Source organism: Paraburkholderia sp. MM5477-R1 (assembly GCF_050436385.1).
Classification (GTDB): domain Bacteria; phylum Pseudomonadota; class Gammaproteobacteria; order Burkholderiales; family Burkholderiaceae; genus Paraburkholderia; species Paraburkholderia tuberum.
In genome coordinates this window covers 1,830,315-1,887,658 of sequence record NZ_JBNDMC010000007.1, presented here as the reverse complement: position 1 = coordinate 1,887,658, position 57,344 = coordinate 1,830,315, and the positions used below count along the sequence as shown (strand labels likewise).

General features: G+C 64.9%; 47 protein-coding genes, 3 tRNA genes and 1 pseudogene (2 of these 51 cut by a window edge). 25 read left to right on the top strand and 26 right to left on the bottom strand.

The annotated features are described in order from the left end of the window. The 4 genes from mscL to mfd all read right to left on the bottom strand — a co-directional run. Window positions 1-422 carry the 5' portion of a large conductance mechanosensitive channel protein MscL gene (gene mscL / locus OKW35_RS37495; protein WP_090804694.1) on the bottom strand. The gene continues 25 nt to the left of window position 1, outside the view, so only the first 422 of its 447 coding nucleotides appear in the window; its start codon is at window positions 420-422; the stop codon falls past the left edge of the window. Window positions 423-521: 99 nt separating this feature from the next. Beyond that, a complete protein-coding gene (locus tag OKW35_RS37490; protein ID WP_429554696.1) occupies window positions 522-1,556 on the bottom strand; it encodes a threonine ammonia-lyase in 1,035 nt (344 codons plus the stop codon). Between the two features lie 89 nt (window positions 1,557-1,645). Next, window positions 1,646-2,878, bottom strand: a complete 1,233-nt coding sequence (gene argE / locus OKW35_RS37485) for an acetylornithine deacetylase (protein WP_429355490.1) — start codon at window positions 2,876-2,878, stop codon at window positions 1,646-1,648. Window positions 2,879-3,048: 170 nt separating this feature from the next. Further along, window positions 3,049-6,528 (bottom strand): transcription-repair coupling factor, encoded by a 3,480-nt coding sequence (gene mfd, locus OKW35_RS37480; protein WP_429555126.1) that lies wholly within the window; start codon window positions 6,526-6,528, stop codon window positions 3,049-3,051. 121 nt (window positions 6,529-6,649) lie between these two features. On the opposite strand from mfd, the gene ispD reads away from it, so the two are divergent. Both ispD and ispF read left to right on the top strand, forming a co-directional pair. Further along, complete coding sequence (ispD, locus tag OKW35_RS37475; protein WP_429554695.1) at window positions 6,650-7,363, top strand: 2-C-methyl-D-erythritol 4-phosphate cytidylyltransferase; 714 nt, start codon at window positions 6,650-6,652, stop codon at window positions 7,361-7,363. 82 nt (window positions 7,364-7,445) lie between these two features. Further along, on the top strand, window positions 7,446-7,925 hold the full coding sequence (gene ispF, locus OKW35_RS37470; protein ID WP_018432029.1) for a 2-C-methyl-D-erythritol 2,4-cyclodiphosphate synthase: 480 nt from the start codon (window positions 7,446-7,448) through the stop codon (window positions 7,923-7,925). 34 nt (window positions 7,926-7,959) lie between these two features. On the opposite strand, the gene OKW35_RS37465 is transcribed toward ispF, so the two are convergent. The 3 genes from OKW35_RS37465 to ompR all read right to left on the bottom strand — a co-directional run bounded on the left by OKW35_RS37465 (window position 7,960) and on the right by ompR (window position 10,712). Next, window positions 7,960-8,508, bottom strand: coding sequence for a peroxiredoxin (locus tag OKW35_RS37465; protein ID WP_090804730.1), 549 nt, complete (start codon window positions 8,506-8,508; stop codon window positions 7,960-7,962). Window positions 8,509-8,584: 76 nt separating this feature from the next. Further along, window positions 8,585-9,934 (bottom strand): ATP-binding protein, encoded by a 1,350-nt coding sequence (locus tag OKW35_RS37460; RefSeq protein WP_090804732.1) that lies wholly within the window; start codon window positions 9,932-9,934, stop codon window positions 8,585-8,587. A 43-nt stretch (window positions 9,935-9,977) separates the two neighbouring features. After that, the gene (gene ompR / locus OKW35_RS37455; RefSeq protein ID WP_006048917.1) at window positions 9,978-10,712 is read right to left on the bottom strand and encodes a two-component system response regulator OmpR; all 735 of its coding nucleotides are present in this window, start codon (window positions 10,710-10,712) and stop codon (window positions 9,978-9,980) included. A gap of 227 nt (window positions 10,713-10,939) precedes the next feature. Here ompR and OKW35_RS37450 point away from each other — a divergent pair, with 227 nt between their 5' ends. After that, window positions 10,940-11,266, top strand: coding sequence for a hypothetical protein (locus tag OKW35_RS37450; protein ID WP_184065017.1), 327 nt, complete (start codon window positions 10,940-10,942; stop codon window positions 11,264-11,266). Window positions 11,267-11,647: 381 nt separating this feature from the next. Continuing rightward, window positions 11,648-12,611, top strand: a pseudogene (locus tag OKW35_RS37445) (DUF1501 domain-containing protein). A 42-nt stretch (window positions 12,612-12,653) separates the two neighbouring features. Here the strand turns inward: OKW35_RS37445 and OKW35_RS37440 are convergent. Then, window positions 12,654-13,490, bottom strand: a complete 837-nt coding sequence (locus tag OKW35_RS37440; protein ID WP_429554694.1) for a squalene/phytoene synthase family protein — start codon at window positions 13,488-13,490, stop codon at window positions 12,654-12,656. Window positions 13,491-13,720: 230 nt separating this feature from the next. On the opposite strand from OKW35_RS37440, the gene OKW35_RS37435 reads away from it, so the two are divergent. Then, window positions 13,721-13,807: transfer RNA gene (locus OKW35_RS37435), tRNA-Leu, on the top strand. Window positions 13,808-13,928: 121 nt separating this feature from the next. Here the strand turns inward: OKW35_RS37435 and OKW35_RS37430 are convergent. The 3 genes from OKW35_RS37430 to OKW35_RS37420 form a co-directional block, all read right to left on the bottom strand. Continuing rightward, entirely contained in the window at window positions 13,929-14,216 is a 288-nt protein-coding gene (locus OKW35_RS37430) for a hypothetical protein (RefSeq protein WP_184065023.1), read from the bottom strand. Between the two features lie 119 nt (window positions 14,217-14,335). Next, window positions 14,336-14,785: a MarR family winged helix-turn-helix transcriptional regulator gene (locus OKW35_RS37425; protein WP_184063596.1), complete on the bottom strand. Its 450-nt coding sequence runs from the start codon at window positions 14,783-14,785 to the stop codon at window positions 14,336-14,338. Window positions 14,786-14,848: 63 nt separating this feature from the next. Continuing rightward, a complete protein-coding gene (locus OKW35_RS37420; RefSeq protein ID WP_429554693.1) occupies window positions 14,849-15,994 on the bottom strand; it encodes a glycerate kinase in 1,146 nt (381 codons plus the stop codon). A 556-nt stretch (window positions 15,995-16,550) separates the two neighbouring features. Between OKW35_RS37420 and tig the strand changes: the two genes are divergently transcribed. The 8 genes from tig (at window position 16,551) to OKW35_RS37380 (ending at window position 25,748) form a co-directional block, all read left to right on the top strand. After that, complete coding sequence (gene tig, locus OKW35_RS37415) at window positions 16,551-17,897, top strand: trigger factor (protein WP_429355495.1); 1,347 nt, start codon at window positions 16,551-16,553, stop codon at window positions 17,895-17,897. A 194-nt stretch (window positions 17,898-18,091) separates the two neighbouring features. Beyond that, a complete protein-coding gene (gene clpP / locus OKW35_RS37410; protein ID WP_013089401.1) occupies window positions 18,092-18,745 on the top strand; it encodes an ATP-dependent Clp endopeptidase proteolytic subunit ClpP in 654 nt (217 codons plus the stop codon). Window positions 18,746-18,941: 196 nt separating this feature from the next. After that, window positions 18,942-20,213: an ATP-dependent Clp protease ATP-binding subunit ClpX gene (gene clpX / locus OKW35_RS37405; protein WP_013089402.1), complete on the top strand. Its 1,272-nt coding sequence runs from the start codon at window positions 18,942-18,944 to the stop codon at window positions 20,211-20,213. Window positions 20,214-20,414: 201 nt separating this feature from the next. Next, on the top strand, window positions 20,415-22,835 hold the full coding sequence (gene lon, locus OKW35_RS37400) for an endopeptidase La (RefSeq protein WP_018418078.1): 2,421 nt from the start codon (window positions 20,415-20,417) through the stop codon (window positions 22,833-22,835). 318 nt (window positions 22,836-23,153) lie between these two features. Further along, window positions 23,154-23,426 carry an HU family DNA-binding protein gene (locus OKW35_RS37395; RefSeq protein ID WP_018418077.1) on the top strand — a complete coding sequence of 91 codons (273 nt, stop codon included), beginning with the start codon at window positions 23,154-23,156 and terminating at the stop codon, window positions 23,424-23,426. 101 nt (window positions 23,427-23,527) lie between these two features. Continuing rightward, a tRNA-Val gene (locus tag OKW35_RS37390) sits at window positions 23,528-23,603 on the top strand. Between the two features lie 47 nt (window positions 23,604-23,650). After that, a tRNA-Asp gene (locus OKW35_RS37385) sits at window positions 23,651-23,727 on the top strand. An 86-nt stretch (window positions 23,728-23,813) separates the two neighbouring features. After that, window positions 23,814-25,748 (top strand): SurA N-terminal domain-containing protein, encoded by a 1,935-nt coding sequence (locus tag OKW35_RS37380; RefSeq protein ID WP_429554692.1) that lies wholly within the window; start codon window positions 23,814-23,816, stop codon window positions 25,746-25,748. Between the two features lie 81 nt (window positions 25,749-25,829). Here OKW35_RS37380 and OKW35_RS37375 read toward each other — a convergent pair whose 3' ends face one another. Continuing rightward, entirely contained in the window at window positions 25,830-26,171 is a 342-nt protein-coding gene (locus tag OKW35_RS37375; RefSeq protein WP_429554691.1) for a hypothetical protein, read from the bottom strand. 117 nt (window positions 26,172-26,288) lie between these two features. Then, on the bottom strand, window positions 26,289-26,993 hold the full coding sequence (locus OKW35_RS37370) for an arylesterase (protein WP_184003517.1): 705 nt from the start codon (window positions 26,991-26,993) through the stop codon (window positions 26,289-26,291). Between OKW35_RS37370 and OKW35_RS37365 the strand changes: the two genes are divergently transcribed. Then, a complete protein-coding gene (locus OKW35_RS37365; protein WP_429554690.1) occupies window positions 26,992-27,678 on the top strand; it encodes an ABC transporter ATP-binding protein in 687 nt (228 codons plus the stop codon). The two genes, OKW35_RS37370 and OKW35_RS37365, sit on opposite strands and share 2 nt — an antisense overlap. 136 nt (window positions 27,679-27,814) lie before the next feature. Here the strand turns inward: OKW35_RS37365 and pgi are convergent, their stop codons facing one another. From pgi to OKW35_RS37350, 3 genes are all read right to left on the bottom strand, one after another. Beyond that, the gene (gene pgi, locus OKW35_RS37360; RefSeq protein ID WP_429355497.1) at window positions 27,815-29,437 is read right to left on the bottom strand and encodes a glucose-6-phosphate isomerase; all 1,623 of its coding nucleotides are present in this window, start codon (window positions 29,435-29,437) and stop codon (window positions 27,815-27,817) included. A gap of 346 nt (window positions 29,438-29,783) precedes the next feature. After that, window positions 29,784-31,424, bottom strand: coding sequence for an NAD(P)H-hydrate dehydratase (locus OKW35_RS37355; protein WP_429554689.1), 1,641 nt, complete (start codon window positions 31,422-31,424; stop codon window positions 29,784-29,786). Between the two features lie 178 nt (window positions 31,425-31,602). Further along, on the bottom strand, window positions 31,603-32,898 hold the full coding sequence (locus tag OKW35_RS37350) for an NAD(P)/FAD-dependent oxidoreductase (RefSeq protein ID WP_429554688.1): 1,296 nt from the start codon (window positions 32,896-32,898) through the stop codon (window positions 31,603-31,605). A gap of 313 nt (window positions 32,899-33,211) precedes the next feature. Here OKW35_RS37350 and purL point away from each other — a divergent pair, with 313 nt between their 5' ends. Then, on the top strand, window positions 33,212-37,348 hold the full coding sequence (gene purL, locus OKW35_RS37345; RefSeq protein ID WP_429488731.1) for a phosphoribosylformylglycinamidine synthase: 4,137 nt from the start codon (window positions 33,212-33,214) through the stop codon (window positions 37,346-37,348). A 166-nt stretch (window positions 37,349-37,514) separates the two neighbouring features. Here the strand turns inward: purL and OKW35_RS37340 are convergent, their stop codons facing one another. The 5 genes from OKW35_RS37340 to OKW35_RS37320 form a co-directional block, all read right to left on the bottom strand. After that, entirely contained in the window at window positions 37,515-38,294 is a 780-nt protein-coding gene (locus tag OKW35_RS37340) for a peptidylprolyl isomerase (RefSeq protein ID WP_184065044.1), read from the bottom strand. Window positions 38,295-38,304: 10 nt separating this feature from the next. Further along, entirely contained in the window at window positions 38,305-38,616 is a 312-nt protein-coding gene (locus OKW35_RS37335) for a BolA family protein (RefSeq protein WP_013089413.1), read from the bottom strand. Window position 38,617: 1 nt separating this feature from the next. Beyond that, entirely contained in the window at window positions 38,618-39,148 is a 531-nt protein-coding gene (locus OKW35_RS37330; protein WP_085481354.1) for a septation protein A, read from the bottom strand. Between the two features lie 162 nt (window positions 39,149-39,310). Continuing rightward, window positions 39,311-39,733, bottom strand: coding sequence for a peptide-methionine (R)-S-oxide reductase MsrB (gene msrB, locus OKW35_RS37325; RefSeq protein WP_090804758.1), 423 nt, complete (start codon window positions 39,731-39,733; stop codon window positions 39,311-39,313). 98 nt (window positions 39,734-39,831) lie between these two features. Continuing rightward, the gene (locus OKW35_RS37320; RefSeq protein ID WP_429488732.1) at window positions 39,832-41,388 is read right to left on the bottom strand and encodes a protein adenylyltransferase SelO; all 1,557 of its coding nucleotides are present in this window, start codon (window positions 41,386-41,388) and stop codon (window positions 39,832-39,834) included. Between the two features lie 156 nt (window positions 41,389-41,544). Between OKW35_RS37320 and OKW35_RS37315 the strand changes: the two genes are divergently transcribed. The 3 genes from OKW35_RS37315 (at window position 41,545) to OKW35_RS37305 (ending at window position 46,801) form a co-directional block, all read left to right on the top strand. After that, window positions 41,545-43,242, top strand: a complete 1,698-nt coding sequence (locus OKW35_RS37315) for a 3-(methylthio)propionyl-CoA ligase (RefSeq protein ID WP_429554687.1) — start codon at window positions 41,545-41,547, stop codon at window positions 43,240-43,242. A gap of 142 nt (window positions 43,243-43,384) precedes the next feature. Beyond that, window positions 43,385-45,475, top strand: coding sequence for a 3-hydroxyacyl-CoA dehydrogenase NAD-binding domain-containing protein (locus OKW35_RS37310; RefSeq protein WP_429554686.1), 2,091 nt, complete (start codon window positions 43,385-43,387; stop codon window positions 45,473-45,475). 147 nt (window positions 45,476-45,622) lie between these two features. Then, window positions 45,623-46,801: an acetyl-CoA C-acyltransferase gene (locus OKW35_RS37305; protein ID WP_429336422.1), complete on the top strand. Its 1,179-nt coding sequence runs from the start codon at window positions 45,623-45,625 to the stop codon at window positions 46,799-46,801. 20 nt (window positions 46,802-46,821) lie between these two features. Here the strand turns inward: OKW35_RS37305 and OKW35_RS37300 are convergent, their stop codons facing one another. Both OKW35_RS37300 and OKW35_RS37295 read right to left on the bottom strand, forming a co-directional pair. Continuing rightward, entirely contained in the window at window positions 46,822-47,331 is a 510-nt protein-coding gene (locus OKW35_RS37300) for an LEA type 2 family protein (RefSeq protein WP_429406005.1), read from the bottom strand. 69 nt (window positions 47,332-47,400) lie between these two features. Beyond that, window positions 47,401-47,793, bottom strand: a complete 393-nt coding sequence (locus OKW35_RS37295) for a hypothetical protein (protein WP_429554685.1) — start codon at window positions 47,791-47,793, stop codon at window positions 47,401-47,403. 178 nt (window positions 47,794-47,971) lie between these two features. Here OKW35_RS37295 and OKW35_RS37290 point away from each other — a divergent pair, with 178 nt between their 5' ends. From OKW35_RS37290 to OKW35_RS37270, 5 genes are all read left to right on the top strand, one after another. Next, window positions 47,972-49,477: a PLP-dependent aminotransferase family protein gene (locus OKW35_RS37290; RefSeq protein ID WP_429554684.1), complete on the top strand. Its 1,506-nt coding sequence runs from the start codon at window positions 47,972-47,974 to the stop codon at window positions 49,475-49,477. Between the two features lie 64 nt (window positions 49,478-49,541). Further along, on the top strand, window positions 49,542-50,027 hold the full coding sequence (locus OKW35_RS37285) for a PaaI family thioesterase (protein ID WP_026225390.1): 486 nt from the start codon (window positions 49,542-49,544) through the stop codon (window positions 50,025-50,027). Window positions 50,028-50,055: 28 nt separating this feature from the next. After that, on the top strand, window positions 50,056-51,054 hold the full coding sequence (locus OKW35_RS37280) for an NADP-dependent oxidoreductase (RefSeq protein WP_429554683.1): 999 nt from the start codon (window positions 50,056-50,058) through the stop codon (window positions 51,052-51,054). 52 nt (window positions 51,055-51,106) lie between these two features. Then, on the top strand, window positions 51,107-51,988 hold the full coding sequence (locus OKW35_RS37275) for an SDR family oxidoreductase (protein ID WP_429355509.1): 882 nt from the start codon (window positions 51,107-51,109) through the stop codon (window positions 51,986-51,988). A gap of 96 nt (window positions 51,989-52,084) precedes the next feature. After that, window positions 52,085-53,044, top strand: a complete 960-nt coding sequence (locus OKW35_RS37270; protein ID WP_429554682.1) for an alpha/beta hydrolase — start codon at window positions 52,085-52,087, stop codon at window positions 53,042-53,044. Between the two features lie 65 nt (window positions 53,045-53,109). Here the strand turns inward: OKW35_RS37270 and OKW35_RS37265 are convergent, their stop codons facing one another. The 3 genes from OKW35_RS37265 to OKW35_RS37255 all read right to left on the bottom strand — a co-directional run bounded on the left by OKW35_RS37265 (window position 53,110) and on the right by OKW35_RS37255 (window position 55,796). Then, window positions 53,110-53,976 carry an NRDE family protein gene (locus OKW35_RS37265; RefSeq protein WP_429355511.1) on the bottom strand — a complete coding sequence of 289 codons (867 nt, stop codon included), beginning with the start codon at window positions 53,974-53,976 and terminating at the stop codon, window positions 53,110-53,112. A gap of 145 nt (window positions 53,977-54,121) precedes the next feature. Next, window positions 54,122-55,189: a YgfZ/GcvT domain-containing protein gene (locus OKW35_RS37260; protein WP_184065075.1), complete on the bottom strand. Its 1,068-nt coding sequence runs from the start codon at window positions 55,187-55,189 to the stop codon at window positions 54,122-54,124. A 310-nt stretch (window positions 55,190-55,499) separates the two neighbouring features. Continuing rightward, window positions 55,500-55,796, bottom strand: coding sequence for a hypothetical protein (locus OKW35_RS37255; protein WP_090804775.1), 297 nt, complete (start codon window positions 55,794-55,796; stop codon window positions 55,500-55,502). Window positions 55,797-56,303: 507 nt separating this feature from the next. On the opposite strand from OKW35_RS37255, the gene mltG reads away from it, so the two are divergent. Together mltG and tmk are read left to right on the top strand one after the other, a co-directional pair. Next, a complete protein-coding gene (mltG, locus tag OKW35_RS37250) occupies window positions 56,304-57,314 on the top strand; it encodes an endolytic transglycosylase MltG (RefSeq protein ID WP_184063529.1) in 1,011 nt (336 codons plus the stop codon). Further along, window positions 57,314-57,344, top strand: partial view of a dTMP kinase gene (gene tmk / locus OKW35_RS37245; RefSeq protein WP_090804781.1) — the beginning only. The gene runs 590 nt beyond the window's last position; 31 of the gene's 621 nt are visible here — the first part of the coding sequence; it begins with the start codon at window positions 57,314-57,316; its stop codon lies off the right edge, out of view. The genes mltG and tmk overlap by 1 nt, the downstream gene beginning before the upstream one ends.

The following is a 57,344-nucleotide window of genomic DNA, read 5'->3' as shown; positions in this document are numbered from 1 at the left end:
TCGCGGATCTCGCGCAGCAGCAGCACGTCTTCCGGCGGCGGCGGCGGCTCCGCCGGCGCGGCTTGCGGCTCCTTGCGCAGTTTGTTGATGAACTTGACCATCAGAAAGATGATGAACGCGAGAATGATGAAGTTGATCGTCGCGGTAATGAACGAACCGTAACCGAACACCGCCACGCCACCCGTCTGCAGGTCTTTATACGATTCGGGGTTGCCTTTGTAAGTGGCCGGAATATGGCCCAGGCGAACGAACAGATTGGAGAAATCGAGGCCGCCGGTAGCGACCCCGACAACCGGCATGATCAGGTCTTTAACCACGGAATTGACAATGGTGGAAAACGCGCCGCCGATAATCACACCGACCGCCAGATCCATCACGTTGCCTTTGAGGGCAAATTCTTTAAATTCCTGGATCATGCTCATACCTACACCTCCCTGATGTGAATAGCCGAATCATACCAACCTGAAGCGGATAGGCTAGTGCTTTAGCCGCAAGGCAACAAGCGCATCTGCTGCGCGTCGCTAATGAGGAAACTGTGACTCGCTATGGCGCGCGCGCTCCAGATGCGCGGCAAAACTGACCGGGTCGATATTGGCGCCGCACAGCAGCACGCCCACGCGTTTGCCCTGCAACTGTTCGCGCAGCGGTCCGAGCAAGCCGGCCGTGGCGGCCGCGCAAGCCGGCTCGACCGCGAGCTTCAGCTGATTGAACAGGATCAGCATCGCCTCGCGCAACTGGTCGTCGGACACGGTGACGATCCGATCGACATGGCGGCGGCACAGCTCGTAGCTGTATTGCTCGGTATGCGGCGACATCAGCGAATCGGCGATGCTGTGCATGTGGCCCATTCTGACCGTATGGTTGGCGGCAAAACTCTTGCTCATCACGTCCGAGCCTTCGGGTTCGACGCCGTACACGTGCACGTTCGGATTCGCGAGCCGCAGCGCGGTGGAGACCCCGGCCGCGAGTCCGCCGCCGCCGATCGGCACGATCACCGCTTCGAGGTCGGGCGTTTGCGTGGCCCATTCGTAGCCGAGCGTCGCCGAGCCGAGCACCGTGCGATAGCCGTTGAACGGATGCACGAAATAGCGGCCTTCCTCGGCCTCGACGCGGCGCACCAGTTCGAACGCTTCGGCGAGATCTTCCGCATAGACGATGTCGGCGCCGTACTCGCGGCACAACGCGACGCGGGCCGGATTCGCCGCGCTGAACAGCACGACCTTGGCGCTGACGCCGAGCCGCATCGCCGCATAGGCGACCGCCACCGCGTGATTGCCGCCCGACACGCAGGTGACACCCGCGCTCTTTTGCGCGTCGTCGAGCGCGAGCAGGTTCGTGAAGGCGCCGCGTGCCTTGAAGCTGCCGCCCGCCTGCAGCAGCTCGAACTTGAAATTGACGACGGTGCCGCGCAGCGACGAGAAGTCGAGCCGGTCGAACACCGGCGTGCGCGCGACCCAGGGCGTCAACGCGAAGTGCTGCGCGGCGATGTCGTCGCGCGTGGGGATCGGCTCACCGTCGATCGTGTGATCCGTGTGCTGCGGCATGGCGCTGGACATGGCGGTCGCTCCGGAGTCGTCGATGTCGCTGAGGCCCGTGGCTCGGCGCGCAGGTTCACTGCGGCTGCGCGCCGCTGCAACGAAACGGGCTAAGCGGCCTCGACCGACATGCTGTGGATGAACTTGCGCAAGAAGCGCTCGCACGCGACGAGCTGCGCGAGCTCGACGAATTCGTTCGCCTTATGCGCCTGCTGGATGTCGCCGGGGCCGCAGACGATGCTCGGAATCCCCGCGTTCGAAAACAGGCCGGCCTCGGTGCCGTATGCGACCTTGCGCTTGTCCTGGTCGGCCGTCAGCGCGCGGACGAGCTGCGTGATCGCGGCCTGTTCAGACGAATCGAGTCCGGGCGCCGCGGCGATCTTCGTGATCTCGATCGCGGCCGACGGATGCTCGCGCAGCATTTTCGGCAGCAGCGTTTCGCGCGCGTAGCTGTCGATGCGCGCGAAGATCTGCTCGGGATCGAGCGTCGGCAGATTGCGGAACTCGAACTGGAACTGGCATTCGGCCGGCACCGTGTTGATTGCGTTGCCGCCCGTGATCGTGCTGGTCTGCGCGGTGCTGAACGGCACGTCGTACAGTTCGTCGAAGGGGCCTTGCGCGCGGAACTGGTCGGCCATGTCGCGGATGTAGCAGATCAGGCGAGCCGCGTACTCGATCGCGTTCAAGCCCTTCGGCGTCAGCGACGAATGCGCGGCCTGGCCGCGTACGCAGCACTGATACGCGTTGATGCCCTTGTGCGCGATGATCGGGCGCATGCTGGTCGGCTCGCCGACGATGCAGCCGTCCGGCTTCACGCCGCGCTTCATCAGATCGGCGATCAGAAGCGGCGCGCCCACGCAGCCCACTTCCTCGTCGAACGACAGCGCGAAGTGGATCGGCTTCGCGAGCTTCGTGCGCTGCATGTCCGGCACGAGCGCGAGCGCCGCGCCGATGAAGCCCTTCATGTCGCAGGTGCCGCGGCCATAGAGCTTGTCACCGCGAATCTCCGGCTTGAACGGATCGCTGTCCCATTGCTGGCCGTCCACCGGCACGACGTCGGTGTGGCCCGACAGCACGACGCCGCCGTTCGTTTCGCCGTCGTGCGCGGGAATGGTCGCGAACAGGTTCGCCCATTTGCCGCCCTTGCCGTGCGTCAGCGTCGCGTCGATACCGACCGCGCGCAGTTCGTCGCGCACGGTTTCGATCAGGCCGAGGTTTGGATTGCGGCTCACCGTGTCCATCGACACGAGACGGGTGACCCAGGGCAGAGATATCGGAGAAGCGGGGGACGTGGAGGAGGCGGACGACTGCAACGATTGCGCTGTTTCAGCGACGTGAGACATGACATGACTCCAGCGTTTTGTGTCTATCGATCATATCCCAAATTGCATTTTCGTAAGGATGTCCAAAAAGCCCGGTTCGCGTTGGCGCAGCGCAGCATCGATGCAAAAAACGGGGGACGTCCCCCCATTTTCTGCGGTTTTCACGAGCCTGTGCGCGCAGCGTGCCGCGCTCAGCGAGCCGGCGCCGCCGCCGTGCCGCGGCTCGGCGAACCGAGCGCGCGCAAGGTCTCCTTGACGGTCGCGACGCGCACCGCGAGATCCGGGCTGCGCGTTTCGATTCGCAGCTTGTCCTGACCCGCGAGCTTGATGTGCTTGTGCTTCTGCACCATCTCGATGATCCGCATCGCGTCGACGGGCGGATTGGGGATGAACTGCAGGCCGATCACCGCTTCACCGGCATCGATCTTCGAAATGCCGAGCGGCTTCGCGGCGAGCCGCAGTCGATGCGTCTCCACCAGCGCATGCGCCTGCGGCGGCAGCTTGCCGAAGCGGTCGATCAGTTCTTCCTGGATGCCGTCGATCGAATCGTTGTGTTCGCAGTTCGCGAGGCGCTTGTACAGCGACAGACGTTCCTGCACGTCGCCGCAATAGTCCGACGGCAGGATCGCCGGCGAATGCAGGTTGATCTCGGTGGTCGCGGCGAGCGGCGCGGTGAGGTCTGGCTCCTTGCCGTTCTTGAGCGCCCTCACTGCGTCGTTGAGCATGTCGGTATAAAGCTGGAAGCCGATCTCGTGAATCTCGCCCGACTGCTTGTCACCGAGCACCTCGCCGGTGCCGCGAATTTCGAGGTCGTGCATCGCGAGATAGAAGCCCGAGCCGAGTTCCTCCATCTGCTGGATCGCTTCGAGCCGCCGTTGCGCCTGCTTGGTGAGCCCCTGCGGATCGTGCACGAGCAGATACGAGTACGCCTGGTGATGCGAGCGGCCGACCCGGCCACGCAGCTGATGCAATTGCGCGAGGCCGAACTTGTCGGAGCGGTGGATCAGGATCGTGTTCGCGCTCGGCACGTCGATGCCGGTTTCGATGATCGTCGTGCACAGCAGCACGTTCGCGCGTTGCGCGACGAAGTCGCGCATCACCCGCTCCAGTTCCCGCTCGTGCATCTGTCCATGCGCGACCGCGATGCGCGCTTCGGGCACCAGCTCTTCGAGCATCTGCCGGCGATTCTGGATCGTCTCGACTTCGTTGTGCAGGAAGTAGACCTGGCCGCCGCGCTTCAACTCGCGCAGCATTGCTTCGCGAATCACGCTGTCTTCCTCGCGCCGCACGAAGGTCTTGATCGCGAGGCGCTTTTGCGGCGCCGTTGCGATCACCGAAAAATCGCGCAGGCCTTCGAGCGCCATGCCGAGCGTACGGGGAATCGGCGTCGCGGTCAGCGTCAGCACGTCGACTTCCGCGCGCAGCGCTTTCAGCGCCTCCTTCTGACGCACGCCGAAGCGATGCTCCTCGTCGATGACCACGAGCCCGAGCCGTTTGAACTGCACATCGGACGACAGCAGCTTGTGCGTGCCGATCACGATGTCGACCGTGCCTTCGTTGATCTGCCGGATCGCCGCGTTGGCTTCTTTGGTCGACTTGAAGCGCGACAGCTCGGCGATGCGCACCGGCCAGTCGGAGAAGCGGTCGCTGAAGGTTTGCGTGTGCTGCTCGGCGAGCAGCGTGGTCGGCGACAACAGCGCGACCTGCTTGCCGCCCATCACCGCGATGAACGCCGCGCGCAATGCGACCTCGGTCTTGCCGAAGCCGACGTCGCCGCATACGAGCCGGTCCATCGGCTTGCCGCTCGTCATGTCGCCGATCACGGCCGCGATCGCGGCGGCCTGGTCCGGCGTTTCCTCGAAACCGAAGCTCTCGGCGAACTTCACGTAGTCCTTCGGTTCGAGCGCGAACGCGTGGCCCTCGCGGGCGGCACGGCGGGCGTACAGGTTGAGCAGCTCGGCGGCGGTGTCGCGGATCTGCTGCGCGGCCTTGCGCTTGGCCTTTTCCCATTGGCCCGAGCCGAGCGAATGCAGCGGCGCGCTTTCCGGATCGGCGCCGCTATAGCGCGAGATCACGTGCAATTGCGCGACCGGCACGTAGAGCTTGCTGTCGCCCGCGTATTCGAGGTGCAGGAACTCGGTTTCGCCTTCGCCGAGATCCATCGTCACGAGACCCATGTAGCGGCCGATACCGTGCTGCGAATGCACGACCGGGTCGCCGAGCTTCAGCTCGGACAGATCGCGCACCATCGAATCGACGTTGCTCGCCTGTTCCTGGCGGCGGCGTCCCGCGCGGCGCGCGAGCGGCCCGTACAGCTCGGTTTCGGTGATGATCGCGATGCCGTCGCCCGGCAGCGCGAAGCCGTTCGCGAGCGGCGCGACGCCGAGCGAGAAACGCGCGTCGCTCTTGAGCCAGTCGGCGAAGCTGTCGGCCGAGGCGGGCTTCAGCTGGTTGTCGGCGAGCAGTTGCAGTAGCGTCTCGCGGCGGCCCGCCGATTCGGCGGCGAACAGCACCCGGTTCGGCGTCGTGCTCAGATACGCGCGCAGCGCCGAGACGGGATCGTCGGCGTGACGATCGATCGCGAGGTTCGGCAGCGCGATCGACCAGGCGCCGTCGCCGTTGGTGGGCAGCACGAGCCGTGCGAACGGTTTCGCGAACGTGAAGAAATCCTCGTCCGACAGGAACAGCTTGTGCGGTTCGAGAATCGGCCGGTCGCGGTCGTGCGACAGGAAATTGAAGCGCTGCTTCGTGTCGTTGGTGAAGCGCCGGATCGCCGCGTCCAGATCGCCGACGAACGCGAGTTGCGAACCGTCGGGCAGGTAATGGAAGAGGGTGGCCGTCTCCTCGAAGAACAGCGGCAGATAGTATTCGATACCCGCCGACGGCACGCCGTTGCCGATGTCTTTATAGATCGACGCGCGGCTCGGATCGCCCTCGAAAGTCTCGCGCCAGCGGCTGCGGAATGCCGTGCGCGCGGCCTCGTCGAACGGGAATTCGCGGCCCGGCAGCAGGCGCACGTCCTTGACCGGATAGAGGCTGCGCTGCGTGTCGGGGTCGAACGCGCGGATCGAGTCGACCTGGTCGTCGAACAGGTCGATCCGGTAGGGCAGCGGCGAGCCCATCGGGAACAGATCGAGCAGCGAGCCGCGCACGCAATATTCGCCGGGACGCACCACCTGGCTCACGTGCTCGTAGCCGGCGAGCGTCAGCTGCGCCTTCAGCTTCGCTTCGTCGAGCCGCTCGCCTTGCGAGAACGAGAACGTGTAGGCGGCCAGAAACGACGCGGGCGGCATCCGGTACAAGGCCGTCGTGGCCGGCACGAGCAGGATGTCGCAGCGGCCTTCGCCGAGGTCGTGCAGCGTCGCGAGACGCTCGGAGACGAGGTCCTGGTGCGGCGAAAACGTGTCGTAAGGCAGCGTCTCCCAGTCGGGCAGGAGGCGCACGCGCGCGTCCGGCGCGAAGAAGCCGATTTCCTGCGACAGCCGCTGCGCGTCGAGCGCGCTTTCGCAGACCACCGCAAGCAGCGGCATCTTCTCGCGATACGCGAGATGGTAGCGGGCGATCAGCAGCGCGTCGGACGAACCGCGCGTGCCGTCGAAGGCGAAACGCTGGCCGGCCTTGACGAGCGCGACGGGCGGGGTGGACTGCGAGGATGCGGCGATGTCTGGCATAAAGGAGAAAAAGGGCGGCTCTGGGCTCACGCGACGGCCAAGTTTACGCGTGTATGGGCGTGGATGCGAAGGACCTATTATAAAATCCGTCCTTTACTTTGACCTGGCGGCATCCGCACTCGTGACTTCCCGTCTCTTTGCCCTGATCCCGTGCGCAGGCACCGGCAGCCGTTCCGGCGCCGCGATGCCCAAGCAATACCGCACCGTCGCCGGCCGCGACATGCTGCATTACTCGCTCGCCGCGTTCGACGCGTGCAGCGAATTCACGCAGACGCTCGTCGTCATCGCGCCCGACGACCAGCACTTCGACGCCCGCCGCTTCGGCAATCTGCGCTTCGCGGTGCGTCGCGTGGGCGGCGCGTCGCGCCAGGCGTCGGTGCTCAACGGTCTGCACGCGCTCGCCGAGTTCGGCGCCCACGACGCCGACTGGGTGCTCGTGCACGACGCGGCGCGGCCGGGCATCACGGCGGCGCTGATCCGTACGCTGATCGGTTCGCTCAAGGACGATGCGGTCGGCGGCATCATGGCGTTGCCGGTCGCCGATACCTTGAAGCGTATCGACAGCGCGTCGGCCGATGGCCGCATCGCCCATACCGAAGCGCGTGACGGCTTGTGGCAGGCGCAGACGCCGCAGATGTTCCGCATCGGCATGCTGCGCGAGGCGATCCTGCGCGCGCAGGCCGACGGCCACGATCTGACCGACGAGGCGAGCGCGATCGAATGGTCGGGCCACGCGCCGAAGCTCGTGCAAGGCAGCCTGCGTAACTTCAAGGTCACTTATCCGGAAGATTTCGATCTGGCCGAGGCGATTCTGAGCCGCCCCGCCAGTTCGTGAAACCGTGCCTGGGCACATTGGAAAGATTTAGAAAGGCTTTAAAGAAGTTTTAAAAGCTTCAGCACTTGAGGACGTGACGCACATGGATTTCAGAATTGGGCAGGGCTACGACGTGCATGCGCTGGTGCCGGGGCGCGCGTTGATCATCGGCGGCGTGACGATTCCGTACGAGCGCGGGTTGCTCGGTCACTCGGACGCGGATGTGCTGCTGCACGCGATCACCGACGCGCTGTTTGGCGCGGCCGCGTTGGGCGATATCGGCCGCCACTTCTCCGATACCGACGCGAAGTTCGCCGGCGCCGACAGCCGCGTGCTGCTGCGCGAATGCGTGGCGCGCGTGAAGGCGGCCGGCTTTGCGATCGGCAACGTCGACAGCAGCGTGATCGCGCAGGCGCCGAAGCTCGCACCGCATATCGAAGGGATGCGCGCCAATATCGCGGCGGACCTCGGTCTGCCGATCGAGCGCGTGAACGTCAAGGCGAAGACGAACGAGAAGCTCGGTTATCTCGGCCGCGGCGAGGGCATCGAGGCGCAGGCCGCGGTGTTGTTGGTCAGGAGCTGAACGGGATTTTTGTTTGGGTGACGGGCGGTGCCGCTTACAGCGTCGCGCCGCCAATCGTCCGATTGCTCGGACACAGCTCGTCCGTTTGCAGGCCGTCGAGGATGCGCAGCACTTCTTCGGGATTACGGCCCACGTACAGATTGTTGACCGACACGTGCTGGATCGTGTTGTCCGGATCGACGATATAGGTCGCGCGCAGCGCGACGCCCGCTTCCTTGTCGCGCACGCCGAGCTGGTCGATCAGCTCGCCTTTCACGTCGCCGAACGAGTAGTGGTTGAGCCTGTCGAGCTCCTTGTACTCGCGGCGCCATGCGAGCTTCACGTATTCATTGTCGACGCTGCCGCCGAGCAGCACGGCCTCGCGGTCCTCGAACTCCTTGACGAGCTTGCTGAATTCGACGATTTCCGTCGGGCAGACCAACGAAAAATCCTTCGGATAGAAGTAAATGATTTTCCATTTGCCTGGAAACGACTGCTCGGTGATGTATTCGAACGCCGAGACGCCGTGTTCTTCGTGATGGTTGAAGCCTGGCTTGGCGGCAATGACGGTGAACGCTTCGAGTTTATCGCCAACGGTTTTCATGCAAAGGCTCCTTCGGAAGTCGCAACAAGCGGCGTGTTTCGAATGGCAACGGCGCGCGGTGCCGCGCGTCGTCGGCTCACGCGCTTTTCGCGAGCGGAAACTCGATCGTCACTTCAAGCCCGGGTCCGGGAGAGCGGTTGCGCAGCCGTAGCGCGCCGCGATAACGGGCGACGAGCCGCTGCACGATCGCCATGCCGAGGCCCGTGCCGTTGGCCTGGGTGCGCGCCGAATTCACACGATAGAACGGCCGCGTGACGAGCGCGAGCTGGTCTTCGGGAATGCCGGGGCCTTCGTCGACCACCGAGAGTTCGACGCGCGAGTGGGACACGCGCGTTTCGAGAATGACGCGCGGCACGCCGTCGCCGTCGCTGAGGCCATATTTGCGCGCGTTCTCGAGCAGATTGCCGACCACGCGACGCATGTCGGTTTCATCGGCCTCGATCACCGCCGACGGAGCGAGCCGCGTGATCAGCCGCATGCTGTCCTCGCTTTGCATGCGTGCGGCGAGTTCGCTCGCGATCACCGAGAGGTCCACCGGTTCCGGCACACGCTGCACGGGACGCGCGTAGTCGAGGAAGCGGCCGATGATCATGTCCATTTGCTCGATGTCGTCGACCATCGCGTCCTTGGTGGCCTGATCGGACGGGCTCATTTCGGTCTCGAGCCGCAGCCGTGCGAGCGGCGTGCGCAGATCGTGCGAGATGCCCGCGAGCATCAGCGCGCGGTCCGCCTCGAGCTGTTCGAGGTCGCGCACCATCTGGTTGAAGCTTCGATTGGTTTCGGCGGCCACACCCATGCCGCGCTCGGGCAGCGGCTCGGGCGATTGCCCCGAGCCGACCCGGCGCGCGGCCATCGCCAGACGCGCGAACGGCCGGTTCACCAGACTCGTGATGAACGCCGCGCCGAACAGCGACAGCGCGAGCGCGAACACGCCCCAGCCGGCCCATTGCAGGCCGGTGGCGTTGTCGAGCTGATCGCGGTCGAGCGCGACCCAGTAATCGTCGTCGTCGATCTTGAAGCTGATCCATACGCCGTTGATATCGTTGACGCTCTGCGCGATTATGGTGTCGTCGCCGAGACGGCCGCGGATGTCGTGCTCGATCAGGCGATTCAACGATTCGTCGGGCTGGAGTTTGTATTTGTCGGTGGCTTCGCGCGGGTACACGCGCACCCCTTCGTTGCTCTCCAGATCCTGCAGCAACGCGCGCCGCAGGTCGGGATCGGAATAGAGGAGTGCGGTGCGCGTGAGCTTGACGATCGCGACGAGTTGCAGAGCCACGCGCTGCGCGCGCGGCTCACGCTCGATCACGCGAAAGCTCTGGAACCACGCGGCGAGACTGACTGCGATCAACAGCGCGATCAGCAGAAAGGTCCGCCAGAAAAGGCCGCCGAACGCGAGCGTCAGGAGGCGCCGGTCGATCCGCATGGGCCCTTCTTATGTGACACAGAAACGAAAACGGAGCACAAACTCAGGCTGCACCGTCGGGGATGAAGACGTAGCCGAGGCCCCACACGGTCTGAATGAAGCGCGGGCTGCCCGGATCCGGCTCGATCAGCTTGCGCAGACGCGAGATCTGCACGTCGAGGCTGCGGTCGAAGACCTCGTATTCACGGCCGCGTGCGAGTTCCATCAGCTTTTCGCGCGACAGCGGCTGACGCGGATGACGCGCGAATACCTTCAGCACCGAGAACTCACCGGTGGTGAGCGGAATTTCCTGGCCGGCCTTGGTCAGCGTGCGGGTGGCGAGATTCAGCGCGAACTCGCCGAACTCGAAGACCTCGGTGGTCTCGGACGGAGCGCCGGGCAACTCGGACGGCGACTGGCGACGCAGCACCGCGTGAATGCGCGCGACCAGTTCGCGTGGATTGAACGGCTTGGGCAGATAGTCGTCGGCACCCATCTCGAGGCCGACGATGCGATCGACATCCTCACCCTTGGCCGTCAGCATGATGATCGGCGTGCGGTCGTTGCTGCCGCGCAGTCGCCGGCAGATCGACAGGCCGTCCTCACCGGGCAGCATCAGATCGAGCACCAGCAGATCGAAGCGCTCGCGCACCCAGAGCTTGTTCATTGACGGCGCATTTTCGGCGACGTAGACGTTGAAGCCTTGTTCGCCGAGGTAGCGGCGCAGAAGATCGCGCAGGCGTGGATCGTCGTCGACGACGAGGATTTTCGAAGGGTTTTTGGTTTCCATGGTCGGCATCTTAGCGCGATTAGAAAGTGGTGCGCGGTTACACCATTTCTGGGGTTACAGTCGGTTACAAAATTTACCCGCGGTGTGGCGCGACGTAAAGTATGCGCGTTTAGACTGCTTTACTGAATGCGGCTGTTCGGTGGATACTTCACTCGACAAAACTCTCGCACCCGGCTGTTACCGGGGTTTGTATACGCATCTGAGGTAGCCGGTTGCCGCGCCACGAAGGGAACAACATGAAGGGAGGGGTTTGGCCAAACGTGCGCCTGAGCGTGATTGCACTGGCGGTTGCCGGTACGCTGGCAGGCACACTGGGCCCGACGCTCGCTCATGCGCAGCCGTCCGCGGATAGAGCGGCGAGCGAGCATGCGCCCCGCTTGGGCAATGGCAGAACCAGCCGCCACAACCCGAGCATCGATCGCCCTGCCTCTGACGCGATGCTGCGCACCGCGGTTCCCCCCGATCTCGATCAACGTCGCCGCGACGGGCATATGACGCCCGAAGAGCGTCGGCTGTTGCGGCAGCACATCGAAGACGCCGTGCGCGAGTTGTACAAGCGTTAATCCCAGCGCGCGCATTGCCGCGTGAAAAATCCCGTTGCATCTTCAGCGTCCACTTTCTGGTCCGCTGCTCCGTTGAGTCGCCAGCGCCGGCGCGTTTTTGTGCGCGTCTTCGTGCATACAGGCGCCTCGGCTCACGATGTCACGCTACTCACGAGCGCGCCGCGAAGCGATATCGCGACCTCCCGACTGTATTCGAGCCGATCCCAACGCGCGCCGAGCGCAACGCATGGACGCCGGATCAGCGTCACATCTCCGACACGCCGGACCCGGCACGCGTCGAGCCGATCGCCATGCAGTTTCGCGCGAGCGGTTATGACATCGAGGTGACGCTACGCGCGCTCTTTTCTCAGCGATGCGTTCTGGAGCGATGGCAATCGCGGGGTGCTGGTGAAGTCGCCGGTCGAGTTCGTGATCGGCGCGCTGCGCGCATTCGCTGTCGGCTACGACGACACGGCGCCGTTCGCCGCGCAGATACGCGCGCTCGGCGAGAACCTGTTCTATCCGCCGAACCTGTCGCATTTCCGTTCGATCGAGATCTGGGATACCGCGTCACGCTCCGACCGATATCTGCGCGACGGCTGGCTCACGCGCGCGTTCGCGATGAGGCCGGTGCCCATCGGTTTCGCGGCCGACGGCGTCGTGATCGGCCGCGCCGAAATGGGGCCGCTCGCAAACGGCGCGCGCGATCGCGCTGGTCAATCCCGCGCTCGCGCCTATTCTCGCCGTCGAAAATGACATCGTGAAACCGGCCGGTCGTCTGCGTGCGACGCAAGGGCAGCCTCAGTTGAAGACCGCGTTTCCGGGCGGCGCGTTCGGCAGTTCGATCAAAACGGCAATGCAGGTGCTGGCCGCTTCGGACACGCTGAAGATGGCTGGCGCCGGACGCGCGCCACTGGAGCAGCCGTTGAGCGGGCAGGGCGTGGCCGTGATCCGGCTAACGCTGAACGGTTTCGATACGCACCAGAACCAGCCGGGACAACAGGCCGAGTTGCTCAAACAGTTCGCGCAAGGGATGGTGGCGATGCAGGCCGCGCTCGTCGAGTTGGGCCGGTGGAACGATACGCTCGTGATGACGTGCGCGGAATTCGGGCGCCGTCCGCGCGAGAACCAGAGTAGCGGCACCGATCACGGCACGCTGGCGCCGCACTTCGTGACGGGCGGTCGCGTGCAGGGCGGTTTGTTTGGCGTGCCGCCGATGCTTGCGCGGCTCGATGGGAATGGCAACCTGCCGGTCGGCGTGGATTTTCGCCAGCTTTATGCGACGGTGCTCGGGCCCTGGTGGGGGTTGGACGCGCCTGCGACTCTGCAGCAGCGGTTCGAGCCGCTGCCGTTGCTGCGGGCGTGAGCGCTGGGCGCTGGGCGCGAATCGACGCGCCCGGCGCTCAGGCTACTTCGCGCGCCACGCGATCCATAGCTTGCGGATCGGCGTCAACGCGATGCGTTGATGCAGCACGTGATAACCGTCGTGCTCGATTTCATCGAGCAACGCCAACGCGAGCGCCGCGAGCGCGAGCAGCGTGCGCTGCGCGCGCCGCGCGCTGGCGGGCACCGCGGCGAGCGCGGTCTGCACCGCGTCGCGCGCGCGATTCGTTTCGAACCGCATCAGCTCGGTGAAAGCGTCGGTGTATTTGCGGTTGATCAGATCGGCGGCGGTGACGTTGTAGCGTTGCATCTCGTCGATCGGAACGTAGATGCGGCCGTACCGGGCATCGTTGCCGGTTTCGGCGACGAACTGCGCGAGCATCAGCGCCTCGCCGAGCGGAGCGGCCCACGCCGACGCATGCGCGGCATCGTCGGCCGATCCGGTTGCAGCCGCGCGCGACACCAGCGAAGCAAAATTGCCACCGACACCCTGCACATAGCGCCGCAGGCTCGGATAGTCGAGATAGCGTGCCTGGTCGAGATCCATCTCGAAGCCCGCGAGCAGTTCCTGCAGAGCCCGACATTCGGCCTGCGCGTCGGGCAGATAGGCCGCGAGTGCCTTGGACACCGGATGCGACGGCGAGCCGGCGGCCAGCGCGGCAATTTCTTTCTGCCACCACGCGAGCTTCGTGCGGCCGACCGCCGGATCGCTCGTCTCCTTGACCGTTTCCTCGAACTCGCGACGCAATGCGAAGAGCGCCGTCAACAGCGGCTGACTGGCGGCGCGCGCCTGGCGAAGCGCATAGTAGGTGCTCGATCCTGGGGGCGCCGCTTTCTGCTGGCAATAGTCGTCGAAATTCACGGGATGAGAGTGTGGGGAAGGACTGGCGAGAAGGGCGCCGACGTCCGTCGCGGCGCCCGTCTCGACGAGCCGAAAATTGTAGCATCGGCGTCGCGCGCGCAGATACCGCCGGGTGCAGACAAGCGCGAATCAATCGGTTAGAATCTCGCGCTTACGCTTTCGGGCACGTGTTCAGCGAGCTTGGGAGTGCACAGGACAATCGGGCGCGACGCATTGCGGCGTACCCGGCTGCGAGGGTGGCGAAATTGGTAGACGCACCAGGTTTAGGTCCTGACGCCCGCAAGGGTGTAGGGGTTCGAGTCCCCTCCCTCGCACCACTTATTGGTAGTCGAGAAAAACCCCGTCAAGTCTTTGGACCGACGGGGTTTTTTCTTTTTTGCGCGGTCTTCTGAAAGGCCTCAGTGTTGGCTCCGCTGCCTTTCATCGCGACCGCGCGACTCAGGCACCCGGCGTTCCCGGCGCTTCCTGCGAGCCCGGCAATTCCGCTTGCGCGGCGCCTTCGAGGAAACGGCGCGTCGACTCGAACGCCTGCAGCATCTGGTCCGGCCACGGCGTTTGCAGCATCACCGCCTGATGATTTTCAAATGCCGACGACAGCAGTTTCGCCAGTTCCGGCGAACGAAGATGACGCAGCACGACGCTGACCGCGATCGCGCTCGCCTGGCTCGCGCCGGCGGTCTGGAGTTCCGACGCGGTGAGTGCCGCGACCTGTTTGTTGATGTCCACTGAAGCGTCCCTGGATGAAAAAGAGGGTGAAGGCGCGTTGGCCGAGGCTCAATTTTGACACGCGCCGCCCAATGCCGTGAAACGGCGCTTTTCAAACACGGTCGGTTCGCCGCGCGCTATCACTCCCGCGCGTTCATGGCACGGATCACCTTGTCGAGCGCCGCGCCGAACGCGGCCCTTTCCTCTTCGTCGAGGCACTCGAACATATCGCCGTTCCACTTGCGCGCGATCGGCATCACTTTGCGATACAGCGCGCGGCCTTCCTGCGTCAGCGAGACCAGCACGACGCGGCCGTCCGCCGCGCTCGCTTCGCGCTGCACGAGTCCCTGCCGGATCAGCGCTTCGGCCGCGCGACTCGCTTGGCTTTTGTCGAGATTGGCATGGCGTGCCAACTCCATGATCGAGAACGGTCCGAACGATCCCACCGTCGCAATCACCCGCGCTTCGGGCAGCGTCACGTCGAGCTTCGCCGCGTAGCGCGCGCTGATGCCGCGCTCGGCAAGTTTGTTCAGTACATGCAGACGATACGTGAGGAACTGCTCGAGCCCGGCTTTGGCGGAGTCCTTCATGGTCACCCCGTGATGAGTGGAACGGTCGTGGCGCTGTGATTGTTGCGGCAACCGTTTCGCGGGTCAACGCACGCCGTATTTCAGGCGCGTCAGCTGCTCGGCTTCGTTGGCGAGCAGGCGCGCCGCGTCGCGAATCGCGATGTCGAGCGTGATCGGCCCCGGCGCCGGAGAAAAGCAGCCGCCGAAGTATTCGGCAAGACGCGGCAGCGCGGCGGGGTCGATCGCGCCGGACAGCAGCGTGGCGGGCACGCCCGCGGCGCGCGCATGCGCGCAGGCGATGAACGGCGCCTTGCCGTGCAGCGTCTGTACGTCGGAACGGCCTTCACCGGTGATCAGCCAGTTGGCGCCCGTGAGCGCGGCGTCGAGGCCGATTTGCCGCGCGACGGTTTCCGCGCCCGGCTCGAACTGCGCGCCGAGCATGTGCAATGCGAAGCCGAGGCCGCCCGCCGCGCCCGCGCCCGGCAGGTCACGCGCCGTGCGGCCGAGCGCGGCTTCGAGCAGATCGGCGAAGCGCGCGAGCGCCGCGTCGATCGGCGCGACCTGTTCTGGCTTCACGCCTTTCTGCGGACCGAAGATCGCGGTCGCGCCGTGCGCGCCGGTCAACGGATTGTCGACGTCCGACATGCCGACGAACTGCGTGTCGGCAAGCCGCGCGTCGAGCAGCGACGCATCGACCCGCGCCACGCGCGCAAGCTGCTCGGGTGTGCCTTCGAGTACGTTGCCTTGCGCGTCGAACAGTTGCAAGCCGAGGCCGGTCAGCAGGCCGGCGCCGCCGTCGTTCGTGCTGCTGCCGCCGAGCGCGACGAAAAAGCGCCGCACGCCGGCATCAAGCAGCGCGCGAATCGCTTCGCCCATGCCGCGCGTGCTGCGCGCCTCGACCGGCACGCCCATGCCGACGGGGTCCGTAATGCCGACGATTTCCGCCGTTTCGATGATGGCGCTGCCGTCCGTGAGCAGGCCCGTCAGCGCTGCGCGCGTCGGACCGGCCGCGCCGCGCACGCTAAGCGTGCGGCGCTCGCCGCCGCTCGTGAGCATTGCGTCGAGCGTGCCTTCGCCGCCGTCGGCCATCGGGCAGATGCGCACGCTCGCGTCGGGGCGTGCGCGCTGGACGCCGGATGCGATCGCTTGCGCGACCTGTTCCGCGCTGAGCGAGCCTTTGAATGAATCGGGAGCGACGACGACGACAGGCGAGGACGACGAATTCGGCATGGTGTCTCTGAGAGGTTTGAGTCGTTGTAAGCGGTTGCTGGAGCGGATGAAGCGACCGGCTGCTGGTGACCGGCGGTGGCGGCCCGACCGAGTGCGTTAGCTTATCAGCATGGGGGCGTCGGCTGAATATGTCGAAAGGCATAGGCGGGATCGCGGCCACGACGCGTCGGCCGCGAGCGGGTGCGAGCGTCCACGCGAACGTTCTGTTGCATGACGAAAGAGCGCCGAGGAACGCATGACGCTAACCGGATAGCGATGCCAGCGGCAAATCGCGCTCGCTGTGTCAAAACTAACCGAAAATGGCCCTCAAAACGCCCGGAATGCAGGGAAAGCTCGATGCAATCATCGAATCCCGGCTAGGCGCGCAAATAGTTTGCTAAAATATTCGGCTCTTTGGACTCAACCGTGCTGCCGACGGCCTGCAAGCCCGCGGCGCAGGTGCGTGATCGATGCAATCGGCGCGATGCAATCGGCGCAAATCGATGCGAAGCGACATCGACGGGCAGCACGGAGAAGATAACTGATTCGCTCGAATAATTTTAGGACGATTGAAGCCATGGCTAACGTTGTTGAAAACCTCGGCAAGCTCGAACGCCGCGTGACGATTTCCCTGCCGAAGGATGCCGTGCAGAAGGAAGTGGATTCGCGTATCCGTCAACTCGCGAAGAACGTGCGCATGCCGGGTTTCCGCCCGGGCAAGGTGCCGCTCAAGATGGTGACGCAACAGTATTCGGGCCAGGTGGAAGCCGAAGTGCTGAGCGACAAGGTCGGCAAGGAATTTTTCGACATCAGCCGCACCGAAAACCTGCGTGTCGCGGGTCAGCCGAGCTTCGCGCCGAAGACCGACGCTGGTGAAGGCAGCTACGCGTTCGACGCGACCTTCGAGGTGTATCCGGAAGTGAAGCTGGGCGACGTCGCCACGGCTGAAATCGAGCGCACCATGACCAGCATCAGCGAAGCGGAAATCGACCGCACGCTGGACATCCTGCGCAAACAGCGCGTGCACTTCCACGCTCGCGGCGAGGCAGGCGAGCACGGCGACGGCGGCGCGGACACGGCCGCCAAAGACGGCGACCGCGTGACGGTCGACTTCGTCGGCAAGATCGACGGTGAAGCATTCCAGGGCGGTAGTGCCGAAGACTTCGGCTTCATCCTCGGCGAAGGCCGCATGCTGCCGGAATTCGAAAAAGCGGCGCTCGGCTTGAAGGTCGGCGAAGCGAAGGAATTCGACCTGACGTTCCCGGACGACTACCACGGCAAGGAAGTGGCGGGCAAGACGGCGCAATTCACGATCACGATGAAGAAGATCGAATGGCCGCATCTGCCGGAAGTCGACGGCGAATTCGCGAAATCGCTCGGCATCGAAGACGGCGATCTGACCAAGATGCGCGCTGAAATCAAGGACAACCTCGAGCGCGAAGCGAAGCGCCGCACGCAAGCCATCGTCAAGAACCAGGTGATGGACGCACTGCTGAAAATCTCGGAGCTCGACGTCCCGAACGCGCTGATCGAGCAGGATCAGGAGCGCCTCGTCGCGATGGCTCGCCAGGATCTGGAACAGCGCGGCGTGCCGAACGCGAAGGACGCGCCGATCCCGGCCGCGATGTTCAAGGAGCAGGCCGAGCGCCGCGTCAAGCTGGGTCTCGTGCTGGCCGAACTGGTGAAGTCGAACGAACTGCAGGCGAAGCCGGAGCAGATCCGTGCCGAAGTCGATGAATTCGCGAAAAGCTACGAAGACCCGAAGGAAGTCGTCCGCTGGTATTATTCCAACCAGCAACGTCTTGCTGAAATGGAAGCGTATGTCGTTGAAGCCAACGTCGTCGACTTCGTTCTCAGCAAGGCCAAGGTGACGGACAAGGAAGTGAGCTTCGAGGAACTGGCAAGCGCAACGGCGCAAGCGTAAGCGTCGCTGCAACGGCGTGCCGGCTGTCGGAGCGACCGACGGCCGGCACGCCGTTTTTTTGTGCCATGAATCTGTGTGACGTACCGGATCCGGTCGTGCGGCCCACACGAAGACGGCACTTGAATACGGGCTCGTCGCACCAACCTGTGTCCAGCAGCTAATATTCAGAATATTTCCAGACAAGGATCCATTGCATGACCTTTCGCGCCCAAATGCTGGACACGTTGACCTCCCAGTCGTCCCGGGATCTCGAAGCGCAGGCACTCGGTCTGGTGCCGATCGTCGTGGAAACGAGCGGTCGGGGCGAGCGCTCCTATGATATTTATTCGCGTCTGCTGAAGGAACGCATCGTGTTCCTCGTGGGCGAAGTGAACGACCAGACGGCCAATCTGGTGGTTGCGCAGATGCTGTTTCTGGAAAGCGAGAATCCGGACAAGGACATCTACTTCTACATCAACAGTCCGGGCGGCTCCGTGTCTGCTGGTATGGCGATCTACGATACGATGCAGTTCATCAAGCCGGACGTCTCGACGCTGTGCATGGGGCTTGCGGCGAGCATGGGCGCGTTCCTGCTCGCGGCCGGTGCTAAGGGCAAGCGTTTCGCGCTGCCGAATTCGCGCGTGATGATTCATCAGCCGCTCGGCGGCGCGCGCGGCCAGGCATCGGACATTGAAATCCAGGCGCGTGAAATCCTGTACCTGAAGGATCGGCTGAATCATCTGCTCGCGCACCACACCGGTCAGCCGGTCGAACGTATCGCGCGTGACACCGACCGTGACAATTTCATGTCCGGCGATGACGCGCAGGCGTACGGCCTCGTCGACCAGGTGGCGCACAAGCGTCCCTGATCTGGTACGGTTTTGCCATGCTGTTTTGCCCACTGTTGCGGCAAAACCGTCATCGGGTCGGTTGTGAATGTTCAACTTCCGTCCGGGCGTCTGCGGCAAGCGCCGTTATCGTGCTCACTAGCCCTGCCGCACCCAAACTGCGTGGCGGGGGCAAACGGCGTATTATCTAATCCGGTGTCCGGAGGCTCACACATCTATGGCGGACAAGAAAGGTTCTAACAGCGAAAAGCTGTTGTATTGCTCGTTTTGCGGCAAGAGCCAGCATGAGGTCAAGAAACTGATTGCTGGCCCGTCGGTATTCATCTGCGATGAATGTATCGATCTGTGCAACGAAATCATTCGTGACGAGGCTGCAGGCGCGGGCATCGAGGCCGGCTTGTCCAAGTCGGATCTGCCGACCCCGCAGGAAATCCGCGAAATTCTCGACCAGTACGTGATCGGTCAGGAGCGCGCGAAAAAGATCCTCGCGGTCGCGGTCTACAACCACTACAAGCGCCTCAAGCATCTCGACAAGAAGGACGAAATCGAGCTGTCCAAGAGCAACATCCTGCTGATCGGCCCGACCGGCTCCGGCAAGACGCTGCTTGCGCAGACGCTCGCGCGCCTTCTGAACGTGCCATTCGTGATTGCCGACGCGACCACGCTGACGGAAGCCGGCTATGTCGGCGAAGACGTCGAGAACATCATTCAGAAGCTGCTGCAGAATTGTAATTACGAGGTGGACAAGGCCCAGCGCGGTATCGTCTACATCGACGAAATCGACAAGATCAGTCGCAAGTCCGACAACCCGTCCATCACACGCGACGTGTCGGGCGAGGGTGTGCAGCAGGCTCTGCTGAAGCTGGTCGAAGGCACGATGGCGTCGGTGCCGCCGCAAGGTGGCCGTAAGCATCCGAACCAGGACTTCATCCAGGTCGATACGACGAACATCCTGTTCATCTGCGGCGGTGCGTTCGACGGCCTCGAGAAGGTCATCGTCGATCGCACCGAGAAGACCGGCATCGGTTTCGGCGCGAGCGTGAAGAGCAAGCAGGACCGCGACGCCGGCGAAGTGCTGCGCGAAGTGGAGCCGGAAGATCTGATCAAATTCGGCCTGATTCCGGAGCTGATCGGCCGTCTGCCGGTGGTCGCCACGCTCGGCAAGCTCGACGAAGCGGCGCTGATGAAGATTCTTGTCGAACCGAAGAATGCGCTGGTCAAGCAGTATCACAAGCTGTTCAGCATGGAGCGCGTCGAACTCGAAATCCGTCCGGCCGCGTTGCAGGCCGTGGCGCGCAAGGCCATCCGCCGCAAGACGGGCGCGCGGGGCCTGCGTTCGATTCTGGAACAGGCGTTGCTTGATGTCATGTACGACCTTCCGCAAATGAAAGGTGTCAGCAAGGTCATCATCGACGACAACGTTATCGACGGCGACGGCAAACCGCTGCTGATCTACGAAGACGCGCCGAAGGTCGCGGGTTCGAACTGATCGGCTTTCGAGTTCTGCAAAAAGGCCGTTCATGGCGACGTGAACGGCTTTTTCGTTTATCGTGTGGTCAGGCTGGTTGTTCTCAACTATGGAGTCACTGAACCTTCGGAGTCACTGAACTTTTCCCACACGCGGAGGCTTGCAATATTTTCTGCTGGCCTCACCTATCGAACGAACTGATTCCACTCATGGGGAAATGAAATGTCAGGAACCCAACTCCTCCCGCCGGAACGCATTACGCTGCCGCTGCTCCCGCTGCGCGACGTAGTCGTTTTCCCGCACATGGTGATTCCGCTCTTCGTAGGCCGCCCGAAGTCGATCAAGGCTCTCGAAGCAGCGATGGAAGGCGGCAAGCACATCATGCTCGTCGCCCAGAAGACGGCAGCGAAAGATGAGCCGACCGAAAAGGACATGTACGAAGTAGGGTGTATCGCCAACATCCTGCAGATGCTGAAGCTGCCCGACGGTACCGTGAAGGTGCTCGTCGAAGGCTTGCAGCGCGCGAAGACGCTTTCCATCGAAGAACAGGAAACGCAGTTCTCGTGCGAAGTCATGCCGCTCGAACCTGACCACGCCGACAGCGCTGAAACCGAAGCGCTGCGTCGCGCGATCGTGTCGCAGTTCGACCAGTATGTGAAGCTGAACAAGAAGATCCCGCCGGAGATCCTGACCTCGCTGTCGGGTATCGACGAGGCAGGGCGTCTCGCCGACACGATCGCGGCGCATTTGCCGCTCAAGCTCGACCAGAAGCAACACATCCTCGAGATGTTCCCGGTGATCGAGCGGCTCGAGCATCTGCTCGCGCAACTCGAAGCCGAGATCGACATCCTGCAGGTCGAAAAGCGTATCCGGGGGCGCGTGAAGCGTCAGATGGAGAAGAGTCAGCGCGAGTACTACCTGAACGAACAGGTCAAGGCGATCCAGAAGGAACTCGGCGAAGGCGAAGAAGGTGCGGATCTCGAAGAACTCGAGAAGCGCATCACGGCCGCCCGCATGCCGAAGGAAGCGAAGAAGAAGGCCGACGCCGAGCTGAAGAAGCTCAAGCTGATGTCGCCGATGTCGGCGGAAGCGACGGTCGTGCGCAACTACATCGACACGCTGATCGGCTTGCCGTGGCGCAAGAAGAGCAAGGTCAACAACGACCTGTCGAATGCGGAGCGCGTGCTCGACGAAGACCACTTCGGTCTCGAGAAAGTGAAGGAACGTATTCTCGAGTATCTCGCGGTCCAGCAACGTGTCGACAAGGTCAAGGCGCCGATCTTGTGCCTCGTGGGGCCTCCGGGCGTCGGTAAGACTTCGCTCGGTCAGTCGATCGCGCGCGCGACGAACCGCAAGTTCGTGCGCATGGCATTGGGCGGCGTGCGTGACGAAGCCGAGATTCGTGGCCACCGTCGCACGTACATCGGTTCGATGCCGGGCAAGATCCTGCAAAGCCTGACCAAGGTCGGCGTGCGCAATCCGCTCTTCCTGCTCGACGAAGTCGACAAGATGGGTCAGGATTTCCGCGGCGATCCGTCGTCGGCCCTGCTGGAAGTGCTCGATCCGGAACAGAACCACACGTTCGCCGACCACTACGTCGAAGTCGACTTCGATCTGTCGGACGTGATGTTCGTGGCGACGTCGAACTCGCTGAACATTCCGCCGCCGCTGCTCGACCGGATGGAAGTGATTCGTCTGTCCGGTTATACCGAAGACGAGAAGGTCAGCATCGCGCAGCGTTATCTGCTGCCGAAGCAGAAGAAGAACAACGGCCTCAAGGATGGCGAGGTCGATGTGACGGAAACTGCGATCCGCGACATCATTCGTTACTACACGCGCGAAGCGGGCGTTCGCTCGCTCGAGCGTGAAATTTCGAAGATCTGCCGCAAGGTCGTGAAGATGCTTCTGCTGAAGAAGGCGGAAGGCGCGGTGAAGGTCGACGGCAGCAACCTCGACACGTTCCTCGGCGTGCGCAAGTACGACTTCGGTCTGGCCGCGAAGGAAAATCAGGTGGGCCAGGTCACGGGTCTCGCGTGGACGGAAGTGGGCGGCGATCTGCTGACCATCGAAGCCGCGGTGATGCCGGGCAAGGGCAATGTGATCCGCACGGGTTCGCTCGGCGACGTGATGAAGGAATCCGTCGAAGCGGCGCGCTCGGTCGTGCGTTCGCGTTCGCGTCGTCTTGGCATCAAGGACGAAGCGTTCGAGAAGCAGGACATTCACATCCACGTGCCGGAAGGCGCAACGCCGAAAGATGGTCCTTCGGCTGGTATCGCGATGACGACCGCGCTGGTGTCGGTGTTGACCGGTATTCCGGTGCGCGCCGATGTCGCGATGACGGGCGAAATCACGCTGCGTGGCGAAGTTCTGCCGATCGGCGGCCTGAAGGAAAAGCTGCTGGCGGCGCATCGCGGTGGCATCAAGCTGGTGCTGATTCCGGAAGAAAACGTCAAGGACTTGACGGAGATTCCGGACAACGTGAAGAACGCGATCGAAATCGTGCCGGTCCGCTGGATCGACAAGGTGCTCGAACTTGCGCTCGAGCGTGTACCGCAGGCGTTACCGGAAGAAGAACCGAAGCCCTCGGCGCCGGTTGGGGCTGAGCCGGGCAAGGATGCCGCGACGGACGTCGTCAAGCACTAAGGTTCGATGCGCATCAGAATGCGCTGACGCCAAAGCATTCTGCAGCGGTGTCGTTCGCTGCAGCAAAAAACCCGCGGTCAAGAGCCGCGGGTTTTTTTGCCCGCGCGGCTTCGTCGCCAGGCCGCATCGCCAGTCTTTCCGCTGCAACATACTGTGACAAAAGCGCCCCTCTAAAATAACGCCGATCAGGCTCAACCCCGGTTGACACAAGGGTTTCGGCCGCTTCTAATGAGGCGGCCTGGCGTTCGCGCCGGCCGCGTGGCGGGAGGTGCTGGAAAGCACTGTCACGATTGCCAATAAATATTCACGGGGGTTTGAATGAACAAGACGGAATTGATCGATCACATCGCACAGCAAGCCGACATTTCGAAGGCCGCGGCGGGCCGTGCGCTCGATGCAGTCATCGCGGGCGTCAAAAACACGTTGAAGAAGGGCGGATCTGTGACGTTGGTCGGATTTGGCACGTTCGCGGTCGGCAAGCGCACCGCGCGCACCGGACGCAATCCGCGCACGGGCGCCGCGATCAAAATCAAGGCAGCAAAAGTTCCTAAATTTAGGCCTGGCAAAGCTCTGAAGGATGCGCTAAACTAGTGCGCTTGCTGCTTGAGGAATTGCTTAACCCGACTGCATGAACGATTCACTGGGAGGGCAGCGGCAAGGCAGAAAACACATCAAGCACTGAATCACGAAACGGGTGCTTAGCTCAGTTGGTAGAGCGGCGCCCTTACAAGGCGTAGGTCGGGAGTTCGAGCCTCTCAGCACCCACCAGTTTCAGATTCGGCTGCAGTGTTTCCAGTCGCAAAAGTGCAGTATAAGGAGTGGTAGTTCAGTCGGTTAGAATACCGGCCTGTCACGCCGGGGGTCGCGGGTTCGAGTCCCGTCCACTCCGCCAGTATCCACGAAAGGCGAACTCCGGTTCGCCTTTTTTGTTGCCCGCTGTTGTAAGATCGGGCGTTCTGTTTTTGGCACCCCTCACGCATGCTCGATTTTTTCCGCAATCACCAACGCCTGATGATGTTCATGCTCATCCTCGTCATTTTGCCGGGGTTGGGTTTCGTGGGTATTCAGGGTTTCCGCGGCTTCTTTGACGAAAGTGCAAACGTCGCGAGTGTCAACGGTCACAAGATCACCCGTGTCGAATACGACGACGCGATGCGCCAGCAGATCGACCGCGGGCGTCAGATGCTCGGCGCGAAGTTCGACATGAAGTCGTTCGACACGCCGGAGCGCCGTCGCCAGATGCTCGACGGCATGATCGAGCAGCGTGTGCTTGCCGACGAAACGCAGCGTCTGCATCTGAGCGCATCGGACGAAGCGGTGCGCCGCGCGCTGCTGTCCGATCCGGTGATCTCGTCGCTGAAGAATCCCGACGGGTCGATCGACCTCGACCGCTACAAGCAACTGCTCGCGATGCAGGGCATGACGCCCGATCAGTACGACGAGCGCGTGCGCTACAACCTCGCTATGCAACAACTGCCCGCGAGCATCGAGGCGAGCGCGTTCACGTCGAAGACGCTCGCGCAGCACTTGACCGAGCTCGCGCAGCAGCAGCGTGAAGTGCAGGGCATCGCGTTCCATCCGCACGATTACGCGGCGAAGATCCAGCCGACCGATGCGCAACTGCAAGCGTACTACGACGCGCATCGCAACGACTTCGCGACGCCCGCTTCGGCGACGATCCAGTACCTGGTGATGTCGCCGGCCGCGCTGAGCGCATCGGTGCAGCCGAGCGACGCGGACCTGAAGAAGTACTACGACGACAACATCGCCCACTTCCGCACCGAAGGCGAAGTGCGCGCGAGCCATATCCTGATCGCGGCACCGAAGGACGCGAGCGCGGCCGACAAGGCCAAAGCGAAGCAGAAGGCCGAGGAGTTGCTCGCGCAGCTCAAGGCGCATCCGGACCAGTTCGCGCAGATCGCGCGGCAGAACTCGCAGGATCCGGGTTCGGCATCGAAGGGTGGCGATCTCGGTTACTTCGGCCGCGGCATGATCGCGGGCGGCCAGGCGTTCGACGACGCGGTGTTCGCGCTGAAGAAGGACGAAATCAGCGGCATCGTCCAGACCGACTTCGGTTTCCACATCATCAAGGTCACCGATGTAAAGCCGGCGGTCACGAAGTCGTTCGACGAAGTGAAGGACCAGATCGCCAGGGAGCTGAAGACGCAACTGGCGAGCAAGGCATTCACCGACAGTTCGGAAGGTTTCACGTCGCTCGTCTATGAAAAGGCCAAGAGCCTGCAGCCGGCTGCTGACAAATTCAAGCTGCAGATCCAGACCGCGACGGTCACGCCGCAGCCGGATCCGAAGCTGCCGCCCGACAGCCCGCTGAACAACCCGAAGTTCCTCGCAGCCGTGTTCGCGAACGACTCGGTATCGGCGCACAACAATACGCAGGCCATCGACGTCGGCAACAACACGCTGATCGCTGCGCGCGTGACCGACTACAAGCCCGCTGCCGTGCCCGCATTCGACGCGGTGAAGGACGCGGTGCGTCAGAAGGTGATCGCCGTGCAGGCGAACGAAGCAGCGCACAAGGACGGCGTCGCGAAACTGGCCGAGTTCGAGAAGTCGAAGGCGACTGCCGGTTTCTCGTCGCCGCTGAAGGTGTCGCGCAATGACGCGCAGGGCGTGCCACCTGCCGCACTGAGCGCAATCTACAAGGTCGATGCGCAAAAGTTGCCGGCCTACGTCGGTGTCGATCTCGGCGACGACGGCTATGCGATCTATCGCGTGAACCAGATCGTGCAGCCCGCGGCCACCGACGCGCAGCATCTCGCTGTCGCGCAGCAGCAGATCGCGCAGGTGGACGCGCAGTCGGAGACCGAAGCCTATCTGAAAGCGCTGCGCGAGCGCTCGAAGGTGAAGATCTACGGTACGCTCGACAGCGCCGCCCAGTCGGCCGATCAGTAAGCCGCAGTAAGCATTACCTGCTCGTCCAAAAGCAAGCCCCGCATTTGCGGGGCTTTTTTTATCTACAGCCAGGTGGCAGCTTTACAGACAGCCGCTGATCGCGCTGGTGGCGTTGCCACCGCCAGCGCCGCCGGCGCGAAAGCCGACCCACGTGCCCTTACCGCTATACGAAGGACGGACCACCGCGGCCGCGCCGTTGGGCGGCTGCTGGCCCGGGACGTAGACGTCCATGGCCTGATCGTTGGCGAGGATGTTTTGCGAGATCACCTGTTGTTGCGAACTATCCGCCCATTTCTGCGCGATGCAGGTTGCGACGGCGCGAGGCGGCTGCTGGCTTTGACCCACCGACTGAACGCCGGCCGGCGGTTGAGCCGCGCAAGCCGAGATGGCAATGGTCAAAGCGATTAACGGTAAATATTTCAACGTTATCTCCTCAGAAGTCGCTCAAGAATGAGCCGGGTGGCAGGGATTGCCCATATGTCGAACGGCTCGGCGATCCATGTTCCCCCAGGTTCCGGAAACAAGTCGTTAGCAGGTCTTTCAGTGCGGCGAACTTGTGCGAAGAAGTGGCTTGACAGCGGGCCACACGTTGTTGAGTAGCAGCGGCTGTGCCTGCTGCGTTGGGTGGAGCTGATCGGCCTGGAACATGTCCGGTTTATCCGCGATGCCGGCGAGAAGAAACGGCACGAGCGGCACATGGAACTCCTTCGACAGCTGGCCGTAGAGGCCGTGGAACTTTTGCGTATAGTCGGGGCCGTAATTGGGCGGCACGTACATGCCGACGAGGACGACCTTCGCGTGGCCTTGCTGCGCCTGTTCGATGATCGTGCGCAGGTTGTCCTCGGTCGTCGAGAGCGGCACGCCGCGCAACGCGTCGTTGGCGCCGAGCTCGACGATCACGATGCTCGGTTTGAGCCGTTCCATCAGCGCGGGCAGACGCGCGCGTCCGCCGCTCGTCGTGTCGCCGCTGATGCTCGCATTGGCGACGCTATAATCGATGCGCTCTTCGGCCAGACGCTGACGCATCAACGCGACCCAGCCCGTATCGCGGGGCAGCCCGTACTCAGCGGAGATGCTGTCGCCGAGCACGACGATCACCGGCTTTGCGGGTTCGGGCGTATTCGCCGCGTGAGCCCGCAACGGTAACGAAACCAGCGCGGCGGCCATCATGGTCGCGCCGAATGCCGCAGACAGCGCCGCGGCGCGAGGGGCGATGGCGCGCACTTTCAACCTACGCTTCACCATGCCAAACAGAACTGATCCAGTCATTGAAGTGCGGGGCTTGTGCAAGAGGGTTAAGGATGCTGCGGGCGAACTGACGATTCTCGATGACATCGATCTTGCCATCGATGCCGGCAGCAGCGTCGCGATCGTCGGTGCATCCGGGTCGGGCAAGTCTACGCTGCTCGGCTTGCTCGCGGGATTGGACAGTGCCAGCGCGGGCTCGGTTCGGCTGCTCGGGCGCGAACTCGGCGAGCTCGACGAAGACGGCCGCGCCGCGTTGCGCAGCGGCGCGGTCGGCTTCGTGTTCCAGTCGTTTCAGTTGATGCCGCATCTGACCGCACTCGAAAACGTCACGTTGCCGCTCGAACTGCAAGGCGGCATCGGCACACCCGAGGCCGCCGCGCGTGCGCGTGAACTGCTCGAACAGGTTGGGCTCGGGCAGCGTACCGGTCATTATCCGAAGCTGCTGTCGGGCGGCGAGCAGCAGCGCGTCGCGCTCGCGCGCGCGTTCGTCACGCGCCCGGCGATCCTGTTCGCCGACGAACCCACCGGCAGTCTCGACGCGGCCACCGGCCACGCGGTGATCGATCTGATGTTCGAGATGAATCGCGCGCACGGCGCGACGCTCGTGCTCGTGACACACGACATCGAACTCGCGCGGCGTTGCGATACGACGGTGACGATCGAAGCGGGGCGGCTCGCTTGATGGCCCGGCCGATCGCGGGCTTGCACGCGCGTACCTCGAGCATGTCGTCGTCGAAGCAAAAACAAAGCGGGCCGTAGCCCGCTTCGTTCTGTTTGTGGCGCGTTATCGCCCGCTATCGTGCGCTCCAGACTTCCATTCAGCGCTTCAACGCAGCCCGGGCCCGCGCGATCAGCGCCGACGTCGACGAGTCATGCTTCTTCACGTCGGTACTCGCCGCGCCCAGATCGGCCTCGACCACCTTGCCGAGGATCTTGCCGAGTTCGACGCCCCACTGATCGAACGGGTTGATGTTCCACACCGACGCCTGCACCAGCACCTTGTGCTCATAAAGCGCGATCAGCGCGCCGAGCGTGCGCGCGGTCAACGCGTCGAGCAGCAGCGTCGCGGTGGGGCGGTTGCCGGGGAACGTCAGGTGCGGTGCGAGTTCCGGCTTGTCGGGGCCGGCCACCTTCTTCGCTTCCTCGAGCGTGCGACCCAGCATCAACGCTTCGCTCTGCGCGAAGCAGTTCGCGAGCAGCTTCGGATGATGGCTCGCGAGCGGATGCTCGGGCGTCAGCAGCGCGATGAAATCGATCGGCACGATCGTCGGGCCCTGGTGCAGCATCTGGAAAAACGCGTGCTGACCGTTTGTGCCCGGCTCGCCCCACGTGACTGCGGAAGTCGCATAGTCGACGAACGCGCCGTCGAGACGCGCGGACTTGCCATTGCTCTCCATTTCGAGCTGCTGCAGATACGACGGCAGGAAATGCAGCGCCTGCGAATACGGCGCGACCAGATAGCTCTGCGAGCCGAAGAAGTTGCGATACCAGATGCCGATCATGCCGAGCAGCACCGGCAGGTTCCTGTCGAGCGGCGCGGTGCGGAAGTGCTGGTCCATCTCGTTGGCGCCGGCGAGCAGCTCGTCGAACTGTTGCGGACCTACCGCGATCATGATCGACAGACCGACGGCCGACCACAGCGAGTAGCGTCCGCCGACCCAGTCCCACATCGAGAACACGTTCTCTTGCGCGATGCCGAACTTGACGACTTCGGCGGTATTGGCCGACACACCGACGAAGTGCTTCGCCAGCGCGCTTTCCGGGCAGCCTTTCTGGATGAAAAAGTCGCGCAGCGAGCGCGCGTTGGTCATCGTCTCCAGCGTCGTGAAAGTCTTCGACACGATGATCGCGAGCGTCTCTTCGGGATCGATCTGCTGCATCACGCTGTACAGATCGGCGCCGTCCACGTTCGACACGAAGTGCGTCGAGATCTCGGGCGTCGCGAGATGATGCAATGCGTGCACGACCATCTTCGGCCCTAGATCCGAGCCGCCGATGCCGATGTTTACGACATGACGGATCCGCTTGCCGGTGTAGCCGGTCCATGTGCCGCTGCGGACCTGCTCGGCGAACGCGGCCATTTTCTTGCGCTCGGCCTGCACTTCGACGAAGAACGGCGCCTTCGGGTCGGTTGCGCGCAAGGCCGTGTGCAGCGCGGCGCGGCCTTCGGTCGGGTTGACGACCTCGCCCGCGAACATCGCGTCGCGGCGCTTCTCGACGCCGGCTTCGCGGGCGAGTTGCACGAGCAGTTGCAGGGTTTCGTCGGTGATGCGGTGCTTCGAGAAATCGGCTGAGAGACCGCCGCCCGCGAACGTGAAGCGTTCGGCGCGCGTGGGAGCGGGATCGTTCTCGGGAGCGAACCAGTCGCGCAGATGCGCATCGCGAATCGTGTCGTAATGCGTCTGCAGCGAGGACCAGGAGGGGAGCGAGTTCTGGGTCATAGCGTCCGTCTAACCAAGGGGCACGAAGGAAGGCGCGCGCATGAAGCGTGGCCGAGAATGATGCGGCGATGCAGTCAGAGCGATGCCACGCGGCCCGGATCGGGACAGGTGCCGACGATACTTCGCGAAGCGGATGAACTTCGCGAACACGCGAGGCGGCGCCCGCGCCCGCTGGAGTATCGCCGCGACCCGCGATCGACCCGACGCGCGGCGCAGGCAATCAGTATAGCGGGGATGCGCGACGGGCAGCAGGGCGTTGCGCGCGCTCGCAATGATTGGGATCGCGATGTTTCATCGGTGTGACGAGCGCCGCGAACGCGATTCGTATTCAGAGCAATCGCGCGCGTCAAGCAAGCGACGCCGAATAGAACAGCCGGTTCAACAAGGTACGCACCATCGGTGCCAGCTCGCCGGCCGTCAGCCCGGCGGGGCCGTGGCCCTGCGCGGTCAGCGCATCGGCGGCGAGGCCGTGCAGATAGACGCCCGCGAGCGCCGCCTCGAAGCGTGGCAGATGCTGCGCGAGCAGCGCGCCGATGATGCCGCCGAGCACGTCGCCGGTGCCGCCCGTCGCGAGCGCGGCGTTGCCGGTCGGGTTCAGCGCGAGGCGGCCGTCGGGCGCGGCGATGATCGTGCCGACGCCCTTCAGCACGACGACGCTCGCAAAACGCGCCGCGAGCGCGCGTGCGGCCGCGAGACGGTCGCGTTGCACGCTCGCCGCATCGCTGCCAAGCAGGCGCGCCGCTTCGAGCGGATGCGGAGTGAAAATGCACGGATCGCCTTGCACGCCGCGCGCGGTGACTTCCGCGGCGAGCGCGGGATCCTTGGCGACCAGGTTCAGCGCGTCGGCATCGAACAGCTTGGGCACGTCGAGTTGCAGCACGTCGTGCAGTACCCGCGTCGCGCGTTCGCCGTGCCCCATGCCGCAGCCGATCGCGAGTGCGTCCATCGAATCGAGCGGCAGCGTGGCGATCGGATGCAGCATCAGTTCGGGGTGCGGCGGATCGTAGGGCGGGGCGCCTTCGCCGAGCAGCGCGACGTGGACCTTGCCCGCGCCGGTGTAGAGCGCCGCGCGCGCCGCGAGAATCGGCGCGCCGCACATGCCGGTGTCGCCGCCGACCACCGCGAGGCTGCCGAAGGTGCCCTTGTTGGCCGCGAAGTTGCGTGGGGGCATGAAGGGGCCGAAGAGATCGGGCGCGCTGAGCTGGATCGCCGCACGTGAGGCGCTGGTGGCGGCGTCCTGGCTGCCCCCGCCGTTGATCCCTGCCACGAGCCCGATCGGTGCGACCGTCACTCGCCCGGCGAGATCGCGGCCTTGCGCGGTGAAAAGCCCCGGCTTCGCGCCGATGAACGTGATCGTGTGCGTCGCATGGACCGCCGCCGCGCCGTTGCCGCCGATCACCGCGCCGGTGTCGCTGTCGAGCCCGCTGGGCACATCGAGCGCGAGCACGGCGCCTTGTGTCGGGCGCGCCTTCGTGCACTGCGACAACTGCCGCGCGAGCGTCGCGAAGACGCCGTCGAGCGGCCGCGCAAGACCGATGCCGAACATACCATCGACGAGCCAGCCATAGCCGTCGAGCGAGGCGGGCGGCGCCGCGTCGATCGGCACGCCGGCGGCGCGCGCGGCGTCGAGCGCCCAGCGCGCGTCGGCGGGCTTCACTTCAACCGGCATACAGACTTCTACTGCGATGCCGGCCTTGTGCAGTTCCGTCGCGACGACCAGCGCGTCGCCACCATTGTTGCCGGGGCCGGCGACCAGCCACGCGCGCTGCTGCGACTTCGTCACCGACGTATCCGCGGCGATCCGTTCGAGCAGCCAGCGCGCGGCCGCGTGACCGGCGCGCGCCATCAGTGTGTGCTCGGGCAGGGCCGCGGCGGCCTGGGATTCGGCGATCCGCAAGTCGGTCAGCGTCAGCAGCGGCAACGCAACCGGCTGCGAGTCGGTCAGCGGATCGAAAAGGGAGAGCAGCGAGTTTTCTGCGTCTGTCATGGCGAAACCTGGCGGTGCGCCCGCGGCGCCGCGGGCAGACTTTGGAATCGCTATGTTAGTGCCGATAGGCGCAAGGCGTGCGGCTGTTTCGGTGCGTGCGGCGGAAGCGGCGCGATGAACGCGGGGTATCGACAGCGGGCTGTCAGCCCGCCATACCCGCCTGGAACCGCACGAAACCTTACTGGAACCGCTCCGGCCTCAATGCAGCGAGCGTGTCTTGCGGCAACGTCGGCGTCTGTCCCGACATCAGCTGTGCAACGAGCTTGCCCGCGCCGCAGGCGAGACCCCAGCCGGCCGGGCCATGCCCGACGTTGATGAACAGCCGCGGATGCAGCGCGTTGCCGATCACCGGCAAGCCATCGGGCGACAGCAGTTTCACGCCTTCCCACGGCAGCGCCGCCGAAATGCGCGCGGCGCCCGGAATCCAGTCGTGCGTCGCCTGGCCGAGCAACGCGAGCGCCTCCTTGGTCAGCGCGTCGCCGAGCGGCTTGTCGATCTGGCTCGCGCTTTGCAGCACCGCGCCGCCCGCGATCCGCAGCCGATGGTTCATGCGGCTGATGCCGATGCGCTTGACCGCATCGACGATCGCGACGTGCGGCGCGCATTCCTCGTGCGCGATCGGCGCGACCAGAGAGTGCAGCCGCAGCGGATGCAGCGGCAGCCTGAGCCCCGCGCGTTCGAGCAGCGCGAGGCTGCCGTAACCGGCGGCGACCACGACGGCGTCGGCCTGGACCACGTCGATCTCGCGCGAGCGGGGCGCGCCGTCGCGCGGCGCCAGCTCGACCGCCGCGCGCTGACTGTCGAGACGAATGCCGGTCACCTCGCAGTTCGGCATGAACTGCACGCCGCCTTGGGTATCGAGCACCTGTTTGACGAGCTTGGTAAAAAGCGGACAGTTCGCGGTGCGCTCGTGCTCGAACAGCACGCCGCCGGCGAATTCAGGATCTGTGGGGACCGCATGCTCGAACGCCGCGCATTCGGCCGGGCTCAGCACGTGATGCGGCACCTCGAACCGGTGCAGCAGATCGAGCGCGGCTGCGTTCAGCTCCCATTCGTGCGCGCTGCGCACGAGGTACAGCAGACCGCTCGCCTGTTCGAATTCGAGGCCGAAGCGGGCTTCGACGTCGGCCATCGCATCGCGCGAGGATTCGATCAGCGGCCGCAGCAGCGCGTACTGGCGCGCGAACGCCTCGGGCTCCTGCCATGCTCCGAGCTGCTTGATGAACTGCCGCGCGGCGCCGTTGAAGCCGGTCTTGCTGATCACGCCGTTTTTCGCGTTGTAGCGGCTCGCCATGAAGGTCGGGCCGAACCAGACGTCGAGCGGCGTCGGCAGCACGTTGCCGCCTTGTCCGTAGGTGGCGCCTTGCGCGACGGTCGCGTGACGCTCGACGACGCATACCCGGTGGCCGGCCGCGCGCAGGTGATAAGCGGTGGCGACGCCCGCTATCCCGCCGCCAATGACGATGACATCCATGCTCTGATTCGATGTGCCGACGGGCGGCTCGCGCGCGGTCCCGTTGGCTGTGACATGCGGCGCGCCGCCGGGTGAAACCCGGGCCGCGTGCGCCGATCTGGTGAAACGCGAATGATAGCAGTCAAAACACCCGCGCGGCGACGCGACGGGCACCGCGGCGACGCCTCGCGCGGGCAGGCGCGGCCCGCCGCCCACGCACCCCGGAGCCCGCTGGAAGCCCGTTCCCGGGGTATAATCCCGGACTTCCTTTCCGCCTCACGTCGCCTGCATGCGCGGCTCCCCGGCATCAATGAGCGACGCAACGTCAAGTCCCATGGCCCACTTCTCGTGTTTCCCCGGCGCTTCGGCCCTCTCCGATTTCCGTCAAACCCGCCTGCTCGACACGCTCACGCGCATCGACCCGAATATCACCGGCGTGCGCGGGCAGTATCTGCACTTCGTCAATGCCCAGACCGAACTGTCCGCTGAAGACAGCGCGAAGATCGAGGCGCTGATGCACTACGGCAATCCGTTCGAAGAGGGCAAGGAGCGTGGCGCGGTCGAGACCTTCCTCGTCGTGCCGCGCTTTGGCACCGTGTCGCCGTGGGCCAGCAAGGCAACCGACATCGCGCATCTGTGCGGGCTCACGCGGGTGCGCCGCATCGAGCGCGGCGTCGAGTACTCGGTGACGCTGAAAAGCGGCCTGCTCGGCGGCAAGAAGACGCTGTCGGACGAAGCGCGCGCGGCCGTCGCCGCCGCGCTGCACGATCGCATGACCGAGAGCGTCGCGCCGTCGCGCGACCATGCGTTGCATCTGTTTGACGAATTGCCGGCCAAGCTTCTGCAAACCGTCGACGTGCTCGCGAGCGGCCGCGCCGCGCTCGAAACCGCCAACGCGGAACTGGGCCTCGCGCTCGCCGACGACGAAATCGACTACCTGGTCGACGCATTCACGAAGCTCGGCCGCAATCCGACCGACGTCGAGCTGATGATGTTCGCGCAGGCCAACAGCGAGCACTGCCGCCACAAGATCTTCAACGCGGACTGGACGATCGACGGCGAGAAGCAGGACATGTCGCTGTTCAACATGATCCGCAACACCGAGAAGCTGAACCCGCAGGGCACGATCGTCGCGTATTCGGACAACTCGGCGATCATGGTCGGCGGCATGGCCGAGCGCTGGTTCCCGCGCACGCCGGCCGACCTCGGCGCGAGCGAATTGCCCGAGCACTATGGCCGCAGCGTCGAGCTCACGCACACGCTGATGAAGGTGGAAACGCACAATCATCCGACCGCGATCTCGCCGTTCCCGGGCGCCGCGACCGGCGCAGGTGGCGAAATCCGCGACGAAGGCGCGACCGGCCGCGGCGCGCGTCCGAAGGCGGGCCTCGCGGGCTTCACGGTATCGAACCTCGAACTGCCGGATGGCGTCGAGGCGTGGGAAAACGCCCGCGACACCGCTCAGCCGCTCGCGCAGCGCAATCCGGCCGACCAGCACGAAGCGTACGGCCGCCCGGACCGCATCGCCTCGCCGCTGCAGATCATGATCGACGGCCCGCTCGGCGCCGCCGCGTTCAACAACGAATTCGGCCGGCCGAACCTCGGCGGCTATTTCCGCACCTACGAGCAGAACGTCGCGGGTCTCGTGCGCGGCTATCACAAGCCGATCATGATCGCGGGCGGCATCGGCAATATCTCCGACCAGCACACGCACAAGCACGATCTGCCGGAAGGCTCGCTGCTGATCCAGATCGGCGGCCCGGGCATGCGCATCGGCATGGGCGGCGGCGCCGCGAGCTCGATGGCGACTGGCACCAACACCGCCGAGCTCGACTTCGACTCGGTGCAACGCGGCAACCCGGAAATCGAGCGTCGCGCGCAGGAAGTGATCAACGCGTGCTGGCAACTCGGCGACAAGAACCCGATCCTCAGTATTCACGACGTCGGCGCGGGCGGTCTGTCGAACGCGTTCCCCGAAGTGGTGGACGGTGCGGGCAAGGGCGCATTGTTCGAACTGCGCAAGATCCAGCTCGAAGAGAGCGGCCTGTCGCCGCGCGAAATCTGGTCGAACGAAGCGCAGGAGCGCTACGTGCTGGCGATCGCGCCGGCGGATCTGCCGGTGTTCGAGGCGATGTGCAAGCGCGAGCGCTGCCCGTTCGCGGTGATCGGCACGGCCACCGCCGAGCGTCAGCTGAAGCTCATTGATTCCGAACTGCAGGAAGGCGCGCACCAGCCAGTCGATATGCCGATGGAAGTGCTGCTCGGCAAGGCGCCGCGTATGCACCGCGACGTAAAGCGTGCCGAGCGCAGGCTCGAACCGGTCGACGTGACCGGCCTCGCGCTGCAGGACGTCGCGCAGAGCGTGCTGCGTCATCCGACGGTCGCGAGCAAGTCGTTCCTGATCACGATCGGCGACCGCTCGGTCGGCGGCACGACCGCGCGCGATCAGATGGTCGGTCCGTGGCAGGTGCCGGTGGCCGACGTCGCGATCACGACGATGGACTACGCAGGCTTCAGCGGCGAAGCGATGACGATGTCCGAGCGCACGCCGCTCGCCGTCATCAACGCACCGGCCTCCGGCCGTATGGCAGTCGGCGAGGCGATCACCAACATCGCGGCGGCGCCGATCGCGTCGCTCGACAAACTCAAGCTGTCGGCCAACTGGATGGCAGCGTGCGGCGCGCCTGGCGAAGACGCCGCGCTCTACGACACGGTCAAGGCGATCGGTATGGAACTGTGCCCGGCGCTCGGTATCGGCATTCCGGTCGGCAAGGATTCGCTGTCGATGCGCACCCGCTGGGAAGAGAGCGGCGTCGCGAAGGAAGTGGTCGCGCCGGTGTCGCTGATCATCTCCGCGTTCGCGCCGGTTGAAGACGTCCGCAAGCATCTGACGCCGCAACTGCAGCGCGTGAGCGAAGTCGGCGAGTCGGTGCTGATCGCGATCGATCTCGGCCGCGGCAAGCAGCGTCTGGGCGGCAGCATTCTCGCGCAGGTCACGCAGCAGGTCGGCGACACGGTGCCGGACGTCGACGATCCGGAAGATCTGAAGCGCTTCTTCAACGCGATCCAGGCGCTCAATAGCGACGGCAAGCTGCTCGCGTACCACGACCGCTCGGACGGCGGCCTGTGGGCGACGGTTTGCGAAATGGCGTTCGCGGGTCACGCGGGCGTGTCGCTGAACGTCGACATGCTCGTGCTCGACGCGCACCACGAATCCGATTACGGCGACGCGAAGGACTGGGTGAAGCAGACCAGCGGCCGCCGCGACGACCGCACGCTGCGCGCACTCTTCAACGAAGAGCTCGGCGCCGTCGTGCAAGTGCGCGCGGCCGATCGCGACGCGGTGCTCGCCGCGCTGCGCGAGCATGATCTGTCGGCGTGCTCGCACGTGATCGGCAAGACCAACGAGCGCGACGTGATCGAGATCTATCGCGACGCGAAGAAGCTCTACGAGGCGCCGCGTGCCGAACTGCATCGCACGTGGAGCGAAGTGAGCTGGCGCATCGCGCGTCTGCGCGACAACCCGGCCTGCGCCGACGCCGAATACGACGCGCTGCTCGACGCGGCCGACCCTGGCATCACGCCGGTGCTGAGCTTCGATCCGGCCGACGATGTCGCCGCCCCGTTCGTCCCCCAGGGGGACTTCCTTAGGGGCGTCCCCCAGGGGGACTTCCTTCGGGGCGTTGGCAAGGGCGCGCGTCCGCGCGTCGCGATCCTGCGCGAGCAGGGCGTGAACTCGCATCTGGAGACGGCCTATGCATTCGATCGCGCCGGCTTCGACGCGCACGACGTGCATATGAGCGACCTGCTCGCGGGCCGCGCGAACCTCGCCGATTTCGCGGGTGCGGTCGCGTGCGGCGGCTTCTCGTACGGCGATACGCTGGGCGCCGGCGAAGGCTGGGCCAAGACGATCCGCTTCAACGCGCAACTGGCCGACATGTTCGCCGCGTTCTTCAGTCGTGGCGACACGTTCGCGCTCGGCATCTGCAACGGCTGCCAGATGATGAGCAGCCTCGCGTCGATGATCCCCGGCGCCGAAGCATGGCCGAAGTTCACGCGCAACAAGTCGGAGCAGTTCGAGGCACGCTTCTCGCTCGTCGAGGTGCAGGCATCGCCGTCGCTCTTTTTCGCCGGCATGGAAGGCTCGCGCATTCCGGTCGCGGTCGCGCACGGCGAAGGCTTTGCGGACTTCTCGCAGCAGGGCGACAAGTCGAAGGTCGCGGTCGCGATGCGCTATGTCGATCACCGTGGTCAGGCGACCGAGCAGTATCCGTTCAACCCGAACGGTTCGCCCGAGGGCATCACGTCGGTCACGACGGCCGACGGCCGCTTCACGGTGCTGATGCCGCACATGGAGCGCGTGCATCGCGCGGTGCAAATGAGCTGGCATCCGCAGGGCTGGGGCGAGATCGGCACGGACGCGAGCCCGTGGCTGCGCGCGTTCCAGAACGCGCGTCGCTGGCTCGGTTGATGAGTCGAGGGGCTGCCCGCCCGCGTGCGGCGGCTCCTGTTTGCGGCAGCCACGCACGCCGCCGCTGCAAATCTTGCAGCAACAAAAAAGCCGCCCACGGGCGGCTTTATCGCATTCAGGCTTCAGAGCCAGGCGGACTATCCGAAGACGATCTGCCCGCCGACCCTTACTGAATCTTCGCGTTCTTGCGCAGATTCTCTTCGAACGCCTGCAGCTTTTCCTGCTGGATCTGCTGCACGATCTGCGCGCGCACCTGCTCGAGCGGCGGCGGCGTGACGGCGCGGATGTCGTCGACACGGATGATGTGCCAGCCGAATTGCGTATGCACCGGCGTGTCGGTCATCTGGCCTTTCTGCAGATGCGTGGCCGCGTCCGCGAATTCAGGCACGTAGGCCTTCGGATCCGACCAGTCGAGATCGCCGCCGTTCTTGCCCGATCCCGGGTCCTTCGAGTACTGCTTGGCCAGGGCCTCGAAGCTCGCGCCGGCCTTGATCTTCGCGATCAGGTCCTTCGCCTGTTGCTCGTTGTCGACGAGGATATGGTGCAGGTGATATTCCTTGCCGCCCGCATCCTTGACGAGCGCGTTGTAGCGCGCGGTGATTTCGGCGTCGGTCGGCTGATTGTTCTTTACGAAGTCTTCGATCAGCGCGCGCAGCACGACAGTTTGCTGCGCGACCGCGATTTGCGCCTTGACGTCCGGACGGTTCGGCAGCCCGCGACGCAGCGCTTCCTGCATCAGGATTTCGCGATTCACGAGCTCTTCGCGCACGGCCTGCTGCAGTTGCGGCGTGTCCTGCTGTCCCTGGTGAACCAGTTGCTGGATCAATGCATCGGCGCGCGACTTCGGAATCGGCGTGCCGTTCACCACGGCGATGTTCTGTGCGAATGCAGGTGCGGCCGCGAACGCAGCCAGCAATACCCAGTGGCGGGTTTTCTTCAAGGTCATCGAAAGGTTCCTAGCGGGGCAACAAAGCAAATTCTTCGGGCGTATACGCCGTGATGGCAAGGGCATGAATGCCGCGCTGCATGGCATCGGCCAGCGCATCATACACCATGCGATGCCGCGCCACGCGGGGCTTACCGGCAAACGCGACGGCCACGATCGTGACACTGAAATGACCGCCGGCGGCGGCACCAGCGTGGCCCGCGTGCTGCGCGCTGTCGTCGGTGATGCGGATCGATTCGACGGGCGCGAGCGCGGCCGCGAGGCGCGCCTCGATCAGCGCGGCGCGCTCGGCGGTGGTGGCGTGCATGAACAGGTCGCTCATGTCATTCCTCCTTCATGTACTTCGACAGCCACAGGCTCTGCCCGACGATGAACACAAGCAGGCAGCCGGTCGCGCCGAACAGCTTGAAATTGACCCACTGATCGGTCGTGTAGTGATACGCGACGAACAGGTTCAGCAGACCGAGCAGCACGAAAAACACCGCCCAGATCAGGTTCAGCTTGCCCCAGATCGCGTGCGGCAGCGTGATCTGCTTGCCCATCATCGCTTCGATCAGGTTCTTGTTGAAGCCGAGCTGCGACACGATCAGCGCGACGGAAAACGCCCAGTACAGCACGGTCGGCTTCCATTTGATAAAGGTGTCGTTGTGCAGCACGAGCGTCGCGCCGCCAAATACGACGACGACGCCGAGGCTCACCCACAGCATCGGGTCGACCTTGCGGTGGCGGAACGCCACCCACGCGATCTGCACCAGCGTGGCGACGATCGCCACTGCCGTCGCCGTGAAAATGCCCCAGATCTTGAAGGCGACGAAGAACAGGATGATCGGGAACAGATCGAACAGGAATTTCATTATCTGATCGGGAAGTCGGAGAGTGAGTCGAACGTTGAAGCGCGCCCGCCTGGCGTGCAAGGTGCGCGGTGCCCGCTGGCGAGCGGGACTGCCGCATTGGAAGGGCGCCGCGCGCACTTCCAATGCGGCGCCGAAGGCGGGCAGGGATGCTGCCGCGCCGCGTTACTTGGGCTCGAATTGTAACGCAGCTGAATTGATGCAGTAACGCAGACCGGTCGGCGCCGGTCCGTCCTCGAACACGTGGCCCAGATGCGCGCCGCAGTTCTTGCACTGCACCTCGATGCGCAGCATGCCGTGTGAGCGGTCGGTCTTCTCGGCGATCACCTCGCCGTTGATGGGGCGGAAATAGCTCGGCCAGCCGCAGCCGGCGTCGAACTTGGTGTCCGATTCGAACAGCGGCGCGCCGCAGCACACGCAGTCGTAGACGCCGCGTTCCCAGTGATCGTCGTAGCGGCCCGTGAACGGGCGCTCGGTGGCCGCATGGCGCGTCACCTGGTATTCCATGTCGGTCAGCTGCTTGCGCCACTCGGCGTCGCTTTTCTGTACGGCTGGGGCGTCATGCTTGAGATCGTCGGGGTTGCTCATGGTCGGGTTCCTGTCTCGGGTTTGTCTCGCGGGTTTGTGCTGGTTCGTGCCGGTGTTTTCTGGAGGCACGGCCGTGGCGATTCAACCGCGCCGGCGCGTCATGACGAACAGCTCACTTCCAGTGAGTTCGCCCAGTCGGGCGGCAGGCCCGCATACGACGCGTATTCGGGCTGCTCGTCGAACGGGTGACGCAACACGGCCGCGAGCCGTTCCACCTCGGAGAAATCCTTCTCCTTCGCGCGTTGGATCGCCGTTTCCGCCAGATGGTTGCGAAGTACGAATTTGGGGTTCACGCGATTCATTGCAATGGCGCGCGCAACGTCGTCGCGTGACTCTTCGGCGAGCCGCGCGCGATAGTCGTTCGCCCATGCGTCGAAGGCGACGCGATCGAGGAACAGGTCGCGCACCGGCGTGTCGCCGCTCGCATCGTGTTTCGACAGGCGCGCGAGATTGCGGAACGTCAGCGTGAAATCGGCGCGGTTCGCGTGCATCACTTCGAACAGCCGGTTGACCAGCGCGTCGTCGCCGTCGCGCGCCTGTTCGAGGCCGAGCTTCGCGCGCATGCGGTTTTCGAGCGCCGGCGCGAAACGGTCCTTGAAGCCGGCGAGCACGTGCTGCGCATCTTCGACCGCCTTGTCGGCGCGCACGCTTTCGTCGTGCTTCTCGCCGAACAACGGCAGCAGTCCCTGCGCGAGGCAGAACAGGTTCCAGTACGCGATTTGCGGCTGCAGCCGGTAGGCGTAGCGGCCCTGCGTATCGGAGTGATTGCAGATATGGCCGGCATCGAAGCCATCCATGAAACCGAACGGGCCGTAGTCGATCGTCAGGCCCAGGATCGACATGTTGTCGGTATTCATCACGCCGTGACAGAAACCGACCGCCTGCCAGTCGACCATCAGATCCGCGGTGGAGCGCACCGCCTCGGCGAGCAGCGCCAGATACGGATCGTCGGCCTCCTTGCAATGCGGATAGAAGCGCTCGATGACGTGATCGGCGAGCGCGCGCAACGCGTCGACACGATCGTTCGCGTAGAAGTGCTCGAAGTGGCCGAAGCGCACGAAGCTCGGCGCGACGCGCGTGACCACCGCGGCGGTTTCGATCGTCTCGCGCCGCACCGGCTGGTCGGAGCCGATCACGGACAATGCGCGCGTGGTCGGAATGCCGAGATGATGCATCGCCTCCGAGCACAGATATTCGCGGATCGACGAGCGCAGCACCGCGCGGCCGTCGCCCATGCGCGAATAGGGCGTGCGGCCCGCGCCTTTGAGCTGCAGTTCGTTGCGCTCGCCGTCGTGTTCGAGCTCGCCCAGACCGAGCGCGCGGCCGTCGCCGAGCTGGCCGGCCCACACGCCGAACTGATGCCCCGAGTACACCGACGCATAAGGCAGCGTGTCGGCCGGCCAGTCGCGCGTCGCGTTGCCGCAGAACAGCTCGATAAAGCCCGGATCGCGCTCGATACCCTCGGGCATCCCGAGCCGCGCGGCGGTCTCGGCCGAGAAGCCGACGAGATAGGGTGCGTCGAGCGGCGCGGCGGGCAGGCGCGTGAGGAACGTGCCGCCGAGCCGCGCGAACGCGTTGGCTGGGGGAGTGGCGAGTGTGTTGGAAAGATCCGTCAAAGCTGCGGATAGCCCTGCAAAGCTTGGGGAAAACGACATGTTGAGCGCCTCTGGATTAGCCGATATTGTAAGTCCGCGCCCGCGGCGCTGCTGGGCGGCCGCCTTCATCGTTCGGACCATGCTGCTGCGCTCGACGCCGCCACGATCTTGCGCCAACCCATCGACCCAACTAACAAGCCGAGGAGACCCCGCCTTATGACGACGCCGCTGCTGGGCCAGATGATGGACGTGCCGCTCACCGTGTCATCGTTGCTCGCGCATGCCGCGCGGCATTTCGGCAGCACCGGGATCGTGTCGCGGCGCATCGAAGGCGACCTGCATCGCTACACCTATCGCGATTGCGAGAAGCGCGCGAAGCAACTCGCGCAGGCGCTCATCGCGCTCGGAGTCGAACCGGGCGAACGCGTTGCGACGCTCGCGTGGAACGGCTACCGGCATCTCGAAGCGTATTACGGCACCACCGGGTTCGGCGCCGTGTGTCACACGATCAACCCGCGGCTTTTCCCCGACCAGATCGCCTACATCGTCAATCATGCCGACGATGCGTACGTGCTGTTCGACACGACGTTCGCCGCGCTGGTCGACACGCTCGCGCCGCAATGCCCGCGCGTGCGCGGCTGGATCGCACTATGCGATGAAGCGCATCGGCCGCCGATGCAAACGTCGGTGCTGTGCTACGAAACGCTGATGGACGGGCAGCACGGCCGCTTCGACTGGCCCGCGCTCGACGAGCGCCAGGCGTCGTATCTCTGCTATACGTCGGGCACGACCGGCAATCCGAAAGGCGCGCTGTATAGCCATCGCTCGACGGTACTGCACGCGTTCGGCGCGGCGTTGCCCGACGCAATGAACCTGTCGGCGCGCGACTCGGTGCTGCCCATCGTGCCGATGTTCCATGTCAACGCATGGGGCCTCGCGCACGCGGGGCCGCTGACCGGCGCGAAGCTCGTGTTCCCCGGCAAGGATCTCGACGGCAAGTCGCTGTACGAACTGATGGAGAGCGAACGCGTCACGTTCTCGGCCGGCGTGCCGACCGTGTGGCTCGGTCTGCTGAACCACCTGCGCGAAACGGGCGCGAGGTTTTCGTCGCTCGAGCGCACGGTGATCGGCGGTTCCGCCTGTCCGCCCTCGATGCTGCGGATACTCGAGGACGACTACGGCGTGCAGGTGATCCATGCATGGGGCATGACGGAGATGTCGCCGCTCGGTACCTTGTCGAAGCTGACCTGGGAGCAGAGCCAGCGGCCGCTCGCCGATCAGCGCAAACTGCTCGAAAAGCAGGGTCATGCGATCTACGGCGTCGACATGAAGATCATCGGCGAGGATGGCCGCGAGCTGCCTTGGGATGGCGTCGCGTTCGGCGATCTGCACGTGCGCGGGCCGTGGGTCATCGACCGGTATTTCCGCAAGGAAGACTCGCCGCTCATCGACGGCTGGTTCCCGACCGGCGACGTCGCGACGATCGACCCCGACAGCTTCCTGCACATCACCGATCGCTCGAAGGACGTGATCAAGTCGGGCGGCGAATGGATCAGCTCGATCGACGTCGAGAACGTCGCGCTCGCGCATCCGGCGGTCGCGGAAGCCGCGTGCATCGCGTGCGCGCATCCGAAGTGGACCGAGCGCCCGTTGCTCGTCGTCGTCAAACGCGCGGGGCAAGAGGTCACCCGCGACGAACTGCTCGCGTACTACGACGGCAAGGTCGCGAAGTGGTGGATCCCCGACGACGTCGTGTTCGTCGACGACCTACCGCACACGGCGACCGGCAAGCTGCAGAAGCTGAAGCTGCGCGATCTGTTCCGCGACCACGTGCTGCCGTCCGCGCTCGAAGACGGCCGCAGCTGTCCGCTGACCCCCGAGTCTCAGGGGAAACCCCACTCTGGAATAAATTGAACGTTCGTTCTTTTTTAGTGTATCGTGCCTGCTGACCCCGGAACCGTCGCTTGAAAAAGTCTGACCATAAGCAGGCTCGATGAACCGGACGGGCGGCGCATCATGCGCCGCCTCAATGCATGGATCGCACGGAGGCACGCAGATGGCAGTGGACTACATAACTCATGACGGCGTGGCCGTCCTCACGCTGAACAATCCGCCCGTCAATGGACTCGGTCTGTCGACGCGCGCGGGTATCGTCGAAGGGCTCGAGCGCGCGCAGAACGATCCGGCCATCAAGGCCATCGTGCTGACGGGCGCGGGCAAGGCCTTTTCGGGCGGCGCCGACATCACCGAATTCAATACGCCGAAGGCGACCCAGGAGCCGACGCTCGCGACCGTCATCAAGGCCGTGGAAGGCAGCGCGAAGCCGGTCGTCGCGGCGATCCACAGCGTCGCGATGGGCGGCGGCCTCGAACTTGCCCTCGGCGCGCATTACCGCGTCGCCGCGGCCGGCGCGCAGATCGCGCTGCCCGAAGTGAAGCTCGGCATCCTGCCGGGCGCGGGCGGCACGCAGCGTCTGCCGCGCGCCATCGGTCTGGAAGCGTCGCTGAACATGATCGTGTCGGGCGCGCCGGTGCTCTCGGAAAAGCTCGCCGATTCGGGGCTGTTCGACGAAGTCGTCGCGAATCCCGCCGAACTGGCCGAAGCCGCGCTCGCGTTCGCGCGCAAGGTCGGCGCCGCGGCCGGCCCGCATCCGAAGGTGCGCGAGCGCAAGATCGAACATCCGAATGCGGCCGGTTTCATCCAGTTCGCGCGCAATAGCGTCGCGGCAATCGCGAAGAACTTCCCGGCGCCGCATAAATGCATCGACGCGGTCGAAGCCGGTGTGAAGGACGGCTTCGACAAGGGCCTCGCATTCGAGCGCGAATGCTTCATCGCGCTCGTGCAGACGCCGGAGAGCCGCGCGCTGCGTCACGCGTTCTTCGGTGAGCGGGCGGCGAGCAAGATTCCCGACGTGCCGTCAGATACTTCGGTGCGCGACATCGATCGGGTGGCCGTGATCGGCGCCGGCACGATGGGCGGCGGAATCGCGATGAACTTCCTGAACGCAGGCATTCCGGTCACGCTGCTGGAAACGAAGCAGGAAGCGCTCGACCGCGGTCTCGCGACGATCCGCAAGAACTACGAGGCGACCGTCAGGAAAGGCAAGCTGAAGCCCGAGGTGATGGAACAGCGCCTCGCGCTGCTGAGCTCGACGCTCTCCTACGACGACCTGAAGCACGCCGACATGATCGTCGAAGCCGTGTTCGAAGAGCTGGGTGTGAAGGAGCAGGTGTTCCGCCGGCTCGATGAAGTCGCGAAGCCCGGTGCGATCCTCGCGTCGAACACGTCGACGCTCGACGTCGACAAGATCGCCGCGTTCACGAAACGTCCGCAGGATGTGGTCGGCATGCACTTCTTCAGCCCGGCCAACGTGATGAAGCTGCTCGAAGTCGTGCGTGGCAAGGAGACCGCGAAGGACGTGCTCGCCACCGTGATGAAGCTCGCGAAGAAGATCAGGAAGACCGCGGTGGTGTCGGGCGTGTGCGACGGCTTTATCGGCAACCGGATGATCGAGCAATACGTTCGTCAGGCGCTCTTCTTGCTCGAAGAGGGCGCGTTGCCAGCGCAGGTAGACAAGGCCATCGAGAAGTTCGGCTTCGCGATGGGTCCGTTCCGCATGAGCGATCTCGCCGGCAACGACATCGGCTGGGCGATCCGCAAGCGCCGCTATCTCGAACACCCCGACATGCACTACTCGAAGATCGCCGACCGTCTGTGCGAGATGGGCCGCTTCGGCCAGAAGACCGGCGGCGGCTGGTACGACTACAAGGCGGGCGATCGCACCGCATACCCTTCGGGCGTGGTCAACGAAATGATCGGCGAGTACTCGAACGAAACCAACGCTGAGCGCCGGAAGATCAGCGACGAGGAAATCGTCGAGCGTCTGGTGTTCGCGCTCGTCAACGAAGGCGCGAAGATTCTCGAGGAAGGCATCGCGTCGAAGGCGTCGGATATCGACATGGTCTATCTGACCGGCTACGGCTTCCCGTTGCATCGCGGCGGCCCGATGCTGTACGCGGACACGGTGGGGCTCTACAACGTCGAGCGCGCGATTCGCCGCTATGCGGCGCGGCCGAACGGCGACGCGTGGAAGCTCGCGCCGAGCATAGCGAAGCTCGCGGCCGAAGGCCGCGGGTTCAACGGCTGAGCGCGGCCGGCTTCAGCCCACGAATTGAGCGGTGCGGGTTTCCCCCGCATCGCTCGCATCAAATGACAGAGGCGGCGCGGTGATGCGCTTTTGAACGCACGGCAGTGAGCCGGCGCGCCACTACTGACACTGCAATTGGAGACATGCATGACTGACGCCGTAATCGTATCCACCGCCCGCACGGGTCTCGCCAAATCGTGGCGCGGCGGTTTCAACATGACGCACGGCGCGACGCTCGGCGGCCACGTGACGCAGGCTGCGGTCGAGCGCGCGAAGCTCGATCCGGCGCGCGTCGAGGACGTGATCATGGGTTGCGCGAATCCGGAAGGCGCGACGGGCGGCAATATCGCGCGGCAGATCGCATTGCGCGCGGGCTTGCCGGTCAGCGTGCCGGGCATGACCGTGAACCGTTTCTGCTCGTCGGGATTGCAGACGATCGCGCTCGCGTCGCAGCGCGTGATCGCCGGCGAAGGCGACGTGTACGTCGCGGGTGGCGTCGAGTCGATCTCGTGCGTGCAGAACGAGATGAACCGCCACATGATGACCGACGGCTGGCTCACCGAGCACAAGCCGGAAATCTACTGGTCGATGCTGCAGACCGCCGAGAACGTCGCGAAGCGCTACTCGATCTCGAAGGAACGCCAGGACGAATACGGCGTGCGCTCGCAGCAACGCGCGGCGGCCGCGCTCGAAGCCGGTAAATTCAAGGACGAAATCGTGCCGTTGACGGTGCTCGCCGGCGTCGCCGACAAGGCGAGCGGCCGTCTCTACACGAAGGAAGTGACCGTCAGCAGCGACGAAGGCATTCGCGCCGACACGACGCTCGAAGGCGTGTCGAAGATTCGCACCGCGCAGCCGGGCGGCGTGGTCACCGCGGGCAATGCGAGCCAGTTCTCGGACGGCGCATCCGCTTGCGTCGTGATGAACGCGACGCTGGCCGAACGCGAAGGGCTGCAGCCGCTCGGCATCTTCCGCGGTTTCGCGGTGGCCGGCTGCGAGCCCGACGAGATGGGCATCGGGCCGGTGTTCGCGGTGCCGAAGCTGTTGAAGAAAGCCGGCCTCAAGGTCGAGGACATCGGCCTGTGGGAGCTGAACGAAGCGTTCGCGGTGCAGGTGCTCTATTGCGCTGACCAGCTCGGCATTGCGCACGACCGCCTGAACGTGAACGGCGGCGCGATCGCGGTGGGCCATCCGTACGGCGTGTCGGGAGCGCGGCTCGTCGGCCATGCGCTGATCGAAGGCAAGCGGCGCGGCGTGAAGTTCGTCGTCGTGACGATGTGCATCGGCGGCGGGCAGGGCGCGGCGGGTTTGTTCGAAGTGGTTTGAGCGGGCGTGGGCCGGCGTCATTACCAGCCCGTGTCCGACGACGGCAGGCTCAGCGTCCCCTGATCGGTGAATCGCGTCGTACCGGTCACGCCACCCGCGAGCTTGCCGCGCAGAACGTACGGAACCTGTCCCGACTGCGCGGCGCCGGCTAGCGCAAAGGCTTGACGAACCGCGGCGAAAGCCGGCACGGTCAGCGGCACGGTGACGACGGTTTCACCGAAGCGCGGCACGGTGCCGCTCTGGTCGCTGACGCCGGTGGCGAACGGCTTGCCGTTCAGTTCCAGATCGAGCGACACGCCGTTGAAGCTGACCGCGGAGTCGTTGGGATTCTGCACGCGCAGCTTGACGTTGAAGCGCATCTCCATGCCCTGGCCAGCGATCGGCTCGATGCCCGCCACATTGACGCGCAACGGGTCGGCACCGAACAGGCCCGCGCAGCCAGCGAGTGTCAGCGTGACAGCGACGCCGGCGGCGAACAGGCGCCACACCCGTGAGACCAGGCCCGGCAGCAGCGCGCGAAAGAATGACATGACCTGCACCTCGAACGAAGCGGGTTGGTCATGCATTGTAACGGGCCACGTGGCGCGCGCAGCGACGTTTCAGGCGGCGCGCCGCCACCGTGTGCGTACGACGCAAGCGAGACGCCGAGCGGCTTGCAGAACGAAACCGCGTGCGCTGTGTTCAGCGTGTGCAGGCAGCACGATGAATGCAGCGCGATCGGCCTGCGTCGCGCGGATCGACACGACGCCACGTTGCGAGGTCACAAACCGCTCGCCTTCGTGCAACGTGAGCGACGTGAGCGGGGCGTCGTTGCCGAGCCAGGCCAGCGAATGATCGCGGAAGACGAGTTGCAATGCACCTTCGACCGCGATGATCGAACTGCGCGCGCGCAAGTCGTGCAGGGCCATCTGACCGGCGGCAAGATGCGACGCCGCGGTGCAATCCAGTTCGGCACCGGGTAACAAGCGATCGTGGTATGGACGCACAGGCATGACCGATTCCTTTAAACCGTCTTCGTGTCACACAGCTTAGGGAATCCGTCCGGATGAAAACAGGCGCAGCTGTCGACAATCTGAACCGGTACAGTGGTGCGTTTCGTCACGCTGTATCGGTCCGAATCACGTCGATGTGTATCTGTTGCCGCGCGCGGACTATCCGCACCATCGGTTCATGAGCGAACCCCTCTTCACACCGCAAGGTCCCTCGACGGACCGGCCAGCCGAGCGCCAGCCGCTTTACCGGCAACTGGCCGACCAATACCGCCGCGCGATCGGCAACGGCGCGCTGCGCCCGGGCGACCGCATGCCGTCGATGCGCGCGTTCATGCAGCGCCACGGCGTGAGCCTCGCGACGGCGACCGAGAGCTATCGCGAACTGGAACGCGCCGCGCTGATCGACGCGCGGCCGCGCGCCGGCTATTTCGTGCGCGTGCCGCCGACGGCTGCGTTGCCCTGCGCCGCCGAGCCCGATCTCGCGATGCAGCCCGGCGCCGCCGCGCAGTTCGTCGGCATTCACTCGGAGATTTCGGCGCTCGTGTCGAAATTTCAGCGCTATCCGCACGCGCTGAATCTCGGCGGCGCGACCGCGTCGCCCGATCTCTATCCGACCGATGCGTTGCAAAAGGCCGCGGTGCGCGCGTTGCGTCGGCGGCCCACCTTGCTGACCGCCGTCGGGCCCGATCAGGGTGATCCGGCGTTGCGCGCGATCATCGCCCGGCGCGCACTCGAGGCCGGCAGCCAGATCGGCGCGGACGACATCATCATGACGCACGGCGGCGTCGAAGCGATGAACCTCGCGTTGCGCGCGGTGACGCAGCCGGGCGACACAGTCGCGGTCGAATCGCCGTGCTTCTTCGGTTTGCTGCAGGCGCTCGAAAGTCTCGGCCTGCGCGCGCTCGAAATTCCGACCAGCCCGAGCACCGGCCTCGCGATCGAGGCGCTGGCGTTCGCGCTGCACACGCATCCCGACATCAAGGCGGTCGTGGTGGTGCCGAATCTGCAAAACCCGCTCGGCAGCGTGATGCCCGACGCGCACAAGGCGAGCCTCGTCGAACTGTGCGCGCGCGCCGGCATCGCGCTGATCGAGGACGATCCCTACCGCGAACTCGTCGATGCCGCGCCGCCGCCCCGCTCGCTGAAGGCGTGGGACACCGATGGCACCGTGATCCATTGCACATCGTTCAACAAGACACTGGCACCTGGCATGCGCGTCGGCTGGATCAACGGTGGCCGGTGGCATCCGCGCATCGGTATGCTGAAGTTCGCGCAGTCGCGCCACAACGAGCAGTTGTCGCAAGTCGTGCTCGCCGGGTTCCTGGAGACGAGCGCATACGAGCGCCATTTGCGGCGATTGCGCGAGAGCTTGCAGCTGCGGCGCGAGCGGATGGCCGCGGCGGTGGCGGCATCGTTTCCCGACGGCACGCGGTTCACGCCGCCGCGCGGCGGGATGTTTTTCTGGATCGAATTGCCGCGTCACGTATCGTCGTCGGCTTTATTCGACGCCGCGTTGCATGACGGTATTCGCATCATGCCGGGCACGGTATTTTCGAACGCCGGGCGTTTCGATCACTTCATTCGGCTCAGCTGTCCGAGTGCGGATCTGGATCTGACCGACGAAGCGGTGCGCAGACTCGGGCGCCTCGCGGCACGGATGGCAGCTCATGCGCCAACGCGATAGCGGGTATCATTTCCCGCCGTACGCTCGACACGCGCCGTCGGCTACGAAATCTGATATCTGAGCCATGACCGATCCATCCACCTCATCCAGAACGGGCCATGCATCGTTGCCCGAAAGTCCCTTCATCGACCGTCTCGGCGCACAGTTATTGTCGGCCGCCGACGGCGTCAGCGAAGTCGTGCTGCCGTTGCAACGCGATCATATGAACACGTGGGACGTCGCGCATGGCGGCGTCACGATGACGCTCGCCGACGTCGCGCTCGCGATGGCCGCGCGCAGTCTCGCCGGCGACGGCGTCGGCGTCGTCACCGTCGAGATGAAGGTCAACTTCATGCAGCCGGGACGCGGCGAGTTGCGCGCGACCGGCCGCGTGCTGCATCGCTCGACGACGATGGCCTATTGCGAAGGCGAGATCCGCGACAGCGAAGGCCACTTCGTCGCGAAAGCGCTCGGCACCTTCAAATACATGCGCCGCCTCGCGGTGGGCCGCGACGTCACGCGGCAGCGTCTGCGCAGCGACCCGGCGGCGAAGCCCGGTCCGAGCGACTGAGCACCCAACAACCCAAGGAGACGACCGCATGGCCCAGATCAATCGCCAATTGCTGCTGGTTTCGCGCCCCCAAGGCGAAGCCACGCCCGATAACTTCAAGCTCGTCGAAACGCCGCTCGCGCCGCTCGCCGACGGCGAAGTACGGGTGCGCAACCACTATCTGTCGCTCGATCCGTATATGCGCGGACGCATGAACGACAGCAAGTCATACGCGGCGCCGCAGCCGCTGAACGAAGTGATGATCGGCGGCACGGTCGGCGAGGTCGTCGAGACGAGGAATCCGAAGTTCGCGGTCGGCGACAAGGTCGTCGCGATGTTCGGCTGGCAGGAGTACGGCACCTCCAATGGCACGGGCATGCAGAAGGTCGACGACACGCATGTGCCGCTGTCGGCGTATCTCGGGCCGGTCGGCATGCCGGGCGTCACCGCATGGTACGGGCTGAACCGCATCATCGCGCCGAAGGCCGGCGAGACGGTGGTCGTCAGCGCGGCGAGCGGCGCGGTGGGCAGCGTGGTCGGTCAGCTCGCGAAGGCGGCGGGCGCGCGCGCGGTCGGCATCGCGGGCGGCGCGGACAAGTGCCGCTATGTGGTCGAGACGCTCGGCTTCGACGCGTGCGTCGACTACAAGGCCGGTAACCTGTACCAGGACCTGAAGGCCGTCACGCCCGACGGTGTCGACGGCTACTTCGAGAACGTCGGCGGCGAGGTGCTCGACGCGACGCTCGCGCGCATGAACGCGTTCGGGCGCATCGCATTGTGCGGCTTCATCGCGGGCTATGACGGCCAGCCGCTGCCGCTCAAGCATCCGTCGCTGATGCTGACGCAGCGGCTGCTCGTGCAGGGCTTCATCGTCAGCGAACACATGGACGTGTGGCCCGAGGCGCTCAAGCAGCTCGGCACGCTCGTCGCGCAGAAGAAGCTGCACTATCGCGAGACGATCGCGCAAGGGCTCGAAGCCGCGCCCGAGGCATTCATCGGCTTGCTGAAGGGCCGTAACTTCGGCAAGCAACTGGTCAGGCTGATCTGAGCGCGACGTCATCATGCAACGGCAAGCCGCCGCTCAACCAGGGAGTCACAGGATGTTCGAATTCGCGGGCAAGGTGGCGGTGATCACCGGCGCGGGCAGCGGCTTTGGCCGCGCGTTCGCGCACAAGGGCGCGGCGCTCGGCATGAAGCTCGTACTCGCGGACGTCAACGCCGACCAGCTCGCGCAAACCGTCGACGCCTTGCGCGAAACCGGCGCCGAGGCGATCGGCGTGCCGACCGACGTATCGAACGCCGCGCAGGTCGAGGCGCTCGCGCAGGCGGCGCTCGCCGCGTTCGGCAAGGTCCACGTGCTGTTCAACAACGCGGGCGTCGGCACCGGCGGCTTCCTGTGGGAAAGCTCGGCGAACGACTGGTCGTGGGTGTTCGGCGTCAACGTGATGGGTGTCGCGCACGGCGTGCGCGCGTTCGCGCCGATCATGCTCGCGCAGAAGGAGCCCGCGCATATCGTCAATACGGCGTCGGTGGCGGGGCTGCTGGCGCCGCCGGCAATGGGCATCTACAACGCGTCGAAGCATGCGGTGGTGGCGCTGACCGAGACGCTGTATCACGACCTGAAGCTCGCGCAGGCCGGCACGGGCGGCGAGGTCGGCTGTTCGCTGCTGTGTCCCGCCTTCGTGCCGACCGGCATCGCGGAGGCCGAGCGCGCGCGTCCCGACGAGTTGCGCAACGCGGACCGGCCGACGCGCTCGCAGATCGCGGCCGGCAAGCAGTTGCAGCGCGCGGTGCAGTCGGGCAAGCTCACCGCCGACGATGTCGCCGACATCGCGTTCGAGGCGATCGCCGCGCGGCGTTTCTATATCATCACGCATCCGGGCATCATGGCGACCGTGAAGCTGCGTCACGAGGACATCGAGCAGTTGCGCGAGCCGTCCGATCCGATGTCGCTGAAGCCCGAGGTGAAGAACGCGCAGTAGCAGCCGGCTGCGCGGCCGGTGCGCCGGCTCCTGACAATAATTGGCGCACGCACTGCGCGCCGCCCGATGCGCGACGCGCACCACGTTGCCAAAACCATGCCGCTGAATCCCACGATCGAGCAGGTGCTCGACATGATCGCGCGGGCCAAACGCCCGCAGTACCACCAGATGAGCGCGCAAGCGGCGCGCGCGTCGTACGAGAAAAGCGCGCCGATCCTCGAGATCGCGAGCGCGCCGATGTTCTCCGTCGAAGATCTGCGCGTGCCGACGCGCGACGGCGCGACGATCCGCGCGCGCTTCTACTTCCCGGTCGAGCCGGGCTGGGCCGAGCCGCTGCCGGCGTTCGTGTACTACCACGGCGGCGGCTTTACGGTCGGCAGCGTCGATACGCACGATGCGCTGTGCCGGATGTTCGCGCGCGACGGCCAGTGCGCGGTGCTGTCGGTCGATTACCGGCTCGCGCCCGAGCACAAGTTTCCGACCGCTGTCGACGACGCCTTCGACGCCCTCAGCTGGCTGCACGCGCACGCGGCCGAATTCGGCATCGACGGCACGCGGCTCGCGGTGGGCGGCGATAGCGCGGGCGGCACGCTCGCGACGGTTTGCGCGGTGCTCGCGCGCGACGCCGGCCTCGCGCTCGCGCTGCAATTGCTGATTTATCCGGGCACGAGCAGCCATCAGCAGACCGACTCGCACTCGCGCCTCGTCGACGGCTTCCTGCTGTCGGGCGACACGATCCAGTGGTTCTTCGAGCACTACGTGCGAGATAGCGGCGATCGCGACGACTGGCGTTTCGCGCCGCTCGACGGCGAGCGCGGTGCGCCGGATTTTCGCGGCGTCGCGCCCGCGTGGATCGCGACCGCCGAATACGATCCGCTCAGCGACGAGGGCGATGCGTATGCGGAGAAACTGCGTGCGCTCGGCAATCCGGTCACGCTCAAACGCTACGCCGGCATGATCCACGAGTTCTTCAAGATGGGCGGCTTCGTGCCCGAAGTCGCGCAGGCGCATGCGGACGCCGCGGCGGCGTTGCGCGCGGCATTCGGCATCGGGTGAGGGCGGTGATCGCGAAGCGATGAGCGGCCGGCAGCGAATGCGCCGGCCAGGCGGTGCTCAAACGATCACGCCACGCTCATCCGGTCGCGCTCGACATTGAACGCGAAGCTGCGTTCGAAATCGCCGGGCCGCACGATCCGGTGCGAGCCGTTGTCGTCGCTGCGCTCGGCGACCGCGACGCCGATCACGTCGCCATAGGCGGCGACGCGCAGCGCGGTGGTGCTGCGCGTGCCATAGTCCGGCGATTCGATGAACGCCGCCGACAGCACGCGTTCGCGTTCGAGCGGAATACCGGTCGACGGCAATTCGTCGTCGCGCGCGAGCCGCGGATCGCGCATCAGATCGATCAGGCGTTCGAGCGGCGGCATCGGATCGCGCGCGAGCAGCGCGCCGAGCTCGCCGCGCTTTTTGACCAGCTTCGGCCACGCGGTATCGAGCACCGCGTTCGAGATGCCGTGCGTGCCCGGCGCGAGCAGCGCGGGGCCGCTGTTTGCGTCGACGGCGCCGCGATTGCAGTACCACGCGAGCTCGCGACGCGTCCAGTCGCCGACCAGCAGATTGAAGCCGTTGTAGATGTCGCCTTTTTGCGCGACGTGCCGCAGATACGCGAGCGGCGTCTCGTGTGGATTGCCGTCGGCGTCGCGCGCGGCGCTCGTGAGCCAGTCGCTGACGAGCGTGCCGCGGGTCGGCGCATCGGCGCGCATTTCGCCCGGCGCGCGGTAATTGGTCAGCGCGGCGAAGCGGCCGTCGCGCGATAACCCGAGCCACGTGCCGCCGCCCACGAGGTCGCGGCCCCCCAGCACCTCCGGCGCGTCGCGCCACCAGCCGATCGGCTCGGCCGTGCGGCGGAAGAACTCGTCGCGATTCGCGGCGAGCGTGAACAGCGGACCATCGAGCGCATCAGGTCGCCAGTCGAAAACGATCAGGCACATCGGGGAGCATCTCCCGTTCAGAGCATGGGGCGGCCGCCAGATGCAGCGACGCAGGCGGCAAACGAAAGCGGCAAAAAACAGACGAGAATAAAGCAGTCAATAAAAAACGGCGCCCGATTGCGCCGCTTTTTACCCTCTCCAACGATCAGACTTCGGCCGGCAGCCCGTAAGGCAGCGTCAGGAAGCGCAGCGCGGGGCCGTCGGCCGCGCCGACATGTACGCTGCCGCTGTCGAGCGCCGTGAGCTTGGTCTCGACCAGCAGATCGACGCCGCCGCCTTGCGCCGATGCCGCGTTGACGATCATCCCGCACGGCTGGCCCGGATCGTCCGAGTGGAACAGCTCGGTGCCGGGCCGCACCGTGTCCAGCTCGCCGGCGACGTTGGCGAGCGACGTGCGCCGCTTGATCGTGCCGCGATACTGGCTGCGCGCGACTACTTCCTGACCCGGATAGCAGCCCTTGCGGAAGTTGACCGCGCCGAGCACGTCGAAGTTGACCATTTGCGGCACGAACTGCTCGACGACCGGCTGCGTGATGCGCGGCTCCCCCGCGCGGATGTCGAGCCAGTCCCACACGGCCGGCGACACGCGCTTTAGCCTGCCGTCGAGCGACGGCAGCAGCGCTTCGATCTGCGCTTTCGGGCCGATCCACAGATAGCGCAGCCGCTCCAACGCATCGGGCACGCGGATCAGCGTGCCCGCTGTGCCGTCGACCTGCACGTGCACACCGTCGGGCAGCGCGTCGAACACGCCGGACAGCGCGCCGCGCACGTCGCCCGCGAGGCCGACCACCGCGAGCTCGCCGCTCGCGTCGGCGAGCTTGGCCTTGGCGCGCAGCACGAACATCGACAACCGCTTTTGCACCGCGGCCTGCACGTCTTTCGATACCAGCAGGCGGATCGTATCGCCGCTGCGCCAGCTGAGGAGCGACGCGAGCAGCCGGCCCTTGGCCGAGCAGTAGCCGCAGAGGCGCGCGTTCGCGGCGTCGAGATGCTGGACGTCGTTGGTCAACTGGGCGTGCAGGAAGCTCGCCGCGTCGTCGCCGGTCGTGTCGATCACGCCGAACTGCGGCAGCGGCATGTACGCGCCATGCTCGAGCACGGCGGTGAATTCTTCGGCCGACGGGCGCGGCAGGATGGGCAGGGCGGCGGGCGCCGCCGCGGCGGGAGTGAGACCGGAAGCGTTACCTGAGGCGTTCACGAGCGGTGTGTTCATGGATTCCGGGAACAGTCAATTCTGACTTTGGCTAAGGCAAACAGTCATTATATTCAGTCCAGCCCTGTCGCGTTTCGCAAGTCCCTGGCGAATGAAGGCTTTCCGAGAGCCTGGCGCAGCAGGGGATTGCACGTTATCACCCTGCGGCTGTGCCCATGTTGTGACCATGTTGGGGTGTTCTGCCAGAGGGTCCGGCGCAAGATGGGCGGGCACCCGACGTGCCGGATCTGCTGTCCGCTGCCGCGGTCACAGACGAGCCGCCGCCGGGGTGGCTGCGGCGGGGCCACTGAGTAAGGCGGACGAGCCACTGTCATTCCGTGGGCGGCTTGGCCGGTGCCCAGTCCATCGGCTGCTCAGTCGTGATTTTCAGCCGTTCGCGCAATTCGGGATGCGCGATTGCCTGAATCAGAATCGCCATTCCTCCAAGCTTCCGAGCGTCCTCGTCTGTCACTGGCAACATTGAATTTTCCGGAGCATCCGGTGGGATAGTGATTGCCAGCGCTCGATCAATCGCCGCTTGCACGTGAACCCGTGAAACTGTGCACATCTTTAACTGCTGAGTATCGGCGTCATAAAAAATGACGCTAGCCCGATCCGGTTTAGTCATCTCAATATCCCTTGCATGCCTGGAATTTATCGAATGCTCGCTGTGTGCAGAGCGCATAGGTGCGTGGATCTTGATACATTGCTCGGGCCACCTGACACTGCTCCATGTCTGAATGGTAGTCCGCGAAACACTCAGCCTCATCCATCTCGGAACGGGGCGTGGAGTCTCCCAATTGCCGGCGTGCAGGTCGCCCCTGAACCATCCGTTTGAAACTGTCAATAACGGTCAAAAGCGGCAGGAGCCGAAAAGGCGTTTGGTCGGGAATTGTCGAACCTTTGGAACTCTGACCTATGTTGCGACAGCGTACGCCTCGAGTAGCATCAGACCGACGCCAGCGGATTTCATATTGTTTTTTCCGGCCGTGACCATCTGGTGCCCGCATCTATACAATACAGGTCGCAAAAGGCCGAAAGGGCTGCAAAACGGCACAGTCTCAATGTTGACCGACGCAAGACTTTCCCGTTAAAAATCAGTTCGTTGCCATCTAAACGCTAATTCTTTCCTGTCGTGTCCCTTCTGAAGAAATGTTTCGTCGCCGGCGCGCTCGTCGTTGTGCTGGCCGCGGCGGCCATCGCCGCTGGATACTACTGGGCCACCCGCCCACTCGAATTGACCCCGGCGCAACTCGACGTCACCGTCAAGCCGCACAGCAGCCTGCGCAGCGTCGCGCTGCAGCTCAATCGCGGCGGCGTGCCGGTCGAGCCCGAGCTGTTCATCGCGATGACGCGGTTGCTCGGGCTGCAAAGCGAGCTGAAGTCCGGCAATTACGAGTTCAAGAGCGGCATCACGCCCTACGAGGTGCTGCAGAAAATCGCGCGCGGCGACGTCAACGAATATGTGGCGACGGTCATCGAAGGCTGGACCTTCAAACATATGCGCGCTGAACTCGACGCCAATCCCGCGCTGAAGCACGACACGCTCGGCATGAGCGACGCCGATCTGATGAGCGCAATCGGCGCGCCCGAGGCGTCGATCGGCAACGGCGAAGGGCTGTTTTTCCCGGATACCTACCTGTTCGACAAGGGCACCAGCGACCTCGACATCTATCGCCGCGCTTACCGTCTGATGCGCGTGCGTCTCGACGAGGCGTGGCTCTCGCGCGCGCCGAACCTGCCGTACAAGTCCCCGTACGACGCGCTGACGATGGCGTCGATCGTCGAAAAGGAAACCGGCAAGGCGTCCGACCGGGCGCTCGTCGCCGCGGTGTTCGCCAACCGTCTGCGCGCCGGCATGCCGTTACAGACCGACCCGACCGTGATCTACGGAATGGGCGACAGCTACGCAGGCCACATCAGGAAGAAAGACCTGCAGACCGACACTCCATACAATACCTACACGCGGATGGGCCTACCGCCGACGCCGATCTCGCTGCCGAGCGTCGCGTCGCTGCAGGCGGCGATGAACCCGGCGCAAAGCAACGCGCTGTACTTCGTGTCGCGCGGCGACGGCAGCAGCATCTTTTCTGACACCCTCGGCGAACACAACAAGGCCGTGGACAAATACATTCGAGGGCAATGATGGCGCGCGGCAAATTCATTACGTTTGAAG

What these genes read in the sequence shown, in the direction of transcription:
- OKW35_RS37490 (WP_429554696.1), bottom strand. Translation starts at nt 1,556, where the DNA reads ATGTCCAGCGCCATGCCGCAGCACACGGATCACACGATCGACGGTGAG.
- argE (WP_429355490.1), bottom strand. Translation starts at nt 2,878, where the DNA reads ATGTCTCACGTCGCTGAAACAGCGCAATCGTTGCAGTCGTCCGCCTCC.
- mfd (WP_429555126.1), bottom strand. Translation starts at nt 6,528, where the DNA reads ATGCCAGACATCGCCGCATCCTCGCAGTCCACCCCGCCCGTCGCGCTC.
- ispF (WP_018432029.1), top strand. Translation starts at nt 7,446, where the DNA reads ATGGATTTCAGAATTGGGCAGGGCTACGACGTGCATGCGCTGGTGCCG.
- OKW35_RS37465 (WP_090804730.1), bottom strand. Translation starts at nt 8,508, where the DNA reads ATGAAAACCGTTGGCGATAAACTCGAAGCGTTCACCGTCATTGCCGCC.
- OKW35_RS37460 (WP_090804732.1), bottom strand. Translation starts at nt 9,934, where the DNA reads ATGCGGATCGACCGGCGCCTCCTGACGCTCGCGTTCGGCGGCCTTTTC.
- ompR (WP_006048917.1), bottom strand. Translation starts at nt 10,712, where the DNA reads ATGCCGACCATGGAAACCAAAAACCCTTCGAAAATCCTCGTCGTCGAC.
- OKW35_RS37450 (WP_184065017.1), top strand. Translation starts at nt 10,940, where the DNA reads ATGAAGGGAGGGGTTTGGCCAAACGTGCGCCTGAGCGTGATTGCACTG.
- OKW35_RS37425 (WP_184063596.1), bottom strand. Translation starts at nt 14,785, where the DNA reads ATGAAGGACTCCGCCAAAGCCGGGCTCGAGCAGTTCCTCACGTATCGT.
- OKW35_RS37420 (WP_429554693.1), bottom strand. Translation starts at nt 15,994, where the DNA reads ATGCCGAATTCGTCGTCCTCGCCTGTCGTCGTCGTCGCTCCCGATTCA.
- tig (WP_429355495.1), top strand. Translation starts at nt 16,551, where the DNA reads ATGGCTAACGTTGTTGAAAACCTCGGCAAGCTCGAACGCCGCGTGACG.
- clpP (WP_013089401.1), top strand. Translation starts at nt 18,092, where the DNA reads ATGACCTTTCGCGCCCAAATGCTGGACACGTTGACCTCCCAGTCGTCC.
- clpX (WP_013089402.1), top strand. Translation starts at nt 18,942, where the DNA reads ATGGCGGACAAGAAAGGTTCTAACAGCGAAAAGCTGTTGTATTGCTCG.
- lon (WP_018418078.1), top strand. Translation starts at nt 20,415, where the DNA reads ATGTCAGGAACCCAACTCCTCCCGCCGGAACGCATTACGCTGCCGCTG.
- OKW35_RS37395 (WP_018418077.1), top strand. Translation starts at nt 23,154, where the DNA reads ATGAACAAGACGGAATTGATCGATCACATCGCACAGCAAGCCGACATT.
- OKW35_RS37380 (WP_429554692.1), top strand. Translation starts at nt 23,814, where the DNA reads ATGCTCGATTTTTTCCGCAATCACCAACGCCTGATGATGTTCATGCTC.
- OKW35_RS37365 (WP_429554690.1), top strand. Translation starts at nt 26,992, where the DNA reads ATGCCAAACAGAACTGATCCAGTCATTGAAGTGCGGGGCTTGTGCAAG.
- OKW35_RS37370 (WP_184003517.1), bottom strand. Translation starts at nt 26,993, where the DNA reads ATGGTGAAGCGTAGGTTGAAAGTGCGCGCCATCGCCCCTCGCGCCGCG.
- pgi (WP_429355497.1), bottom strand. Translation starts at nt 29,437, where the DNA reads ATGACCCAGAACTCGCTCCCCTCCTGGTCCTCGCTGCAGACGCATTAC.
- OKW35_RS37355 (WP_429554689.1), bottom strand. Translation starts at nt 31,424, where the DNA reads ATGACAGACGCAGAAAACTCGCTGCTCTCCCTTTTCGATCCGCTGACC.
- OKW35_RS37350 (WP_429554688.1), bottom strand. Translation starts at nt 32,898, where the DNA reads ATGGATGTCATCGTCATTGGCGGCGGGATAGCGGGCGTCGCCACCGCT.
- purL (WP_429488731.1), top strand. Translation starts at nt 33,212, where the DNA reads ATGGCCCACTTCTCGTGTTTCCCCGGCGCTTCGGCCCTCTCCGATTTC.
- OKW35_RS37340 (WP_184065044.1), bottom strand. Translation starts at nt 38,294, where the DNA reads ATGACCTTGAAGAAAACCCGCCACTGGGTATTGCTGGCTGCGTTCGCG.
- OKW35_RS37335 (WP_013089413.1), bottom strand. Translation starts at nt 38,616, where the DNA reads ATGAGCGACCTGTTCATGCACGCCACCACCGCCGAGCGCGCCGCGCTG.
- OKW35_RS37330 (WP_085481354.1), bottom strand. Translation starts at nt 39,148, where the DNA reads ATGAAATTCCTGTTCGATCTGTTCCCGATCATCCTGTTCTTCGTCGCC.
- msrB (WP_090804758.1), bottom strand. Translation starts at nt 39,733, where the DNA reads ATGAGCAACCCCGACGATCTCAAGCATGACGCCCCAGCCGTACAGAAA.
- OKW35_RS37320 (WP_429488732.1), bottom strand. Translation starts at nt 41,388, where the DNA reads ATGTCGTTTTCCCCAAGCTTTGCAGGGCTATCCGCAGCTTTGACGGAT.
- OKW35_RS37315 (WP_429554687.1), top strand. Translation starts at nt 41,545, where the DNA reads ATGACGACGCCGCTGCTGGGCCAGATGATGGACGTGCCGCTCACCGTG.
- OKW35_RS37310 (WP_429554686.1), top strand. Translation starts at nt 43,385, where the DNA reads ATGGCAGTGGACTACATAACTCATGACGGCGTGGCCGTCCTCACGCTG.
- OKW35_RS37305 (WP_429336422.1), top strand. Translation starts at nt 45,623, where the DNA reads ATGACTGACGCCGTAATCGTATCCACCGCCCGCACGGGTCTCGCCAAA.
- OKW35_RS37300 (WP_429406005.1), bottom strand. Translation starts at nt 47,331, where the DNA reads ATGTCATTCTTTCGCGCGCTGCTGCCGGGCCTGGTCTCACGGGTGTGG.
- OKW35_RS37295 (WP_429554685.1), bottom strand. Translation starts at nt 47,793, where the DNA reads ATGCCTGTGCGTCCATACCACGATCGCTTGTTACCCGGTGCCGAACTG.
- OKW35_RS37290 (WP_429554684.1), top strand. Translation starts at nt 47,972, where the DNA reads ATGAGCGAACCCCTCTTCACACCGCAAGGTCCCTCGACGGACCGGCCA.
- OKW35_RS37285 (WP_026225390.1), top strand. Translation starts at nt 49,542, where the DNA reads ATGACCGATCCATCCACCTCATCCAGAACGGGCCATGCATCGTTGCCC.
- OKW35_RS37280 (WP_429554683.1), top strand. Translation starts at nt 50,056, where the DNA reads ATGGCCCAGATCAATCGCCAATTGCTGCTGGTTTCGCGCCCCCAAGGC.
- OKW35_RS37275 (WP_429355509.1), top strand. Translation starts at nt 51,107, where the DNA reads ATGTTCGAATTCGCGGGCAAGGTGGCGGTGATCACCGGCGCGGGCAGC.
- OKW35_RS37270 (WP_429554682.1), top strand. Translation starts at nt 52,085, where the DNA reads ATGCCGCTGAATCCCACGATCGAGCAGGTGCTCGACATGATCGCGCGG.
- OKW35_RS37265 (WP_429355511.1), bottom strand. Translation starts at nt 53,976, where the DNA reads ATGTGCCTGATCGTTTTCGACTGGCGACCTGATGCGCTCGATGGTCCG.
- OKW35_RS37260 (WP_184065075.1), bottom strand. Translation starts at nt 55,189, where the DNA reads ATGAACACACCGCTCGTGAACGCCTCAGGTAACGCTTCCGGTCTCACT.
- OKW35_RS37255 (WP_090804775.1), bottom strand. Translation starts at nt 55,796, where the DNA reads ATGACTAAACCGGATCGGGCTAGCGTCATTTTTTATGACGCCGATACT.